Annotated in this window: 55 protein-coding genes and 3 pseudogenes (1 of these 58 only partly in view); 27 read left to right on the top strand and 31 right to left on the bottom strand. The window is 54.9% G+C overall.

What is annotated here, in order from left to right; translation table 11 throughout:
- Positions 1 to 1256 carry the beginning of a Tn3 family transposase gene (locus GLP52_RS15595; RefSeq protein ID WP_237273640.1) on the bottom strand. The gene continues 1648 nt to the left of window position 1, outside the view, so only the first 1256 of its 2904 coding nucleotides appear in the window; it begins with the start codon at positions 1254 to 1256; its stop codon lies off the left edge, out of view.
- A 94-nt stretch (positions 1257 to 1350) separates the two neighbouring features.
- Here GLP52_RS15595 and GLP52_RS15590 point away from each other — a divergent pair, with 94 nt between their 5' ends.
- Positions 1351 to 1959 carry a recombinase family protein gene (locus GLP52_RS15590; protein ID WP_009824440.1) on the top strand — a complete coding sequence of 203 codons (609 nt, stop codon included), beginning with the start codon at positions 1351 to 1353 and terminating at the stop codon, positions 1957 to 1959.
- Between the two features lie 133 nt (positions 1960 to 2092).
- Here the strand turns inward: GLP52_RS15590 and GLP52_RS15580 are convergent, their stop codons facing one another.
- The 8 genes from GLP52_RS15580 to GLP52_RS15545 form a co-directional block, all read right to left on the bottom strand.
- On the bottom strand, positions 2093 to 2995 hold the full coding sequence (locus GLP52_RS15580; protein ID WP_237273639.1) for a phospholipase D family protein: 903 nt from the start codon (positions 2993 to 2995) through the stop codon (positions 2093 to 2095).
- Between the two features lie 2 nt (positions 2996 to 2997).
- Positions 2998 to 4827, bottom strand: a complete 1830-nt coding sequence (locus GLP52_RS15575; protein WP_237273638.1) for an ATP-binding protein — start codon at positions 4825 to 4827, stop codon at positions 2998 to 3000.
- Entirely contained in the window at positions 4808 to 6442 is a 1635-nt protein-coding gene (locus tag GLP52_RS15570) for a DEAD/DEAH box helicase (protein WP_237273637.1), read from the bottom strand. Before GLP52_RS15570 ends, GLP52_RS15575 begins: the two co-directional genes overlap by 20 nt.
- 316 nt (positions 6443 to 6758) lie before the next feature.
- Entirely contained in the window at positions 6759 to 8699 is a 1941-nt protein-coding gene (locus tag GLP52_RS15565; RefSeq protein WP_237273636.1) for a hypothetical protein, read from the bottom strand.
- Positions 8696 to 11101: a sensor histidine kinase gene (locus GLP52_RS15560; RefSeq protein WP_237273635.1), complete on the bottom strand. Its 2406-nt coding sequence runs from the start codon at positions 11099 to 11101 to the stop codon at positions 8696 to 8698. The genes GLP52_RS15565 and GLP52_RS15560 overlap by 4 nt, the downstream gene beginning before the upstream one ends.
- 39 nt (positions 11102 to 11140) lie before the next feature.
- A complete protein-coding gene (locus GLP52_RS15555) occupies positions 11141 to 11974 on the bottom strand; it encodes a phosphoadenosine phosphosulfate reductase family protein (RefSeq protein WP_237273634.1) in 834 nt (277 codons plus the stop codon).
- A complete protein-coding gene (locus GLP52_RS15550; RefSeq protein ID WP_237273633.1) occupies positions 11971 to 15261 on the bottom strand; it encodes a hypothetical protein in 3291 nt (1096 codons plus the stop codon). The genes GLP52_RS15555 and GLP52_RS15550 overlap by 4 nt, the downstream gene beginning before the upstream one ends.
- Complete coding sequence (locus GLP52_RS15545; RefSeq protein WP_237273632.1) at positions 15258 to 16196, bottom strand: DUF4007 family protein; 939 nt, start codon at positions 16194 to 16196, stop codon at positions 15258 to 15260. The genes GLP52_RS15550 and GLP52_RS15545 overlap by 4 nt, the downstream gene beginning before the upstream one ends.
- A 79-nt stretch (positions 16197 to 16275) precedes the next feature.
- Here GLP52_RS15545 and GLP52_RS15540 point away from each other — a divergent pair, with 79 nt between their 5' ends.
- The 5 genes from GLP52_RS15540 to rpsU all read left to right on the top strand — a co-directional run bounded on the left by GLP52_RS15540 (position 16276) and on the right by rpsU (position 20656).
- Positions 16276 to 17415: a cysteine desulfurase family protein gene (locus GLP52_RS15540; RefSeq protein ID WP_237273631.1), complete on the top strand. Its 1140-nt coding sequence runs from the start codon at positions 16276 to 16278 to the stop codon at positions 17413 to 17415.
- A 139-nt stretch (positions 17416 to 17554) separates the two neighbouring features.
- Positions 17555 to 18148 carry a DUF6088 family protein gene (locus GLP52_RS15535; protein WP_237273630.1) on the top strand — a complete coding sequence of 198 codons (594 nt, stop codon included), beginning with the start codon at positions 17555 to 17557 and terminating at the stop codon, positions 18146 to 18148.
- Positions 18148 to 19173 (top strand): nucleotidyl transferase AbiEii/AbiGii toxin family protein, encoded by a 1026-nt coding sequence (locus GLP52_RS15530; RefSeq protein ID WP_237273629.1) that lies wholly within the window; start codon positions 18148 to 18150, stop codon positions 19171 to 19173. Before GLP52_RS15535 ends, GLP52_RS15530 begins: the two co-directional genes overlap by 1 nt.
- Before the next feature lie 28 nt (positions 19174 to 19201).
- Entirely contained in the window at positions 19202 to 20248 is a 1047-nt protein-coding gene (locus tag GLP52_RS15525; protein WP_237273628.1) for a class I SAM-dependent methyltransferase, read from the top strand.
- Positions 20249 to 20452: 204 nt separating this feature from the next.
- Positions 20453 to 20656, top strand: coding sequence for a 30S ribosomal protein S21 (rpsU, locus tag GLP52_RS15520; RefSeq protein ID WP_114276987.1), 204 nt, complete (start codon positions 20453 to 20455; stop codon positions 20654 to 20656).
- A gap of 121 nt (positions 20657 to 20777) precedes the next feature.
- On the opposite strand, the gene GLP52_RS15515 is transcribed toward rpsU, so the two are convergent.
- Positions 20778 to 21128: a DoxX family protein gene (locus GLP52_RS15515; RefSeq protein WP_237273627.1), complete on the bottom strand. Its 351-nt coding sequence runs from the start codon at positions 21126 to 21128 to the stop codon at positions 20778 to 20780.
- A gap of 53 nt (positions 21129 to 21181) precedes the next feature.
- On the opposite strand from GLP52_RS15515, the gene GLP52_RS15510 reads away from it, so the two are divergent.
- Both GLP52_RS15510 and GLP52_RS19715 read left to right on the top strand, forming a co-directional pair.
- Complete coding sequence (locus GLP52_RS15510) at positions 21182 to 21499, top strand: hypothetical protein (protein ID WP_237273626.1); 318 nt, start codon at positions 21182 to 21184, stop codon at positions 21497 to 21499.
- A 220-nt stretch (positions 21500 to 21719) separates the two neighbouring features.
- Positions 21720 to 21923, top strand: coding sequence for a transposase (locus GLP52_RS19715; protein WP_443069450.1), 204 nt, complete (start codon positions 21720 to 21722; stop codon positions 21921 to 21923).
- Positions 21924 to 21973: 50 nt separating this feature from the next.
- Here GLP52_RS19715 and GLP52_RS15505 read toward each other — a convergent pair whose 3' ends face one another.
- The 8 genes from GLP52_RS15505 to GLP52_RS15470 form a co-directional block, all read right to left on the bottom strand.
- On the bottom strand, positions 21974 to 22324 hold the full coding sequence (locus GLP52_RS15505) for a type II toxin-antitoxin system RelE/ParE family toxin (protein WP_237273625.1): 351 nt from the start codon (positions 22322 to 22324) through the stop codon (positions 21974 to 21976).
- Positions 22314 to 22571 (bottom strand): ribbon-helix-helix domain-containing protein, encoded by a 258-nt coding sequence (locus tag GLP52_RS15500; protein WP_237273624.1) that lies wholly within the window; start codon positions 22569 to 22571, stop codon positions 22314 to 22316. The genes GLP52_RS15505 and GLP52_RS15500 overlap by 11 nt, the downstream gene beginning before the upstream one ends.
- A gap of 684 nt (positions 22572 to 23255) precedes the next feature.
- Positions 23256 to 23843, bottom strand: a complete 588-nt coding sequence (locus GLP52_RS15495) for a hypothetical protein (protein WP_237273623.1) — start codon at positions 23841 to 23843, stop codon at positions 23256 to 23258.
- Between the two features lie 610 nt (positions 23844 to 24453).
- A complete protein-coding gene (locus GLP52_RS15490; protein ID WP_237273622.1) occupies positions 24454 to 25017 on the bottom strand; it encodes a type II toxin-antitoxin system VapC family toxin in 564 nt (187 codons plus the stop codon).
- A 6-nt stretch (positions 25018 to 25023) separates the two neighbouring features.
- A complete protein-coding gene (locus tag GLP52_RS15485) occupies positions 25024 to 25308 on the bottom strand; it encodes a hypothetical protein (protein WP_237273621.1) in 285 nt (94 codons plus the stop codon).
- A gap of 150 nt (positions 25309 to 25458) precedes the next feature.
- Complete coding sequence (locus GLP52_RS15480) at positions 25459 to 25632, bottom strand: hypothetical protein (protein ID WP_237273620.1); 174 nt, start codon at positions 25630 to 25632, stop codon at positions 25459 to 25461.
- A gap of 199 nt (positions 25633 to 25831) precedes the next feature.
- Positions 25832 to 26224 carry a hypothetical protein gene (locus tag GLP52_RS15475; RefSeq protein WP_237273619.1) on the bottom strand — a complete coding sequence of 131 codons (393 nt, stop codon included), beginning with the start codon at positions 26222 to 26224 and terminating at the stop codon, positions 25832 to 25834.
- An 86-nt stretch (positions 26225 to 26310) separates the two neighbouring features.
- Positions 26311 to 26685, bottom strand: coding sequence for a hypothetical protein (locus tag GLP52_RS15470; protein WP_237273618.1), 375 nt, complete (start codon positions 26683 to 26685; stop codon positions 26311 to 26313).
- Positions 26686 to 27533: 848 nt separating this feature from the next.
- Between GLP52_RS15470 and GLP52_RS15465 the strand changes: the two genes are divergently transcribed.
- Positions 27534 to 27875 carry a hypothetical protein gene (locus GLP52_RS15465; RefSeq protein ID WP_237273617.1) on the top strand — a complete coding sequence of 114 codons (342 nt, stop codon included), beginning with the start codon at positions 27534 to 27536 and terminating at the stop codon, positions 27873 to 27875.
- 60 nt (positions 27876 to 27935) lie between these two features.
- Here GLP52_RS15465 and GLP52_RS15460 read toward each other — a convergent pair whose 3' ends face one another.
- Positions 27936 to 30164 carry a hypothetical protein gene (locus GLP52_RS15460; RefSeq protein WP_237273616.1) on the bottom strand — a complete coding sequence of 743 codons (2229 nt, stop codon included), beginning with the start codon at positions 30162 to 30164 and terminating at the stop codon, positions 27936 to 27938.
- Positions 30165 to 30595: 431 nt separating this feature from the next.
- Between GLP52_RS15460 and GLP52_RS15455 the strand changes: the two genes are divergently transcribed.
- The 9 genes from GLP52_RS15455 to GLP52_RS15415 all read left to right on the top strand — a co-directional run bounded on the left by GLP52_RS15455 (position 30596) and on the right by GLP52_RS15415 (position 41682).
- Entirely contained in the window at positions 30596 to 32923 is a 2328-nt protein-coding gene (locus tag GLP52_RS15455) for a hypothetical protein (RefSeq protein WP_237273615.1), read from the top strand.
- Between the two features lie 473 nt (positions 32924 to 33396).
- Positions 33397 to 33885 (top strand): hypothetical protein, encoded by a 489-nt coding sequence (locus GLP52_RS15450; protein WP_237273614.1) that lies wholly within the window; start codon positions 33397 to 33399, stop codon positions 33883 to 33885.
- A 142-nt stretch (positions 33886 to 34027) separates the two neighbouring features.
- Entirely contained in the window at positions 34028 to 34537 is a 510-nt protein-coding gene (locus tag GLP52_RS15445; RefSeq protein WP_237273613.1) for a 3'-5' exonuclease, read from the top strand.
- Between the two features lie 478 nt (positions 34538 to 35015).
- Entirely contained in the window at positions 35016 to 35396 is a 381-nt protein-coding gene (locus tag GLP52_RS15440) for a hypothetical protein (RefSeq protein ID WP_237273612.1), read from the top strand.
- 448 nt (positions 35397 to 35844) lie between these two features.
- Positions 35845 to 36306 carry a hypothetical protein gene (locus GLP52_RS15435; RefSeq protein WP_237273611.1) on the top strand — a complete coding sequence of 154 codons (462 nt, stop codon included), beginning with the start codon at positions 35845 to 35847 and terminating at the stop codon, positions 36304 to 36306.
- A 214-nt stretch (positions 36307 to 36520) separates the two neighbouring features.
- Complete coding sequence (locus tag GLP52_RS15430; RefSeq protein WP_237273610.1) at positions 36521 to 38359, top strand: hypothetical protein; 1839 nt, start codon at positions 36521 to 36523, stop codon at positions 38357 to 38359.
- Positions 38352 to 40055, top strand: a complete 1704-nt coding sequence (locus GLP52_RS15425; RefSeq protein WP_237273609.1) for a hypothetical protein — start codon at positions 38352 to 38354, stop codon at positions 40053 to 40055. The genes GLP52_RS15430 and GLP52_RS15425 overlap by 8 nt, the downstream gene beginning before the upstream one ends.
- Positions 40056 to 40553: 498 nt before the next feature.
- A complete protein-coding gene (locus GLP52_RS15420; RefSeq protein WP_237273608.1) occupies positions 40554 to 40991 on the top strand; it encodes a hypothetical protein in 438 nt (145 codons plus the stop codon).
- Between the two features lie 97 nt (positions 40992 to 41088).
- Positions 41089 to 41682: a hypothetical protein gene (locus GLP52_RS15415; RefSeq protein ID WP_237273607.1), complete on the top strand. Its 594-nt coding sequence runs from the start codon at positions 41089 to 41091 to the stop codon at positions 41680 to 41682.
- Here GLP52_RS15415 and GLP52_RS15410 read toward each other — a convergent pair.
- Complete coding sequence (locus GLP52_RS15410) at positions 41614 to 42324, bottom strand: IS6 family transposase (RefSeq protein WP_009827243.1); 711 nt, start codon at positions 42322 to 42324, stop codon at positions 41614 to 41616. The two genes, GLP52_RS15415 and GLP52_RS15410, sit on opposite strands and share 69 nt — an antisense overlap.
- A 49-nt stretch (positions 42325 to 42373) precedes the next feature.
- On the opposite strand from GLP52_RS15410, the pseudogene GLP52_RS15405 reads away from it, so the two are divergent.
- Positions 42374 to 42913 (top strand): annotated as a pseudogene (locus GLP52_RS15405) (IS110 family transposase); the annotation flags it as partial.
- 126 nt (positions 42914 to 43039) lie between these two features.
- A protein-coding gene (locus tag GLP52_RS15400) for an IS3 family transposase (RefSeq protein WP_237273606.1) occupies positions 43040 to 44391 on the top strand; the annotation gives its coding sequence in 2 pieces (ribosomal slippage) (positions 43040 to 43376 and positions 43376 to 44391; 1353 coding nt in all).
- Between the two features lie 4 nt (positions 44392 to 44395).
- Here the strand turns inward: GLP52_RS15400 and GLP52_RS15395 are convergent.
- The gene (locus tag GLP52_RS15395) at positions 44396 to 45172 is read right to left on the bottom strand and encodes a hypothetical protein (RefSeq protein ID WP_237273605.1); all 777 of its coding nucleotides are present in this window, start codon (positions 45170 to 45172) and stop codon (positions 44396 to 44398) included.
- Positions 45173 to 45292: 120 nt separating this feature from the next.
- Complete coding sequence (locus GLP52_RS15390) at positions 45293 to 45994, bottom strand: IS6 family transposase (RefSeq protein ID WP_237273604.1); 702 nt, start codon at positions 45992 to 45994, stop codon at positions 45293 to 45295.
- 517 nt (positions 45995 to 46511) lie between these two features.
- Between GLP52_RS15390 and GLP52_RS15385 the strand changes: the two genes are divergently transcribed.
- The 3 genes and pseudogenes from GLP52_RS15385 to GLP52_RS15375 form a co-directional block, all read left to right on the top strand.
- Positions 46512 to 47105: a hypothetical protein gene (locus GLP52_RS15385; protein WP_237273603.1), complete on the top strand. Its 594-nt coding sequence runs from the start codon at positions 46512 to 46514 to the stop codon at positions 47103 to 47105.
- A gap of 135 nt (positions 47106 to 47240) precedes the next feature.
- Positions 47241 to 47420, top strand: coding sequence for a hypothetical protein (locus GLP52_RS15380; RefSeq protein WP_237273602.1), 180 nt, complete (start codon positions 47241 to 47243; stop codon positions 47418 to 47420).
- Positions 47421 to 47450: 30 nt separating this feature from the next.
- Positions 47451 to 48520 (top strand): annotated as a pseudogene (locus tag GLP52_RS15375) (IS3 family transposase); the annotation flags it as partial.
- Positions 48521 to 48627: 107 nt separating this feature from the next.
- Here the strand turns inward: GLP52_RS15375 and istB are convergent.
- The 5 genes and pseudogenes from istB to istA (GLP52_RS15355) all read right to left on the bottom strand — a co-directional run bounded on the left by istB (position 48628) and on the right by istA (GLP52_RS15355) (position 52140).
- Complete coding sequence (gene istB, locus GLP52_RS15370) at positions 48628 to 49335, bottom strand: IS21-like element helper ATPase IstB (RefSeq protein WP_237273601.1); 708 nt, start codon at positions 49333 to 49335, stop codon at positions 48628 to 48630.
- A gap of 51 nt (positions 49336 to 49386) precedes the next feature.
- Entirely contained in the window at positions 49387 to 49986 is a 600-nt protein-coding gene (locus GLP52_RS19710; protein WP_443069452.1) for a Mu transposase domain-containing protein, read from the bottom strand.
- Positions 49966 to 50394, bottom strand: a pseudogene (gene istA, locus GLP52_RS19705) (IS21 family transposase); the annotation flags it as partial. The gene GLP52_RS19710 and the pseudogene istA (GLP52_RS19705), both read right to left, overlap by 21 nt.
- Positions 50395 to 50454: 60 nt before the next feature.
- Positions 50455 to 51165, bottom strand: coding sequence for an IS6 family transposase (locus GLP52_RS15360; protein WP_067622643.1), 711 nt, complete (start codon positions 51163 to 51165; stop codon positions 50455 to 50457).
- Between the two features lie 9 nt (positions 51166 to 51174).
- Positions 51175 to 52140: an IS21 family transposase gene (gene istA, locus GLP52_RS15355; RefSeq protein WP_443069449.1), complete on the bottom strand. Its 966-nt coding sequence runs from the start codon at positions 52138 to 52140 to the stop codon at positions 51175 to 51177.
- Between the two features lie 71 nt (positions 52141 to 52211).
- Between istA (GLP52_RS15355) and GLP52_RS19700 the strand changes: the two genes are divergently transcribed.
- A complete protein-coding gene (locus GLP52_RS19700; protein ID WP_443069448.1) occupies positions 52212 to 52595 on the top strand; it encodes a helix-turn-helix domain-containing protein in 384 nt (127 codons plus the stop codon).
- Positions 52592 to 52837, top strand: a complete 246-nt coding sequence (gene tnpB, locus GLP52_RS15350; protein WP_272903634.1) for an IS66 family insertion sequence element accessory protein TnpB — start codon at positions 52592 to 52594, stop codon at positions 52835 to 52837. The genes GLP52_RS19700 and tnpB (GLP52_RS15350) overlap by 4 nt, the downstream gene beginning before the upstream one ends.
- Here the strand turns inward: tnpB (GLP52_RS15350) and GLP52_RS15345 are convergent.
- From GLP52_RS15345 to GLP52_RS15330, 4 genes are all read right to left on the bottom strand, one after another.
- Positions 52813 to 53904, bottom strand: a complete 1092-nt coding sequence (locus GLP52_RS15345) for a helix-turn-helix domain-containing protein (protein WP_443069447.1) — start codon at positions 53902 to 53904, stop codon at positions 52813 to 52815. The genes tnpB (GLP52_RS15350) and GLP52_RS15345 overlap by 25 nt on opposite strands.
- A complete protein-coding gene (locus GLP52_RS15340; protein ID WP_237273599.1) occupies positions 53855 to 54925 on the bottom strand; it encodes a recombinase family protein in 1071 nt (356 codons plus the stop codon). The genes GLP52_RS15345 and GLP52_RS15340 overlap by 50 nt, the downstream gene beginning before the upstream one ends.
- 286 nt (positions 54926 to 55211) lie before the next feature.
- Positions 55212 to 55673 (bottom strand): helix-turn-helix domain-containing protein, encoded by a 462-nt coding sequence (locus GLP52_RS15335; RefSeq protein WP_237273598.1) that lies wholly within the window; start codon positions 55671 to 55673, stop codon positions 55212 to 55214.
- Between the two features lie 123 nt (positions 55674 to 55796).
- Positions 55797 to 56150 (bottom strand): DUF5372 family protein, encoded by a 354-nt coding sequence (locus tag GLP52_RS15330; protein ID WP_237273597.1) that lies wholly within the window; start codon positions 56148 to 56150, stop codon positions 55797 to 55799.
- 2 nt (positions 56151 to 56152) lie between these two features.
- On the opposite strand from GLP52_RS15330, the gene tnpB (GLP52_RS15325) reads away from it, so the two are divergent.
- Both tnpB (GLP52_RS15325) and GLP52_RS15320 read left to right on the top strand, forming a co-directional pair.
- Positions 56153 to 56317 (top strand): IS66 family insertion sequence element accessory protein TnpB, encoded by a 165-nt coding sequence (gene tnpB / locus GLP52_RS15325; protein WP_443069446.1) that lies wholly within the window; start codon positions 56153 to 56155, stop codon positions 56315 to 56317.
- 62 nt (positions 56318 to 56379) lie between these two features.
- A partial coding sequence (locus GLP52_RS15320) for an IS66 family transposase zinc-finger binding domain-containing protein (protein ID WP_237273596.1) occupies positions 56380 to 56943 on the top strand: 564 nt, incomplete at its 3' end.

Raw genomic sequence — 56943 nt, 5'->3', positions numbered from 1 at the left:
GCCACGACCTGTGCCGCTTGCATCAAGGGCAGCGCCACAGTGGCCCCGTGGATATCTAAAGCACGCAACATGCGTGGCGCGTATCGCCGGAACCGATGATACCCCTGCACGACATGGGTGATAGGGTTAGCAGCCATCGTGTCCGTCAGCTCGGCCGCAGTTGCGACAAGGTCCTCAAGCTGAAGCCAGCCACAGGACGTTTCGGTTGCCACATCAAGAGATGCCTCATCCCCCTTGGCCTCCAGGAGGGCCGCGCCCAAATTTTTGAAGGAGCAAAGCGTGTCGTGCAGGGCGGATTTGGCGCCCGCGATGCGTGCGTCACACAACCTCTTTGCATCCTGCCAAGTCTTGCCCACGATCCGGTCATGGGTCTCGACCACCGCATCGGCAGTCGCCGCGTGCCATTCCACCGCACAGACCGCCAGAATGGCCAGACGCCGGTCGCTGGTGATGTCTCGCAGACCATCGGCGAAATAGCGTTCGCCCTGACGGCGCAGTCGCGTAATCCGATGGGGCGGCACTCCTTCCAGAATAGCTGGTGACGCCCCCAAACCCTGCAGAAATTCCAAGCGATCCAGAAGGCGGCTGGCCCCCGCCGAATTTTTCCCAACCTCGAACTGCCGAAGCCAGATGAACCGGCTGACCGTGCCATCAACCATGTCTGTCAACAGATTATCCAATTGGCCCTTCAAAACCTCATCGAGGCGCGCCACGATCCGGCCGTCTATGCGTCGCTCAGCGGCGACAAGGGCGTCAGCACAAAGGCGTTCGATGACAGACACCCCGGGCAGGACAGTCTGGGTCCGTCGGCATTTCTCGACAAACCGCCGGGCAAGGTCTTCATTGGATCGCGCGGTTTCTGCTTCGCGTTCAAGCCAGCCCTTCAGATCGCGGGCACCACGCCCGGAGAACATCTTGAATCCATAGATCAGGCGTAGATCTATGAGATGCCTGCGCCGAGTAACGTCGGTCTCGGCATATTGGCAAAGATCTTCCACGTCTTCGCCAATCTGCGCGGCTATAAAGCGGTTCACCTCCAAGGGAATAACTTCGCCCGGCACCAGCAAGCGGCCGGGATACCGGAATGCACAAAGCTGCAGCGCGAAGCCAAGACGATTGCGGGCATGCCGTCGGGTTCGGATGTGTTCAATATCGTCATCCGCCAGTGTGTAGTGATGCAGGATCATCGCCTCGTCAGTCGGCAGGTCAAGCAGGCTTGCGCGCTGTCGTTCGGTCAAAATAGAGCGTCTTGGCATGTGGGTTTGTCCCTGTTAATCATTAGTCTGTTCGGGACAAAATCTGCACCAGCAAAATCAATGGCTTGCAAGGCCAAAATCCAAGGGGGTTCAAATGGGACAGCGCGCGGCCATTTACGCCAGGGTCTCCACATCCGACCAGTCCTGCGAGCGGCAGGTGGCCGAACTGACCGCCTTCGCGGAACGTGGCGGCTACGATGTAATCGGCGTGTTCAAGGAAACGGCTTCCGGGGCATCGGCAAATCGAGCCGCCCGCAGTCGGGTGCTTGATCTCGCGCAGACCCGGCAGATCGATGCGATCCTGGTCAGCGAGCTCTCGCGTTGGGGGCGTTCCACCCAGGATCTGCTCGATACCCTGAACAGGCTTGCAGGCTGGAAAGTCTCGGTTGTTGCCATGAACGGCATGACCTTTGAACTCAACACGCCCCACGGACGGATGATGGCCACCATGTTGGCAGGCATTGCCCAGTTTGAGCGTGATCTCCTCAGCGAGCGTGTGAAATCCGGCCTCGCCGCCGCACGGGCAAGGGGCAAAAAGCTCGGCAGACAGCCCGGCCAACGTCCGAAATCCGACAAGCTCGCGCCAAAGGTGCTTCAGGCCGTGGAAGATGGTCGATCTTACCGCTGGATCGCCCGCGATCTCGGGATCTCAAAAAACACAGTCACGGAGATCGTCAAACGTCACCGACAGAAAGCCTTATGATACGATCCTGCCCCCTACCGGAATCTACCCCTACAGTGGTTTGATCGGCAATGGGCCGAGGAGCCCTTGGCCTGGTGCGCCGCACATGTTTGTCACGACGTCGGTGTTCTTGGCGACGTTTGATTTGCGGCGACTATAGAGTGCGTCCGCGCATTAGAACCTCTTGGTTCGTTTCTACGTGATACTCGTTTGGAAAAAGCGCGCTTAGCCACCCCTTAAGTACCTGCCAACGGCGTACAGCTTCCTTTTCCGTGAGGCCGCACAAAGAACGCAAAAGGTCATGAGCTGCGCTATCAGTAAGGCCGGTTGTTGATAGCCGTTCAATCTCCTGCACGATGATAGTGGTCCCGAAAATAGTTGCGAGTGCCTCCTGAAACTCCACTTCGTTTAGGCCTGGCGGAATTGCAAGCACTTCAAGGTCGTCTTTGGCCGACCGCATCGCGCTTGCTGGCATCTGATCTTCATCGCCGACGTAGGCTTCCCATAGTCCTGTCCATCTCGGGCATTGCGGCGTCCAGACAGTCGCTTCTTCCGGATCTGCCTCAGGCCGAGCAATAGGATTGCCAGATTTCCGCAAAGCTTCTGCTTTTTCAGCGAGTGCAATCTTCATTTCCTGTGTTGCGACAATGGAGTTTGCTGTCAATTTGGTCCACCACTCATTCAAGCCATGTTCTTGTGAATCCAACTCTACGAGCAATTCTAAATTAGCTGGGGAACGCCAACCAAGAGCGGTGTGGGTCAAGTTGGCTGAGCCAACGAGGCAAACGTCATCTGCAGCAAAAAATTTGGCATGGAGATGAGGATGAACCAACAAAGTTGATCCAGGACGTTCGCTCAGCTGATCCAAAATCTCAAGATCACAGACGCCGCTGGCGATGTCCTCTGGTCGCCACCGGGTTACACAAGTAACGGATACGCCTTCGGGAACCGCCATTAACGCCCTCTCGAGAGAATAAGACTTAATAAACGGCGCGGCAATTTGCACGCTGGTTTGCGCACGGCTAAGGACCGAAAGAAGGTGCTCACCAATCTTCATCTTCAGTTTTCTGATCCTTCACGAAGAAAAACTTTGGCCATCTTTCCCCATTCTTGACGCATCTCCATCAGGTCATCGTGCTTCTGAGTTTCTTCAAGCTCGTAACGAGCCCATGCCGCGAATAGCAGCCTCAGTGTATCTGATGCTCGGTGCACCCTATCAAGAAGTTCAGCGTCTGTGTCATCATCGGTTTCCGGGTTTAGCGCTTCTACAAGCTGGTCGTAGATGGGGTGATTGGTGTTGAAAGTGATCTTTGTCAGGTCACCAAATTGTTTGGTTGAGAAAAAATGGTGACCATCGAGGTGACCTGTAGAAAACTGCACTTTGCGTTTTCGACTTACTACGGCTTCAGTGATGTTCTTGGCGTCTTGGGCTGAGTAGTGGTCATTCTCAACCAAATCAGCTTCAAGTTCTGTCTTATCCTGATCTGTAAACCCCGCCTCATCAGTTTCGGTTTCGTGGCCAGATTCGGCGCGCTCGCGGAATTTGTCACTTGCTTGATCGTCGACGTCAGGATCTTCGTGACGTTTCTGCGAGCTGCGTTTGCCCTTTGTCTGTGCCTTTACCCGGCGTCGAATTTCATCGAGTTGCTCGTGAATATATTCAGCAACATCGATAAGCAGCGAACGTGGGTCGCCATCTGCTTGAAGGCGCTCGCGGAATGCGGAACGTTGCTCACCCGGATCGGCTTCGTCGGTCCAGTCGAATTGCGCCATGGCAGCAAAGGTGTTTGCGTGCTGCTTGTTATTTGTAACACCAAATATCTCATCAAGCGCCGATGGAAATTCGACCTCGATCCCCCACCAACGTTCGCGTGGATCGTATCCAATCGTCCAACCCTTATCGAGCTCAAGTTCTCTGCGCTCACGTACGACAGAAACCCCGACGTTCCTGGCGGAGTGTTTGCCATATGGCATTGATCCGCGGTCCGGTGAAGATCCCCGCGTAATTGTATCCTCTTTGGCCCAACTGATCCGGACAAGAACTGTGTGAACCTCGCCATCCAACTCTATTTCAAATGATTGATCGCCCTCTCCCCATTTTTGAAACATGGGTTCTTTGTCGAAAGGGGCAGGCGTAGATGAATTTGGCATCAGGTAAAGTGGGTCATTTACCCGTGCAGCGGCATCGAATGATGCGCCATCTTCACTATAAGCCGTCAATCGAATGGTAAGGTCGCCCGCATCGATAAACTTGCGATACATCCTCCCAATAAGGACCTCAGTGTTTTCCAGAGTGGCCTTGGCACCGCGCCATTGTAGTCTGTGATCGTCAAAATTCGACCAAAGCACGAGTGTACCGGAAGTGCCGATGACATTGGACCGATCACGCCATTCTTGTGGCACTGGCTTTTGCTCCGGCATTGGTACCGACTTCAGAAGACCCTGTTCGATCTCATCTACGTCGAGATAGGTCCACATCGCGTTCTGCGGTCCGGCCTGCCAAGACCAAACTTCCAAGCGCCGACACTGAGAGATCGAAGAGTTGGGAAGCCCCATGCCAAAACGGCCAATTCCTTTTCGGTCCTTCAAATGCGTGCCGTTGCCAAATTGGAGTGCGATGCGTAGTGTCTCCGGTGTCATACCGTCACCATTGTCAATGACAGCGATCTGGTCAATTCGTCGGCTTTTGCGTTGGTTGACTTGCTTCATTACTTCGAAACAAACGACATCGACTTGTGAAGCATTAGCCTGAACTGAGTTATCGATGAGTTCGGCCAGCGCGTAGTCTGTATTTCTATAACCGCTGTCACGCATCGCGCGCACGGCTAGCTCTGTGGGAATGATGTCGCCATTGAATCTGTTTGTTTCGTTAGCCGTAATCTGGTTCATGCCAGACATCCTCCCAGTTTTGAAATGCTTCCGTCACGCTTCCAAACCCAGGTAAATCGGGATCAGTGACCGTAATGATTTCCGCTTCTTTGTTACCACCAGCTCGAAGACCTCGAGTCGCCCGACCGACCATTTGGCTGTACAGGACAAGCGATTTTGTCGGCCGCGCAATAATTGCGCAACTCGTGCGCGGAGCGTCGAATCCAGTGGTCAGTACGCCATAGTTCAACATGACAATCTTGCCGGGTCCACTAGACTTGTAGCGCTTGATACGTCGCTCGCGTTCGCCACCTTCAGTTTCTCCAGCGACAAAGAGAGCCTCTATGTTCTTAATGGTCAGCATTGCTTGCAGCAGCCTTGCGTTCTCTACCGACGGGGTAAATACGATTATACGGTCATGCCGCGTCAACGCGTCAAAAATTGCTGACAGGATGGCTTCGTTACGCGCAGAGTCGAGACCAATCTTCTCCAGAAGATCATCCGTGAGGTCTGGGTTGTTCTCCAGCGAGCGAATATCAGCCTTGTCGAGAAAGGTTTCGGTCGGTGCTTTAAGTTGGCGAAAGTTGGGCCGAGCCAGATAGTCTTGATCCATAAGGAAAGTCACCGGGTCATCATATCCCTCAATTTCAAGAACGACTTTCTGCCCCTCGAAAAAGTCGGAAAGGCGCTTGTCTTCGTCAATCTCCGACCAACTACGCCCCGGTGTGGCTGTAAGACCCAAGAGAGCATTGTCTGGGCGTTTTGAACTCAAGGCCCGCAAAACGCGTGCGTAAGTCGGTGCGATTGCTTGGTGAGCTTCGTCGATAACGATTAGTGAAGCTCGGTCAGCGAGAGTTAGGATCGTGTTCGCACCTCTAGCGTCCAATGCCACCATCTTTGCCAAGCCCGCGACAAGCAGCCCGTCATTTAGATCCGCAACTGGCGCGCGCTTGCTTCCCCAGAACCTCATTAGCTGCACATCGCGATCACCTAGTGGTGCCCATGCTTTTTCAAATTCTTCCGCAGCTTGGTCCAACAGTTCCCGGTTTTGTGCCAGCCAAATGACGACCGTAGGTCCGTGCTCGCGCAAATGGCGGGCAGCTAGGTGCATAGCAGTGCGCGTTTTTCCTGCACCGGTTGGCATGTGAAGCACAACTTTACGTGGAGGTTTTGTTAGAGCAGCTGCAACCTTACTAGCGGCAACTCGTTGGTGGGGAAACAGACCATAGGCTGCAGTAACACTCTGCGATGAAGGAGCGGCAAATTTTGGGGCTCGCGGATCGTCAACGATCCCGAAAAAGTCATAAAGTTTGTCGATACCAATTTCGGCGATCTTTGCCTCTATGGTTTCATAGGGACTACGTTCTATTGTGAGACTTAAGGTCGCGCAGAACTCACGCGCTTTGGCCAGCGGAAGCAGTCTGATAATTTTCAACCGGGTAGCAGTATCAAGTAGCGCTTCTGCTGGGTCAAGAATTACTGCGGCAATGCGATTTACCTCCTGAGTACCCAACAACTCTGGAGACATCCTTTCAACAAGTTCGATCACCGAGGACGGGAACAGCTCTTGAACCGCTTTTGATTTTGCACTCAGTAGTAGTGCCTTCAGAGAAATACCTGGTGCTGAGCCTGTCACGCGTCACAACTCCAATTTTTGGTTCCAGCGCTGCTATTAACCCCAGCATCTAATTCAAATACGTTTATCACGTTACCAAACCAAAACTATTGGAATTCTCTTTTCTGAACGAGCTCAAGTTTGCGACTTCCACAATGAGCCGGTCAGTTTCCGTGAGATTAAGGGCTCGCAAGTCACAATAAAAATTGCCGCGCAAGATTTCGAGAAAATGGCATTTTTAACTTCCCTTTTGAGCCGAGATGTCACCATGCTGTCGAAACGACAGATAATGATCCGCGGCGCACTCGTCAAAAAGGGGGCCATCAAAATTCATCGATTAAACTCCGTCTTCAACACTGATTTTGAAGACCAAACCTGACTTACGGAACTCGGCTCCAAGCTGTTCGACGAAGTCAGGCCCAGTCACAATCATTCCTACTTTCTCTACCTTCGGTTTCTTGTCGTCCCTCTCCGGAAGTGGTTCACCATCCTTTAGAAGTTCTGCCGCCTGCGTGGTCTTGAGCGGTAGATTGGTCCATTGGAAACCAGATCGAAACAGCTTTCTAAGCCGGGTCTGCTCTTTAAGCTTGTTTAGCAAGGCCCTGCTGCCATCGGATACCGTGGCGACATCCAAGCTCAATATGGCAGTCGTAAGATCGTTTTCACAGCTGGAGTCAAAGATAAGCGTGGCCGACTTTGCCTTTCGCGGAACGAGTACATTGCCACGCAGCACTACACCAGCTGGCAGATTGAGCTGCTGTGAAGTCCCGTCCTGCTGGGCATAGTGAATTTCCGCGCTAAAGCGAAATGACCGTGGCAAGGGCGCCATCTCTCCCACCCTCCCGACGTTTCCAAGCAGTTGCTGACGCAACCCAAGCGCGGAAACGTCACGTAAACGACCTAGAATAACAGCGTCGCCACTCGTTTTCAGAAGATTTTTTGCGCGTGAAAGATTGACTGTTCGGAGGTCACCGAAGTCCCAAGTCACCTGCTGCCGTTTAGCGCCATCAATTGATAAAACTGGCGTTGTATTTCCGGAAACGCCGAGCACCGGTTTCGTCATGTCGACTTCTTCGAGGCTACCTGCAACCAATAGCACAGTCTTAAGCCCGTCTTTTCTGATCAAATCGCATTCAGGTGATGCGACAAAGAACACTAGATCTTTGCGCCCGGCAAAAAATCCGCGAGGTTTGATTGTGGATTCCGGTCGCGGTCCTAAAATGTCGCCGAAAGTGATTGGCCACACAGCGCCCGTTGCATGGGAACGGCGGCTAGGATTGACGAATAGCGTCCGTTCCAAGATGGCGTATGTGTCGCGGTCGTTGGAAATCATCAAGGGCGGAGGATCATCAGCCATTTCGTCGAGTGGAATGGCTGCCTTCAGCACCTCACCGTGTGCTTCAATCTCGTACTGCAAAACACGATCAAAGATATCTAGCATGTAGCTTGACGTGTTTACGCCCTCGAACCGCAAAAGCATGGTTCGAATATGCTGCAAATCATCGATGTCGATCTTGCGTAGTGCGCCTGCCGCCTTTCCAACGGCTTCTTTCGCCTTCTGCTCCCATGTGTCCACGAACCCGGCCAACGCTTGGCTATCACCGCGATGGGCAGCCAGGGTAAGTATAAGCCCTTGCACACGTCCAGGCGTCTGGAGTTCAGGTTTTCGCAAATGTCGAAATGCTGAGGCATGCAATTGAACTTCACTACGAAACTCTTTGGCCTGTTCGTCGATTGTCGGGATTTGAGACATTAGCACGATGGATGGAAGTGGACCGGCTCGCTGGGCGATAGCTTCTTTGAGCCGATCTACAGTTAATCGACGGTCGTTCGCGCCCTGATGGATACCGAGAAATAAGTCGATCAGGATCAAATCTGCGGCGGCTGCCGCATTGACAAAGTCCCGGCCATGCGTCGTGTAGGGAATGCCGAGCGCGGTCAGTGCCGCTTCAGCCGAAGCCAAGAAGGGCGCATTGTCTGCGGCTTTCTGCTCATAAACATCAAACAGTCCACCCAAGAGATCGCGCACAGCGTCTCGATTCTGCCATAAAGCGTCGATGAACTCTTGGTCAGACCTAAGGTCATCTCGCGAACTTGGATCGAAATTCGGCGAAAACGCTTCTATCCGGGCAGCCTCATCTCCCTGGACATCGTCAAAAAAGATGTCCCACCCATCTTCGTCGAGAAGTTCTTGAACCAATGGAATCTCATCGTATCCATCATCTACAATAATAGCAGAGCTTATGCCCGCTTCGGCTACGCGCTTTTTATCGTTCAAGACCCGTCACCCACCACCCGATAATCAAAAGTAGTAAACCGCCCTTCGTCGTTGGTGACGTCCCCATCCAATGTGAGGGCGCCACCGTTATGCTCGGCGGCTTCCTTCGCAATAAACAGACCAAGTCCGCGACGGCGGCTCTTGTCTTTGAGCGAGAAGAAAAGGTCAAAAACCCGATCTTTGTACTGCTCGGAAATGCCTGGGCCATTGTCGGAAAAACGAACACGCGGAGGATTGTCCTCGACTGCAATGGTAAGCGTCGATTTCCGGGACATCTTTCGTTGTTTCTCGACGTCCATCCAATAGAGAGAATTTGAGATCAGATTTTCCAAAACTTGAACAACCATACCCTTGACTGCCGAGATTTCGACAGGTTTATCCGGCATCAAGATATCTACTTCGATATTGTGGCGCAAAAACTGGACTTCATGAGCGTCCAAAATTTCTTGGACGAGTTCATCCAGCTTAAAGCGCTCTTTGCGTTGTCTGCCAGTTACACTCAGGGGGTCTAGAATACGGAGCCGTTTACTGATGCTGTTCATTGACGCACGGAGACTTTCTAGCCGCTGGCGTATTTCTTCAGGTACTGATTTACGCTTTAGGCTATTCAAAATATCCAGAGCGTCTTCTGCGGATCGCGTCAATTCATGCGCCACGACTTCGACCATCAGGCCTATACCTGCCATGGCAAGCATTTGGTCTGCATCTTTTTCCATCTCAGCTACACGTTCACGAGCCTTTGCAGCGTACCGGGAAAATTCTTCGCGCATCAATTCCAACTCCTGGACGGCTTCACGATGTTCCTTGGGAACAACTTGCCCAATTGATCGGATTGTGGCCTTCATTCGCTTTTCAAGATCGACCGTCCGGGTCTCATCAGCTATGAATGGCTCCTTGGCGTCCTTTTGTTCACGCGTAATGCGGTTCATCTCATCACGGAGTCTCTCGACCGCAAACTGAACTGTTTCTTTCAATATAGCTTCTTCAGGTGTTTGACGAAGGCCTTCGCGATTGGTTTGATCGATCAAACACGGATTAGATAATCGACCGATCTCAACCTGCCCAATGAGCTGGATGCGGTTTAAGGCATAGCCTTTTGATTTCAGGGCAGTTTTGTCTAATTCGAGCCAATCATCGTCTTCTGAGCCGTAGGGATAAACCCTGAACGCATCGCGATAGAGGCGTACCCCCATCCATTGATCGAGCAAATTGCGTAGAGCCTGATAGTCCCCTGTGGTTTTGTGCTTTCGCAATATAGAGCGGTTAAACCAATGCAGTTCAAAGTCGAACGGACCAACGGATTCGAGGGCAGTATAGTCAATGTCCCGTTTATTCATCCGTCGGCGCTTTGCCTTAGGACCCACCAAGGCTCCATATAGGACATCTGCAGTCGCGGTTTCGATACTGATCTCTTTTGGGTGGTCAAATCCAATGTTGTTCAATTCGATACGAAGTTCTAATTCAGGACCGCTGTCGGTCTTCCGGTAATGACCACGAACGACAGCATTTGCGTGAGACAAAAAGCTATTCTCCAGACGCCGAATATTGATCCGCTTCTCATTCCAAACAACAACGATTCGTTGATTTTTTTTCTTGGCAAGCGGATTTACCAGTAGTGAAAAATCATCCATTGCGAGTCGGTCCACGCGCTTCTCTGCCCAATCGGCATTCAATCTACGAATTGTGATCTGCGTGCCACTAAACTCAGGATCTCGTTTTTTGCCTCCGCGAACTGGTGTGACGATAATATCTTGGATCATTTTGTTGGGATCATCAAAAGCGGACCAATCGATATCAATAAGACTGTAGTGGCTCTCTCCGGATCGCGTTGTGCGAACTGAAAGCGTGTCCCCAAGCCTCATGGCTGACAGTCGCCCAATACCTTTTTCACCCAGATAAGGAGAGTGCGACTTACCGCCGGCTAACGCAGCATCAATTTCTGTTTTTCTCGAAGACGTGCCGATCACCAGAAAAACAGAGGTAAGCTCCTTAAGCGACATCCCGGATCCTGTGTCAGATACAGTTATCGAGTTCAAACCGTCTATCTGTTGTATCGCTTTAGCAAGGTCTTCGAAATTGCCTGCAGCCTCGATGATGGAATTTGCGTCATCCCAAAGCTCATCGGCTTCGGTAATTAGTTTTCCTGTGAGCCAGCCTTTCAGATCGTCGAGGCCCCAAACATCATCTGCTTCTTCGGGGTCTTCAGCATTCAATGCCTTTAGAACTTGTGCTTTGGCTTCTTCGAAATCACGCCGTGCCAACACGATATCAAATCGTATCGTGACGCCATTCTTGGAGCCAGCATCAATGCCATTCTTGATCAACTCATAGAAAGCAATGGGGTCAGAACTAATTAGTTCTGAACCCAACTCTAATACAGTACGTGCAGTCACTTTAAACATGAGATGACCTTAGGTCGAAATTCTTTATTTTGTATACAGTCACTTATGGCAAGTCAGACAAGCTTTGGCCGCGCCACCATATACATCGTCGAAGTCTAACTGCGTATCAGGGCGGAGTGGGTTCGCTTGCATTCGAGTACGCGCCCTTGCCAAACGTTTTTCGTGGTCGAGCTTAATCTGCTCTTGGCGCTCTGGTTGCTCAAGATCGGTAAGTGATTCACCTTGGCTCCAGGTAAAGGGCGAGCCATGATCGATAGCGTTTTTCTCGTAGCGTTTTGCTTCCTCGAAAGCCTCTGGATGTTCCGCCTTCAACCGCACCCATTCAATCTTTTGTTGGAAGAAACAGAACGTGCAGCCACTACGACTGCGCCATTTATAGTAATCTGGAAGGCCTAGGCCCGAGCCTTCGAGAATTTCGATGACTCCTGGCTTGTCGATGCTGGCATCTTTGAAGGGTAATCTGATGAGCAGCTTCTCTTTGTTTGATTGATAACCTTCGCGATACTCCTCATCACTGCGGATTGCGACGTAGGAGACAACCGTTTCGCCGGCATCGAGAAACTCGCGCACCCACTTTTCAAATGGTCGCAGCTTGAGTTGACGCGTGCACCATCGTGACTGCGCTGATGGCAGGTAACTTTTGTAACTTTTTAACCAGTAGTCAAAGTCTCGATCAGGATTCAACCGAAGTATTGGTTTGCCAAGATAGCCCTCAAGGCGGGTCAAATACTCGTACACTTCGGGCAGCTCTTTGCCGGTATCGGTAAAGAAATATTCCACCTCGATTTCCGGGTGCCTCTGACGCATGAAGATGGCCAAAGCCGCACTGTCTTTACCACCCGAAAGTCCTAAAACATGACGTGTAGTACTCATGCTCGTTCTCCGACTCTGCGTTCATCGCCTGTATTGAGGTATTTAGAGGTGACTTCGATCAAGGCCGCAAGAATGATTTCGCGACGCTGATGATCTGCTTGGCTCAAGGTTCGATCGAGAGTCGCAGCAAGGGCCTCGACATCATCCCAATCGACATCAGCCACTTGAAACTCGCTAAATAGCGAGTGCGCCGTGTTCTCTTTTCCGACCACAACGGCCATGGCATGGCGCCCATCCTTGCGGCCCTTCACGCGCGCCATGGTTTCGGTCTTCAAAAAGACTGTTGCAAGCTCGGTAAGGCCAACGGCTGCGCGTTCGCGATCACCGTCGTTCCAATCTCTGGGAAGCTTGTTAACGGCCACACCTGCGAGGCCTTCCATATCTTCACGCGTTCCGTGAAACTGTGTCAGGCGGCCAACGAAGGCTTCTAAACGCAGGTCGCCGCCGATGTGGCGAATATTGTCTGCACGGTCGCGCAAACCTTTAAATGCGTCATCGCTTTGGCTTCGCACATCCAACTCTTTGAGCATCAGGTCTTTCAAATCATCGAGCACTTTTGGATAGGCCGCGCGCATTTCCGCCAGTGCATCCCTCAGAAGCAACGCAGTTGCATTTGCATCAAAGTTCCCATCAGCTAGCGGCTCGGTCAACCGTGGGAGATCATCAAACAGAAGTTTGTTTGGATCGCTCGCCCGTTTGAGAATTTCACGAACCTTAAGGGTTTGCGGGGAAAGAGATTGAGTCCTAGACGTCCAGGGAACAAGCGCATCAAATTCTCCGATAATCGAACGTGCAACCAGCAAGGGCCCGGCAGAACCTTTGATTTTCAGCAGACTGCCAAGCGTCTCCAGTGTCTCTCCAACAAACCCCTCCATTTCGACACGGCGCAGACCAATGTCTTTGCTGTTTCGCGCGAGAAATTCGACACAAAGCTCGTTAAAGCTCGCCTGAAATATGCCCTCGCCGTAGACCGCTACGCGATCTCGACGAGATAGAATGTAGGCCGATAAGAATACTGGCCCAAGGCCTGTTTTCAATCCAATTGGAGCCTTACCCCAAGCTTGGATGATCTCGTCAGCTCCAACTACGCCTTGTTCCGAAAGGAGCAGTTTGTCTGCTGCGTGCCACAATGGGTACAGCGTGTCGGCTTTCTTTGGAGCAGTGTATTCGCCGTTCACATGAATTCCGGTTTCTTGCAAAAGAGAAATGAAAAGTCCTCGTTCGGCAGGATAGTTCTTACCATCAAACCCGAGATCAACGTCGGCTCCACGCATTGCCATGCGCTTCATGAGTTTGGTTCTCGCACTAACCGCATTTGAGGACGGTTCAGAGCAGTTCAGCAGCTCGTTGCGAAGCAGTGGCCCCTCGCTGAAAATTGCATCAGCCAAGGCGGACAGCTGCTCGTTTAGGAGACGCTTGGTGAGCCTTTGTGCTTTTTGCTCCGTAACAAACCACTGACATTCGTCGATGAGGCCATTCAGAATATCTTCAAGTTTCTGACGGACTTCCGCGATACGGGCGTCAATTTCCCGCCGTGCGATCGGATCACCACGCAGTTCCGGGAAATTCTTTTCCAATGTGCTGAGGCCTGCGAGCTCTCGTGCAAGATCGAGAAGTTTGGCTGCGTCAGCATGGTAGCCGATGATCAACGGAAAAGAAGTTTGAGATCGTGCAGCACGCTCACATGCGACCATAGTTTCGCTTTGGCTCTCTCCGTGCATCGGCAAGGCAAACACAATGCGGCCAATGATATCCTGCGCATATTTTGGCTGCTTGAACGTTTCTAGTTCGGATGCGGGCTCGATAGACATTTCAAACCAGCGCATAGCACCGGTTTCTTCATGATGGCGCTTTGCCAACATCGGCTGAAGGTCCGCTAATACGCGAACCATATTGAGATCGATATCGGTTGGCTCGGAAAGAATTTCTCCCAATCTGGCTTCAACATCAAAATCGGAACCAGCGTAAAGGACGTAGATGCCGGCGTGTTTCCTAAATACGATTTCTGATTGTTGCTCGAGGCGTGAGAGCGCAGCCTCAACATCAGTGCGGTTGGTCTCATTGAGCGAAAGCGCAATCGTGTCGAGATTTGTTGCAAGCCCTGAGCGATCCTTGAGAAGCTCAAAGATCGCAATCGATTTCAATACCTTTTGCTCAAGATCGCCTGCGCCGCGTGCGACGCATCGTTCAAGTACGTCATGCGCCAAGGCCCACCGGCGCCCATCCGGTGAAGAAAGGATAGCCGCTTCAAAATTGGCTTGAAGATAGTTCCACAAGAGATGGGGAGGATAATATCCATCGACGGCCTCTTTCGTAAGCGCGTCTTGCAATCCGTATGGTTCGGCAGAGCTCAGGAAAGAGAACACGCTCCGCTGGTTTTGTCCAAAACGTCGGCGCGAAAGCGGTCCTACAAGACACGCAGTAAGCGGATGCAGCGGGGCCGTTCGAGCAAGTTTACCCGCCATTCGTTTCGCTTCGGTCTTTTTGCGGGCCGGACGCAACTGCTCAACGCAAACTTCTGCCAAGGGGATGGCTTTGCGGACAGCGCGCTCGTGACCGAGCGCCTCACCGATAAGCTCGACGGTTTCTTCAAGCGACACCGAAATCGAAATATCAACAAAACGGCCCTGAATTTTTGCCCAGGAGTCCCTTACCTTACGGCCCAAACGCTCCGCGTACTCCTCAAATGCTTGGTGCAGGATCCCAAGAAATATGAACTTTCCTTGGCTGCGCGCAGCAAGTTCCGCAATGTCCTGAAGCAGATGAAGGTCACCTTCTCCATCTGCGGCGGCCTCTAACCCGCGACCAAGTTCATCCATGATGAGAAGAAGGCCACGGTCCGCTGTTCTTCGTTCGATTTCCTTGAGTATTTCTGAACCACTCGATGAGGATGGGAGATCAAGCAACTCTGCAAGCTGTGCCGCCATGGAGCGACGCTCAGTGACCAAGGGCAAAACATCCCATCGAGATGGAAAGTAGGGCAGGGCTGATTTCAAAGCAGCAATAACCGGCTCGCCAAATAGCGCCGCAGCTTGCTCTCGGATATCCTTGGGCGCACCGAAGAGACATGCGAGCGCCACGGCTAGACTAGATTTGCCTCCGCCGTAGGGGCCGGTCCATGTAAACGCACCTTGCTCTGTATCGGAGACATGCGCGGCCATGAAGGTTACGGCCGCTTGGAAGGAAGCCGGGCAATGGAAGCCGTCAATCGCTGTCGCCGATGCATAGTCGGTGTCGAGGCGAACTGACCGACGAAATCTTGGGGTTATCGCAACGGAATCGTTCATGCTGCCACCTTCGAGCGAGCACTCGTCAGAGCTTCGCGAAGTAGACGCTGCTCAGTTTTCAACGCGCGCGGTTTGCGTCGAATGATTTGCCTAAGCCCCGCCGTCTCTGACCACGTTAGGGCTCCATCTGAAATGTCGTCAAGTTGCTCAAGGCGACCCACGATGTCATCCTCGTCCAGCAAGAACACCCTGCCCGGAGAACCGCCTCCATAGGCGACATTTTCAAATGACATGGTCGTCTGTTCGGGCGCGAAACTTTCCCAGAACTCATTGATACAATATAGAAATACGGAGTTTGGAAGATTCGATTTCCGTCCTCGTGATAGGCGTGACCGATATTTATCCATTGGTCGAATGAGGCCTAGTTCCGCAAGAACAGACTCCCCGGCTTCGCTTGAACCGCGACCACCAATATATGTACGCAGAAGGCACTGCAGGTCCCGATCAACCGTGGTGGAAGCGACGCGACTCCATCCATGTTCCTGCGCGAGCTTAAGTAGCGGCGAAACGATGTCCTGCCGAACAAAACTACCGCCCCTAAACTCATTAAACAGCCAATACGCAGATGTAAGGCGGGGCCGGGACGCCAAATGCCAATGAAGTAGCCAAAGCGAGGCATCTTCTTCTAGGTAAGGATCGGTACCATTCTTTTCGAACAGCATGTCCCCAAGCCAAGTTGTCGAAAGTCCGTCGCTCGACTCCTCAAGTATTCCGGCGGCTGTTGCCCAATACCGAATTGCACCAACCATGTTTCTGCCCACACCAAAACGCGCGATTGAGTCCGGATCTCTAAAAACATGAACCGCGTCCTTGGTAGAAGGTGCGTCATTCACAGCGTGATAGGCCTTTTGCAGCCACCCATAGCGCAAAGGAAACGTCTCATGTCCCGAGAAGCTCGGACGATAGCCGTCAGATATTAAACCGTGTGCGCTCATTTGACCTCCTGGGGATAGCATCCAGTATACAAATCAGCCATACTACGTACTGGAGACTTCGTCCAGTATTGAGGGTGACATGCAGGTTGGTGAAACCATATATCTCGACTATCAGGCCTCGACGCCTATTGATCAGCGGGTTTTGAGCGTGATGACTGAAGCCTCAGCGACGCTTTTTGCTAATCCGCATGCGGCAGATCACGCTCTCGGATGGCGCGCAGCTGCGGCCATTGATATTGCAGCTAGCCAAGTCGGAAATCTCTTTGGCCTTCAAGGGGATGACGTAATCCTTACATCAGGGGCGAGTGAAGCAAATGCGATGGTATTCCGAACGGCACGGGCCATCGCTGAGAAGTCGGGAAGAACTGAAATCCTGATCGGAGCAGGGGATCATGGATCGATCCTCAAAGAGGCGGAATCTTGCGGTTTGATTGTGCGCTTTATCGCACTTAACGACAGCGGCGCTCCGGATGTGCTCGATTTGAAAAAACTGTTAAGCGCCACAACGGCCCTCGTATCTGTTGTGGGTGTGAACAACGAGAATGGTGCGATTGCTGATTTGGCCGCAATTTCCGAGTTGTGTAGATCCAACGGCACGTTGCTTCATGCGGATTTGGCACAAGCGCCACTTGCGATGGACTTGAACTTGCTTGATCTCGATATCGCTTTGGCCACCATATCAGCCCACAAGGTGTATGGGCCCAAGGGCATTGGCGCATTGTTGACAGGCCCAGGGTCTTCAAGATTGGTGGAGCCGGTTATTGTCGGTGCGGGTCAGCAGGGCGGTAGGCGCGGTGGCACTATGCCGACAGAGTTGATCGTCGGTTTTGGGGAAGCCTGCCGAATTCTTAAGTCGGCCGGGCAATCTGAGAGGGAAAGTCTGGCAGCCATCAGGAGTCTCTTTGTGAGACGCCTAGAAGAAAAACAAATTGCCACTTTGGTTGGTTCTTTGGAAAATAGGCACCCCGGAAATGCCTTGATGCGCTTTGCGGGCCATGACGCCTCGGACCTTTTGGCGCGCCTTCAGCCTCGGATCGCGGCTTCGACCCAGTCAGCCTGTTCATCAGGATCCATTGAGCCGTCTCACGTTTTGACAGCGATGGGTTTTGACCGTGACGTGACATCGGAGTGTGTCCGCTTCAGTTTTGGAAGGTTTTCGACTGAACAGCAGGTAAACATGGCTATCCGGTTTTTGTCTGAGGTTCTCGAGTTGACGTAGCCAGCCGTCCGCGATGCGCTCTTTTTTGTCGAGTGGAGGATGTCTTGGCTTCGCATGGCAACAGTGCAAGTGCGCATTTTGCAAGTGTGGTTGTAAAGTGTCAGAAAAAATACTATATTTCTGACACTAGGAGAATGACATGAACACGACAGCTGAGTCCATCAAGGCATTTGCCACCAGACTGCCTGAAGGCGCGACGATTTCTGCGAAGGAATTGTTGCACTTAGGGGAGCGTGCGGCTGTTGATCAGGCGCTTTCCCGACTCGTTCGGCGCGGTGAGCTTATGCGGGTCAAGCGGGGTTTGTTTGCGCTGCCAGTGAAAACGCGTTTTGGTGAGCGAGCGCCGTCAGTGCAATCCGTTGTCGAACACATCGTTCAAAGTACCGGAGAAACAGTCTCGGCGAGTGGCGCATCCGCGGCCAACATGCTCGGGCTAAGCACGCAGAACCCAACCCGGCAGGTATACTGGACGTCTGGTCCCAGCCGTCACCTCAAGTTGGGTGCGCAGAGTGTCGAGCTACACCATGTCCCAAGCTGGCAATTGCGTGCACCGCAGAGTAAGGCGGGGCACGCTCTCAGGGCAATGGCATATTATGGCAAGTCGGAAGCCAAGCAGGTTTTGCATCGCTTGAAATCGCACCTCAATGAGGAGGAGCGAATTGAGCTTTTTGCATTGCGGGTTGGTACGCCAACCTGGCTTGCCAAAGAACTCAGCGCTCTTGCGGCGGCATAATGGCAGAGACATCGAATTATTTCTCGCTGTCCGATAGCGACAAGATCGATGCTTTGGAGGCGGGTGCCTCAAAGCTGGGGCGGCCAGCCGATCTACTGGAAAAGGACATCTGGGTCGTTTGGGTTCTTAACGCCCTCTTTGACAGCGCTCTCGGCGAAAGCTTGGTTTTCAAGGGCGGTACGTCCCTGTCCAAAGTCTACAAGGCGATAGACAGGTTCTCCGAAGATGTCGATGTCACCTACGATATCAGGAAAATCATTCCCGATCTCATTGATGACCCCGCTAAACCCTATCCGCCCAACCGTTCCCAAGCGAAGAAATGGACAGAGGTTGCGCAAAGTCGGTTGTCGGGAGGGGTCCACGATGACGTCGTTCCGCTACTTGATGGCAAGATAGCTGCCGAAGGAGTTGGTGCAGAACTGCGACTTGAGGGTGATAATCTCTATCTCGACTACCGGGCTGTTCGAAGTGGAACCGGATATGTCCGACCAACCGTTCTTTTAGAGTTTGGGGCGCGCTCAACAGGCGAACCAGCGGAGCGTCAGAGTGTCAGATGTGATCTGGCCGAAGCAATTGGGGGACTGACCCTTCCGGAAGCTCGGCCCCGAGTCATGAAGGCTGAGCGGACGTTCTGGGAAAAAGCAACAGCTGTTCACGCTTACTGTCTTCGTGGCACGTTCCGTGGTGGCGATCGCTATGCCCGTCACTGGTACGATCTGGACTGTCTGGACCAAATTGGCATTGCTGAAAACGCATTGCATGACCGAGTACTCGCGAATGAGGTTGCAGAGCACAAACAGCATTTCTTTAGGGAAACCGATAACACTGGATCTGTCATTGACTACCAAGCTGCAGCGGCCGGATCCCTAACACTTGTGCCGTCTGGCGCACCCCTTAGCGCGTTGGAAGAGGACTATAGGAAAATGGTTGACGCCGGACTGTTGCAGTCAGATGCAATCTCATTCCATGACCTGATGGAGCGATTGTCGATACTGCAAAAGCGCGCGAACGCGCAGAATACTTAATATCTATTGAGGTTGGATAGACGGCAAAATGAAGGTTACCAAGGAAGCTTACGAGCAAAACTACCAGCAGTTCCGGTCACTGAACCAAATTATGTGGCAAATCCCTGTTTTGGCTATGACGCTGACCGGGGGACTTTGGTTTGGCGTCTCGACAATCGACAATAATGCCATGTTGGTCACTATCCTCCTCCTGACAGCCGTCATGGGCAACGTCATGTTATGCGGTGTCCTCGTACGTTTCAGACATGTGATGGGATGCTATCTCGACTGGCTAAAAGCTGCCGATCGAGATGGTTTTGTTGATGCCAGCCTAATGTCTGAAAATGCCACTAAACTTGAGATATTTTGCAACAAGGACAAAAAAGTTCACACCTTGTTCTTATACATGTTATCTTGGGCGGCGATCTGTAGTTTGGTGGTCTTGGCCGGATTTTGGAACGACAAATTAGGGATAATCGACTTGAGTAAAAGCAATCCATCATTGGAATTCTACGATGAGCACGCCGTTGCTCTGGCAGATAGCTACGAGTCAGTTGCTTTTGAGAATGCCTATCCCTTTTTGACCGACACCTTTGCTGCCGCATCACCACCGCTAGCTGTCCTCGATATCGGCGCGGGCACCGGTCGCGATGCGGCGTGGATTGCCTCTAAGGGTCATAACGTCCTCGCCGTCGAGCCATCCTCCTCGATGCTGACCATCGCGCAAAACCTGCATCAGTCGGAACGGATCACTTGGCTCATGAGTGAGCTACCTCGCTTAGGTCAACTCGATGCAAGTGCGAGCACTTTCGATGTCATTCTACTTAACGCTGTGTGGATGCATGTTGTGCCTCAAGATCGACACGCGTCACTGCAGCGCTTAAGGCAGCTCTTAAAGCCCGGCGGGTCAATTTTTGTTTCCTTGAGGCTTGGGCCGGTCAACGAAAATCGTGGCATGTTTGAAGTTTCGGGGTCCCAATTTGCCCTTGATGCAAAGGAAGCGGGCTTCGAAGTTGTTCCGCGTGGGGACTATGAGGATCTATTGGGGCGCGCTGAGGTTAGCTGGAAAATGTTTGAGCTGAAGTTAAGTGAATAATGGCGACATTGGCGGAGCCGAAGTAACGATAATTCCTAGTTGTCGCAACCACAGACCTGCATTATGAAACTGGCTCAGTCGGTAACGATAATGGACCCGCATTATCGTCAACATGGGTAGTTGCGGCTACGCATAATTGCCCTTGCCACCGACGGATTGCTGTCATTTAATTCACGCCTATTTATGAATGATGGTGGGAGCCACATGCAGGTTAGTGTCCGCGACAACAACGTTGATCAAGCCCTTCGGGTTTTGAAGAAAAAGCTTCAGGGCGAAGGCGTATTCCGTGAAATGAAGCTCAAGCAGCATTTTGAGAAACCATCTGAGAAGAAAGCCCGACAGCAAGCTGAAGCGATCCGCCGCGCGCGCAAACTGGCGCGTAAGAAATTGGAACGTGAAGGCATGTAATCATATGTCTTATTGGCGAATCTCGGGACGCCCGCAGTCAATTGGCTGCGGGCGTCTTGTTTTGACGACAGAACCTTCATGCGCCAAGGCCAACTCCGTGGTCGCGACGCATTGCGACGAGCTATCCGCGCTGCGCGTCAACGCACCAAGGGCTGGGGCCCGTGGCGGCAAGATAAGGGAACCCAAAACAGTAAAGCGCAGCCAGTTCGCCACCGTTCAGCAGCGGAAAAAATCGCTGTGGCAGGTGGGCAATGAAGAAGGCGGCAGCGTTCATGTCGCTCATGTCACTTGCCGGAAAACCCAGAATTTTGGTTGTTCCGTGCTGTAGCAGCAGGCGGTAGCGGTAGTGTCCCAAGACATGGTGTAATTTGTTCTCCGGCTCGGAGTTGAGCCGGTTTACGGGGCGGCGATCTTTGCCGGGTCCATGGTGATATCCTCGCAGATGGCGGCAATAGTTTCCAGATGTCGTCATGGGACGGGGAGGTTCTGATACTCTGGCGCTTTCACTTCTCAGAGGAGGACGAGATGAAGACTTTCATCGGTATCGACGTTTCTTTCGGGAGTTCCGCAGTCTGCGAACTCGACGAACCTGGGCAGATCGTGGAGCAAGCGAAGATCGTCTGCGAGCTTGAGGCTTACATCGCGTTCTCGGGCGATCTGCCATGGCGCCTAAAAACGATCGGGCTCGAGGCTGGACCGCTGGCGCAATGGCCCCACCGTGGCCTGCGGGAGGCGGGCTTCGAGCTCATGTTGATGGAGCCGCGCCAGGTAAAGGCTGTCTTAAAGGCGATGCCCGTCAAGACCGTCCGGCGTGATGCAGAGGGTATCGCTGCTGGATATTGAGCAGTCGTTTCGCGGGATGTTGCGCAACTTCGGGCTGAAGCTCGGCCCGGTCGGCAAGAGCCGCTACGTAGCGCGGATCTGCGAACTGGTCGCAGGAAACTCTTCGTTGAAAGTTGCAACTGCAGCGATCTTGAGGGCCCGAACGGCACTGCGTAGCGAACTTTCTGCCTTCGAGCGCCGAGTCCCCATGATCGTACGTTAGGACGATGCCTGTAGACTAATGATGACGATGCCAGGCGTCGGCACCGTGGTCGCCCAAACGGTCCGGTCAGTGATTGATGATCCAAGTCGTTTCTGCTCGTCGCGCGATATCGGCCCATGGGCAGGTCTGACGCCGCGAAGAGAGCAGTCTGTGAAGTCAATCGTCACAGTTGGGGACTCACTATCAAGCGCAAAAGCCCTCCCCCTACCATGCGCGAGCTAGGTGTAACCAACCGCAAAAACTTGCGACAGATCCCATTGCTCCGATTGCAATCAAGCTTCGCTGAGTAGGCGGGACAATATGCGTGCCTCGTGGTCCTGACCTCCGAAGAAGATCGCGAGAATGCGGACACGGTGTTGATGATCATCCACATCGAAATAGAGGACGGCGCGGCCCTTCGTAACGTTACGAATGCGCTTGCCGAGATGTGGACGGCGCGTCCCCTGATAGGGTGCCCCGCCCAGGCTGCGCATGGCACTTTCTATCTCGATCAATCTTTGCTCCGCGAGGTTGAAGGCCCGTTGTCCATCTTCTCCGAGCTCTTGCGCTGACTTGATGAGAAAATCAAAGATTAGGTCAAGGTCGTAATCGACGCCGTCGCCGCGAACGACGTCAAAGACCATGTTCGGTTTTCTTCCGCGCTATCATGTCTTGGGTCCGTCGCTCACCCTCAACAAGCGACACGAAAGTGCCGTTCTGACGCTTGGCGAGAAGCTCACGCAGAGCTTCAGTCGCTTGTGATTGCTCTCTCAGGAGTTCAAGCCCCTGCTGCACGACTGCGCTCAGGGTAGCATAACGCCCTTGGGACACGAGATCGCGCGCGTAAGCCTCTTGGGCCTCGCTGATGGATACAGACGCTTTTACGCTCATTAGAGTCGCCTCATCTAGATGCTACTCAGTAGCATATACCGCCGGAGACCCATTGTCGAGAGGGTTAAGCAAACTGCCCTTCCAAAGAGCCATGTCTTTGTTCTCGTAGCTATCAATCGGGCTTAGTTCGAGTGCCTTTCCAGACGGTTGCGATTGCGGGTTCGTCGGGGCGTACGATGTTTGAAGCTGAGTGCCCGAAGCCATCCGCGCGCAAGTCGTCCGCTGTCCGGCCCGGCGCGATGGCGCGCAGGTCGTCGTGGAACCACCTCGTAAAACCACGTACAGTGCGTAGCCAGAATAAATGGCGAACGATAAGCCGCCGACTAATTTTCGTACTGTACCTTTAATCGCCATACTGTGACCTTTATCACCGCACGGTCCGATCTGTGGATAACTGAGCGCGGGATTGATACTCGCCGTCAGATACCGTCATGTGTTTAAGTTCAGAATTTTGAAGTGCGGTTGGTTCTCGCTAACGCGATCTGAACAATGCAGGATGGACACCTTCCGGCGACTGCTCTCGCAGAAGTTTGCGAGAGCAGTTATTGGTTTTTTCCAAACGAACTTCGTGTTTTTGAAGAGTGCTTCAACACATCCGGTAAGGGGCTTGAGAGCGGCCCGCATTCCGTAATTCCCAAACATTAGGCCCTTGGCTTTTTTGGCGCCCAAGGCTCCTATCAAAGGTCATGCGACTTTTACTCCGACCGCATTAAAATCCACAACGAACTTAAAGGCGCCAAGGCCTTCGCAGGCATCGGAAAAACCTGCAAGACAGATCTCAATGTCTTGTTTGAACTGAGCCAAATTCATTTCTGAGGGCTGTTCGTGGAGAATAAGCTTGAACCTGGACGGTGTGTCGTTCCCATCGTCCATCATCTGGGCATCGTAAAATAGGGTAAAATCGCGGAATATAAGTGTGTGCAATTGTTTCCCTGGCCAGCAGGAATAGTGGAATAGCATACAAACAATATGCAGGTTCATCATGCTTACAGCATTCTGCGCTTTGCGGCATTTTTCAGCGGCCTCCATTGTGGGAAAGTTAATGACATGCCCACGACACAGGTCGTTCTCCTGAAAAAAGTAGGCCGCAACCTCCGACATTGCGTAGCCGCCTTCACCATACAGCTTGTACGCTATGTCAATTCCCAAAAGCGTACCATCATCTGTAACTGACGGACAATTAATGTATTCCTTCGCCAGAAAACGCAATGCGTCGACGAGGGGCTGAGGAAAAGAGGCTGGTTTCAGAACGATCGGTGTCAAATTAGTCATTGTTGTTCTCCATTTAACGGGCGGGGTTGATTGTGCCCATGAAAAGAAGATTGGAACGTTTATTTTAAGACAGAAACACTGAACGATAATTTGTGAAATTTTTTAGAAAAAGGCTCGATCCGGGGGGCAGGGCTGTATTCTGGTTCATACCTGCTCTTTGTGACATTGTTTGCACGCCGAAGACCTGGCGTGCGCGGAGCACTGCGTACGCCGCGCCGCTCGCTCCACCGATAAGATATCGGTTATAGGCCTGTTGGCTGCTGCCAAGGGCTCTGGCAAATCCGTAAGCAGTACCCAGCCCAGCAGAAATCGCTGGCATCATCATGTTCTCCTAAATTGTCCGAACGAGAAAGTGCGTTGCGACAATGAAGCCTCTGGCCATAAGCACCATCATGAACAAGGGGATGAGGGTGTTGTCACGTTAATGGGCTTGAGGTTGCTGGTTCATTTCAATGTGGCCGGAATAGAACGATAGAGGAACGTTCTTGCAGGATTTTCAGGTATCACGGGTTTGACCGGCAAGGCGAGGTACAAGGGTCGCGGAAGATGGACAGAGGCTTAGGTCTCATCTTGAGAGTGTCATTCGGCTGCCCCCCGTGACGCGATATCATCATACTGTTCTTCGGTAGAAGGAGACCTTGAGCCTGTCATCCAGTTGCCCAAGGCGGTCGAAATCTCCGACATTCCGGGTCACAATCAGGCATCCAAGACGGGATGCCTGCGCCGCCAGGATCGCGTCGTTCTGCGTCTTCCTGCGGTTTTCCCCGTTATAACCGAGAACGCGCGCCATGCAGCCCGCAAGCACCATTCCTCGCATGGTGTCCTCATGCGTCAAATCAAAGATCCTGTGGGCGCCGATGCTCGTCAGAAGGGTTCGGAGCTCGCGCGTAGCATCGGATGTGCGAGGGTCGTTTGGGTCGAGCCGACCGAAAAGAAAGGCCAACTCGCCGAGAACAACGGGGGAGTGGTAAATCGCCCGCGCCCGAATGCGCTCCTCGATGTCATGTGGAAGTCTACCTTGAAGCTGATCCAGGATCACGCATGTGTCGAGCATGATCCGTTCGCCGCCAACCGATGCATCGGCCAGAAACGAGAGATTACTGTCGGCACGCAAGGGCAGATCGGCTTTGCCGAGGGCGACCCGGCAGCGCCGTAGCAGTTCGTCGATTTCCATGCAGCGTCAGGCTTCCAGATCGAGGGTGGGGTCGATCTTTCCGCGCGCGGCGGTGAATGCATCCGCGAAGCCGTCCTCGATCACGATATTTGCGAGCGCGAACTCCAAGAGCTGGCTGTCAGACATTGCCCCGGCGCGGGCGCGCGCAAGCTCGAGGAGTTTCGGGTTGATCCGACCGGTCACCCGCGCACCCTTGTCACGCGACAGGCCCATTTCTTCGATCTGACTGAGAACTGCCTCAAGGCGGGCTCTGGAAGCCTCTGACTGCCGAAAGGTCTCTGTTTTTGCCATGACATCCTCCATTGATCAAAGTGTTCTACAAATACAATAAATTGTCAAACATTCAAGATGCAAGGATCCTACCTGTATCTCACGTATACCCAAATTGAGGGGTAACTCATACTCACAGCGGCCGATCAACTGACAACACATTCTTTAGATTTAATCGGTCTGACTGGCGGACGTCCTCTTTGATTTTTCAATAAGCCTCAACACCGCCGCTGGATCGTTCGGGCGATCGCGTCCGCTGGTTTTTACGATCCAGTGGACATAAAAAAGACCTGAAGCAGACACGACGACCGATACGACTGATAGAAAAACTTCGAAAAATGACATTCTTCGGCTCCTCGGCTTTATCGTTATTCAAATATAGTAGCACGGGTCAATGACCTCGTTAACTGCCAGCTAAAGGCGTCGGGTCAAATCCGATCCTACCAGCCTGCACCCGCGCCCAATTTTGAAATTGGCTCTCCCCGAGACGGCACACTGCCTCAGTTTGCGCACCGGCGGGAAATTGGCCCTCCGGTGCGTTTGTTCAAGCTGCCAGACTTTCAGCTAGGTCGGGAAGAACAGCTTCAGGGGCCCAAGCGGCAGTGAGTGCGGTGACGAAGTCCAGGAGAAATTGTTCGGCTTGGCCTTTATTCGAAAACGGCTGACCGGTGCCTTTGTCAAGGACGAGAAGATGGCCGTCGGGCGCATCGTGAAGTACGATGTCGGCATTCCAGCCACCGTTAACTGAGTAAAGAACGGCGGCCTGAATATTGTCTGGATGCCAGTGTGGCAGGCCCCGACGCAGCGCAGGGGCCTCTTTTTGGAATGTGCCGGGAAGGGCATCGACGTGGGTCCTGCGCTGCGCCATTTTGTGCAAACGACGTAAGAGGTGAAGCCCATCAATAAGCTGCTGATCAGTATATACAGGTGCGGTCACAGAGTATTTTCCTTGAGTTCTTGATTTGCTCACATCGCTCAAGCAAATGAGGGGCATAGCTGAAGCGATGTGAGGGAAGGGTGGCTTTAGGTACGCAACGCTGCGGGTGTCTGCGCATATGCGAGGAGCTGGGCTATCATCTCTATTCCTGCCCGACAGGCTTCCTCATAGGTGAGGCAAGGCAAGGCGTCCGGGGTGCCCAAGACATCCGGAGACCCCAAGCGGGCCGAAGATTCTGGCAGCGGTGAGTGCAGTAGAAGATCAGCAACCCATCCGCCATCGCGTCGAGTAACGATGAAGGCTCGAAAGTTCTGCGGGGCTAAGTGATGCGCTATCATGTCTAGCCGCGCACCGAAGGGCGGCTGGCCGGTTAGGCCGTTTCTCTTAAGTACGTCAAGTATTGCAGTTAGTCGGACTTCGCCTTTAGCGATTTCGATCTGAGTGAAGCGATCAATGTTCATTTGGAGTTCCTTTTGGATGTACGCCAGTTTCAATGGCGAAGAGGGTTTTTGAGGTTGGGGTTTCTGCTGGTTTTGAGTGGCAACCGGCTCGTCATCCCCTGCCTCGCCAGCAGGGCAGGGGTGACGCGGCGATGCCGCGAATAGAGTCTTTATTTTTTTGGAATTTTTGGGTGCGCTGCTTGGTGAGCTGTCACCATTGATCGAGCTGTTTGGCAGCGAGACTCTGAGCCTTCGTGCGCAAAGCAGGCAGATTTTCCGTCGCTTAGGTTTCGGGGTCCGCCGGAAGGGACGTGCCAAAAGCTAATCTGGAGCTGCGTTCCTGCGTGGACCTTCAGCCACCTGCCGCCCGCTCGTGAAAGCAACGTGATCCAGAACGCGCGCGTCCGAGGCAAAGGTGGGTTTCTTCTATTAGTATACTTATAGCGGTTTCCCCCTCTTGGTCAGAGGGGCTTAGCTGGCCGCTGATGCAGGGCACCAGGCACCCTTGCTGGCCAAAATCGCCTTCGCTCCATCGGGTACTAATGAGAGCCAGATGAACAGACCTCAGCGGCCTGATGGCCGCACCCGTTCGTTAGAATGTCTGATGATGGCCCTGTCATCCCGAGGGAGCACAGCTTTTTAAGCATGTGCACTGGCGGGTACCAAACGAAGGCGTTGGGGTTTTGCCAATCCAGAACGCAGGGCCAAAGGTTGCCTGATCTCGATGTGATTTTCAGAAAAGCGCCTTTTTTTATGAAAGGCGTTTTTCAAAAACCTCAATCGATCCCCCGGCCTTTCTGTAAATAAACAAAGGAAAAGTTATGACAGACACTCAAACACATTCGCGATCTGCCGCCCATGCATCCAATATGCTTGCCATTGTAGAGACCGCACTGTTTGCCAAAGACCGCCTCCCCGCGGTAGGCCGCAATCCGCACGGCCAGGATGTGGCAAGCTTCCATATTGCTGCCCGTCCTGGAGGCTGGGCACCAACGATCACATTCAAAGGTGGATCAGCAGGCAGCCCCGCGAAAATCTACCCATCCAAAAAAGAGGCATTTTTGGCCGGAGCAGGAACCTTGTGCCGCATCCTCAGCGGATCCAAGAAGCTGCCATTTGTCGTCGAAGGCGACACGTTGATGGTCGCAGGATACGGCACGGGTGGTTTTCCGGGAATTTTCATGATGAAAATGCCGGCACCCTGGATCTAATTAAGAGCACGGCCGAGCCTAAAACAGGGCTCGGCCAACAGATACCGCGATCTGCGGCGTTCATGATAACGGTTCGAGAACCGCAGTTTCATCATTCCTGATAACCGGGCGCTCTTCACTCACGATGTGTTTGTCGAATTCCGGCCAGAGATGTTGGGATAATTGCTGTGCACCTTTCGCGGTGGTGAATACAACCGCGTGAGTCTTGTGACCACCACGCATGCTCCTCGAGAGCAGCATGGAAGTTGCAGACAGACCCCTGTCAGCTGCAATGCTTTTCACCCACTGCAACATGACTTCCGAAGGGAGTTTTTTTCTGAATTCCTTTGCTGACTCGAAACTGGGAAACACGTCCTTGGCGTCTTTAGTCAACCCGCTTGGAGACAACCGAATCCCACGCAGCACAGGTCCGTTCGCTCCATCAATCGCACGTTCCAACTTTTGATATTTTTTGGAAACCTGCACATCAGACTTGTCCTGAACGACAGCGTCGAATTTGAGCCAATCATTTACGGGAAGACCAGGCAACGGGACGTTACTAAGAACTAGGACCCGCTTAGGTGTGTCGGTGCTCAGCAGCCTCAGCCGTGCAATTGCCTGCTCAGACTGCGCCTCGCGACTTTGACGAAGCAGGGCTGCCCCGCGTGGGTCCGGATGGCTTCGGACCTTCACATCCACGCGCGTATCGTCTGCGCGCAGAAGGCTGGTCTTGGAAGCCATCAATCTTTCTCCGTCGGTAAAGCTAAGCGGCATGTCACTATCTCCAAAAAGCGCACGCAACTGATCTTCGAGAGCAACGACAGGAAGTTGCAAACGACCCACCAGTATGATTGTTGCGAAGTCACTATAGGTGTTTACGCCCAGCAATCTCGGCCCGAACCATCTGACAGTAGCGCCATGGAGCATCTGAGGCTGGGTCGACCTGTCATTGAAGGTTTCCCCGTTGTCTTCATATAATTTATGCAGAACAGCCTTAGGCGCCACGACAAGCACATCTTTTTTACGAGCGCGTTCTACTTCGCGCTTGATGATCCTGACAATGTCATCGCGCCGTTCTTTGTGTTCCTCGCCCTTGAGTGTTGAGTACGCAAGGGTTTGGTCGCTCACCTGAATAACATGTGCTTTTGGTCGTGTGAGTAAACGTTCAAACTTTGCATTTGCGCAAAAGCGACTGACGATGGTTTCGTCGAGATCTGCATCCAAGAGAAGAATTGGCGCATCAACGGGAATTTCATCTAATTGATGAACTTTTATCAGCGCACGGTTGCCCGATTGTTCTGTTGGTTTTGCCAGGCTGAGGCGCTCTGTACCGCCCCGACCTATAGTTCTTGCCAACAGGTTAAAAACCAGCGACCGGACCTTAATGCTGTTAGCTTTCGCGTGATCGAACGAGGCTATTTGCAATCGGACGAGATTCTCTGGGAGTCCCGGATCGAGTTCCAAGACCGGCATAGCCAGCCGCTCTGCTGTGGCAAGGTCGCGCAATGATTTTGCTGTTATCTCTTTGTCGCGCAGCGCGAGATGCACCGGTTTCTTATCCCGCAAGGCAGCTGAAACCGTCTTTTGTGTTTTTTCATAGTTATGTTTTAAGGCGTCGTCCTTCAGGTGATCTGGTGTGAACATCCAGTCATCATGAGGCAACGACTCAATATCGATCATCTCTTTCCAGAATTTTTCGTCAATGATCCGCAGCGCAACAGGGCACGACAAAGGTGGTTTAGAGTTCAGATATGAATGAGCCAGAAACACGACGTGTGGCTTCGTGATGGCCTCTTGCGCAAGATAGGGGCATCCCTTGGCGCAGGCCGCTTCGACGATCTTGCCTCCTCGGGTTTCCTCTCGACATAGGGCCCGCGTGACCGATGAGACGTTTTTCGCGATTTCTTTCGCGACATCGGAGCGCGCGCACATAGCGGTGGCCGTTCCCGGGTTTAACGCACTCCTGCCGCGCAGCACGAAACTTGGATGATCGGAATTCAACTCTCTGAAGGTTTTCTCCGCTTCAACGGCCAAATCAAGCGTGGGCACATAGAACAGGATATGACCCCTTTTTAGGAATTCATGCCCATGCTTTGCAATGCACTCCAGCGCTGTGCGCGTCTTGCCAAGACCGGCCGAGACCTTGAGGCCGAGGACCGGAGGAGCGTTGTGCTCATCCCATGCATTCTGACCAGAACTGGTCGTCAAAAACCGCGCAATGTGTTCCATGAGTTGTTCTCGAGCCGTCTGGAGGTCGAGCCAGTCATCATGTGGAGGTACGCGTTGAGGGTCGGAAGTGTCATCAAGCATTTTGTACGTTTTTCGCTGTAGCAACAGACATCGTGGAGCATGGCTGTCAGAATTTTTGATTTACCAACGCTTAGAAAAGGCGTTGAAATTTGGGTTTGATGTCGTCGGCTCCTAGTACCGGTATCTTTGAAACCGGGGCGCGCAATGCGGACTAACTGCTGCACCAGCGTTGCCAGTGGATTGGCGCAAAAATTGGTCGAAAATTTGACCATCTCGTGGCGCGTTGTGTTTTGTCTGCCAAGCGTCAGCGCGCTGGGTTTCAGACGTGACCTATCGGTCAAAAGCCGCCAAGGTCGAATGTAACCGTCGAACATTTGGTGTCATGCCGGTCATAGGTATTCATTACCGGTGTGACACTTTTTTGATGCACGAAATTTCTCTGCCAGCAGGGTTCGACCGATTTCCTTGATATGATAATCAGAGGATCGGTCATGACGAACACTACCCTACTACCCCGAGATCTTGCCGGCCGCTTTGGAGGCTTTGGCGCGTTTCCGGCCAAAACTCCCGCACCGACAACGATGTTTACAAAATTGGCCCGCGCAGAGCCCAATCTCAGGCTGGCACTCAGGTTAGCCATCGAACATCTTGTCGAAATTGGGGATGCGCCGGAAGGCGCTCCTGTTCCTGCGATGGTTATTGCCGCCAGTCCCGGGGCTGGTAAAAGTCGCGTCGCGCGCGAGCTACTTGGGCATTTGGCTGGCAACAAACGCATTGTGTTTCATGCACCTACACTGGCGCTTTCCGAGGAAGCGGCCGAGCACGCCCAAGAACTTGAGGGGAAAGCCCATATCATTCGCGGTCGCTCCGCACCCGACCCAACCACTTCGGACGAAAAGATGTGCCGAAAGTATCAGCTGGTTGAGCGCGGAATCCGGCTGGGATTGAATATCCGCGAAAGCTTTTGCGAGCAGGGCGACGCGCGCTGTCCACATGCCGACAGCTGTGCTTATCTGAACCAATTCGCCGTCACCAATACAGTAGGGCATCGCTATATGGCGACGAGCTACCTCGGCTTTCCCGACACCGACAAATACGGCGGTATCTTGCGCGTGGTTGATGAAACGTTCTGGGCACAACAACTCTCATTCGTCACCATCAGCATCGATGCGTTTCGCTTGCCTCGAACTTTTTTACGGCACTACACCCAGCGTGGCCGAAAAGAGGACTGGCGCGTTGAAGCACATGCAGAACTTCTGACCGCCGCTCACACTCTCATCGAGACAATGATGCTGGGCCAATCCCCCTTGGAGTTGTCCTATACGGAAGAAGAGTATCGCGCGTTTGCGCGCCTCGAATATTCGGCTCAAGCAAATGTTCCCGCACCTGAACCGGATCAGAGCGACGCACAGCAATCCAGGTTGCTTGCGCGCGGCGAAGATCTCCTAAGAAATGCGTCCTGGTACGCCGCAGTCTGGACAAGCCTCGCCGATGCGAAGCAAAGAACAAGAACAACGATAGAACGGCTGCGCCTTGTGAACGGCCCCTCGGGCTACGCACTGAGGGTCTGCCGCGTACGCCCACAGCGTCACAAACAACCCATGCTCATTCTCGATGCCGATGCGGACCTTGAGATACTTGATGCTTTGGGTATTGAAGCACATCGCAGCACCAACATGGTGTTGCGCCCCCATGCGGACATAGTCCAAATTCATGATCGGCGCATGACACTCAGAAGCTTGCTCAAAGGTCCCGAATTGCGCGAGCACTGGCGCCGGGTGATCCGTCGCGAGGTATTGGCGGATCAGATGGGGCAAGGTGGCGGGGTTCTAGTTGGATGCAGCAGAAAGGTGGCGCTGCGCTTCTTCGAAGACGCGGGCCACAATTTCTCAGGGCTTCGGGATGAAGAGGTGTCCCAACGGATGCTGCACACACCGCTGCATGGGGCGCACTGGCTCTGGTACGGCGGGCGCGCCCTTGGCACCAATCGATATCGCGACTGCTCGACCGTGATCGCGATCGGCCGCGAAGAGTTGCCTGTTGAAGCACTTGAAGACTACGGCCGCGCCCTGTGGGGGGATCGTGAGGACGCGAATCTGGAGTTTATTCGACCAGACGCAACTGGCCAACTGCGCCTGCCGGAGGTCGAAGTTCCCTATGAGATGTCAGATGGCAGTGCCGTTGCGGTGCAAACCCCCTGCCATCCAGATCCGTTAATCCGGCGCGTGCAACTTCAGACGCGAGAGCTTGCCACGCGCCAGCTTGTCGAGCGCCTGCGTCTTGCCCGCTCGGAAACCCGCAAGCGCGTTATTTTGGGGTGCAACATTCCGATACCGGGTCTGCCGGTTGATGAGCTCGTGAGCTGGCAAGAGTTTCGGCCGACGCGGCTCGCGGCGGCTTTGATTGATGGTTTGACCGACAAAGGAGGGCTTCGTCTCTCGGGCTCCGGTCTCGTCGAAGATGCCCCGGCTTTGTTTACATCACTTGATGCAGTAAAGGCTTACCGAAAACGGTGTGGGATCGAGGCGGCAGATATGTTGTCCAGCTTGCCTGCGCAAATACGTGACCAACTTCACATAATTGAGCTACAGCAAGCGCGCCCCTATGCGCGTTCCTGCACGGCGCTGATCAAGGCTGACAGTGCGCTCGACGCGCTTCGGCGTGCACAGGAAATCTGGGGGCCGCTTTCAACGTGCACCTGTGCAGAGGTGCTAAGCCAAACGGGTCGGAACACAGTGCCAATCCAAACTGGTCTGAAAGGCCACATCACTGGCACGGGGCAGGGGCCAAGTCGGCAAAATATGCGGAGTATTTTGTAATGGCTCAGACCGATTTGTTGCGATGCCCGGGAATATTTTTCAATGCGGGAAAACAGACATCGCTCACTGGTCCAATGCCTCTTGTGAGCCCTGTCCCGGTCCGCCGCAGCCTGGCGCATGCCACCGCATCGGCGCGTCGCCAACGCCAGTATTAGAGCACTATTACGCCGGAACCCAGCATTCGACTTCTACAGGAAGTCGATATTGTAGAAGCTCAATACCCTGTTTGTTGCAAACAAGGGGAATTTTAAGGGGCAGGGTCCCTTCGACCCTGCGCGTCTTCTTGCGGACGCGCAGGACGAAGATCCCCCTTGCTGAATAGTAGGGAGGTCGACGCCCATTCCCAGCGACACCTGTCAATCACACACAGCACAAGCTTTAACGCGCAGGCTGCGTTGGTGCGTCGTCCTTTATCCCGGAGCCTCTGTGTTCGCAGGCGCTTTTCCATTTTCGACTTTTCCAAGGATACTACGATGACCGAACTCAACCCCAACACTCGCCCAGTTCTTTCTGCAGAGGTTCTCTTCCGCCGCCTCGCACCAACTGCTGCTGCAGAAGTTTCCCAGCAATTGCACCGCGCAGGCTTGGTCAATGCCAATGATCTGATCTTTGCCTTAACCACCGGTCTGCGCAGTTTCGCGCGCAACCAAGGCCTGTGTCTTGCGACAGAGTTCCCGCTGGCTTGGCCCCAAGCTTTGGAAGTCTTGAGGGGGTGCCGCAGTGAGGCAGAATGGGAGACGTTTTTGATGCAAACGAGCACTGCGCCTCAGGTCAAAGGATATAAGATGGCAAAAGGCGCGTCTCAGATGATCAGGATTCTGGAGACATTGCAGCAAACCGCTGACATGAGCCCAAGGATCGCAACAGCGTTTGGAACATGGGTGATCACGGCGGTCGTCATCGCGCATTCGGGCCCCTTGGATGCCGATGTTAGCCTCGAAGAATTGTCCGACTGCCTCTAGACAGCTTAGATCTCCCTTCCGGCTTTGAGAAAGTCGGAAGGGAGGTTTTTGCGACTCTCAAATTTTTGATGCAAATGGTTCAAATAGCTGGAGCCTATATGATAGTGATCGACCTGCTCCCCTCGCGAAGGGATCGCGTGCAATGACGCGAGATAAAATTGAAAACTTCGCCATTCTGGACTTTGAAGCGTCAAGCCTTTCGCTCGAAAGCTGGCCGATCGAGATCGGTCTCTCGTGGATCGACAATGGTGCCGTGCAGACGTGGAGCTCGCTGATCAGCCCCGCCGCAACATGGGATATCGATGACTGGTCGCATCTTAGTGCCGCGGTCCATAAGATTGCGTTCTCGAGTCTGGCGGGCGCACCTTCGGTGCAGGTTGTGTCACAGGCCTTTCTGAAAACCCTTGCCGGGCGGCAACTTGTTTCAGATGCTCCCGAGTTCGAAACACATTGGCTCACCCGCTTGCTGCACGCCGGTGGATATGACGAAGTACCCTCAATTGAGAACTTCGAGCACATCTCGTTTGCCCTCTACTCTGGTTATGCTTTGGATATGCTTTACGAAACGCTCGAGCGGCGTGCGGCACCACACCGTGCGGGCCCGGACAGCGCACGACTTGCAAAAAGCTGGCTCAAGGCGTCGAGGTTTTGAAGATAAGGCGGGCCTACTTGGAACCCCCAAACCGAACGCCCGGCATTTGCATAAAATTTCGCTGTGGCGTTTCCGCGGCATAATCGCTCGACCCATATTCTTTATACGACGGACGGACATTGTGTTTTCGTCGTTTGACTACGTCACCGGCGTCTCATGAAAGGAAGGAAACGCACGTCGGAAGGAGACTGTATTGTCGCTGAACATGGCAACGCGTTGCTTGGGATCTGATCAATCCCTATCGCGGCAAACAGAACTCAGGAGTCAAGCGGTGAAAGGCTCTTTGACTGTCCGATTGGAGGAGGTCGGCCCATCAGCCGATGCTCCGAACGTCTTGTCCGCTGACAAGGCGCACTAACGCGGGAAGCAGTGGATTCCCGCGCCGTCACAAAACCTTGTTTTAACGCCAATCTCGGCACCGGGAACCTCTCTGCAACAGAAGAAAAATGCGGATCGCCCAAGAAATGGAAACTAAAGAATGACACAGATGCTTCAGCCAGAGTTCGACTTGCTTGACCCGAACAATCCAACACAGGACGACCTCATTGAAATCCGCCGGCTCCTTCTGGCCGATTTGCGGGGACTGAAACTTGAAAAAATTGAACTGACCTATGAAGGCGAGGATGACACTTCCCAGATAGAGAGCTTTAGTGCGATCCCATCCATGGACCTTGCGGCGGACGTGATCTATCGCGTTGCGATGTTTGGGTTGGCGTACACCTATTCTGTTAATTTGGGGTGCAAGGATTCCTATGGTAATGAGGGCGTACTGAAATGGGACCTGGCGAATGATAGCATTGATATCTTTCACACAGAGCATAGCGTTTATGCACAAGCCGAAACCCACCGGGACCTCTAGGGATCCTGTAAAATAGGCGCGGGCACGCTCAATAGGGCAGGGAGGCTGCCGTGGAATTCAACATCAAAGAACCTTTGCACTATCCCGTATTGATCCTCGAAATTCTGAATCCGAAACATACCCGATTCAGATGACGGTGTTTCCAAAGCCAAGTTGTTGGCAGATTAGGCTTAGCCTTTCAAATTTTGGGATGACCCTTCTGGTACGGCATCTATCAGGGCCGAAAAACAAAACAGGACTTGGCCGCATGCGGCGGGGTTATCCTTCGTTTCGGCGAGGTTGCCGTCGGCATCGCGCCCGACGCCAAAGCCGGTAGCTTGGCGGCCCGCGTAGGCCGCATCAATACTGTAAACTGACCGCGCCGTCGCTGTGATCGGTTACAAAGCACTGCGTGTCTAAACGCATGTCGTGTTTTTTGGGGCGCATGCTCGGGACCTATGTCCCTCCCATGACGCATGACACCCCCCTTTCCAAAGATGACTTGGTCACGTTTTTCTGCCTGAAGCCTGTCAACAACGGCGATTACAGGGCGCTTTCGCGCGTCCTAAGGACGCTCGGCATCCGCTTAGTCGGCGGCACGACACGCTGGACGGTGGTGTGGTCGGCTCTGGGGCTGGCGACGGAACAAGACCTGCAGCGCGCGGCGGAGCTGAGGGAACCCCTGCTCGACGCAAAAGCGGCAGCGGCTCTCATCGGCGTGACACCTTCGATCCTCTACCGCTGGTCGAAAGGCAACGTGCCCGCACGGATGCCAGTTTTCCCAAAGGCCATCGATCTTTCAAAAGGTCGCAAAAACGCGCGCGGTCTGCGCTGGCGCCGTGCCGAGGTTTTGGCCTGGCACAGCCACGAAACCCTCCCCGTCTATGCGCGTACCGCTCCCGGCTTCGGCTCCCTTATCCCAAAAACATGAGCTCTTAATAGATGTCAGTTCACCCCTGCGGACACGCCGATTTCCACCAAGCGACCGGACCTACACGCAAGTGACCGGGACACAAACACCCTCGAGGTTTCACCGGCGGCAACCGCAAAGGTGTTTATGTCCGCTGCGCATTTAACCGGAAAAACCAGCATCTTAGCGGTTTTCTCATTTTCCCTGATCAACCTCATTCCTGAAAGGACATCTCATGCTTGATCTCTCTGGCAGACCCCCTGCCGACCTGTCTTCTGTTGCAACCATAGCGGCCTCCAGCACCCCCTCGGAGGTGCCCAACTTTGCACAGCTTCGCGCTTATACGGCCGCACGAAGCAATCTCTCTACCAGCACGCAATCAAGGTACTTGAGCGCGATTGATAAGGCCGCCTCGATACTGAACCGGCCGTTGACTGCGATTGAAGCAGACCTGGATGCTATTGCGCTGAGGTTCCCTTTGAAGGGGTTTGACCTCGATCATTGGCCAACAGAGCGCGCTTATAAGACGTTTCGGGGCCGGCTCTTGGCACCGCTAAAGACGTTTCACGGTGTTCACGCCGCAAAAGCTCGACTGCGGGCGATGCAGGACGATTGGACAGTATTGCTTGCGGCCATTGAACCGCGCGTGCAGGGGCGGGTAGGTACATCGGATTGGCATCCGATGAAGCTTCAGATGCTGAAGAGCTTTGCGCTCGTTGCGCGGTCTTACGGCTGGCAACCCGCGGATATGACTTTAGAGCGGGCGCAACAGATTGACCGGGATTTCAGCGGCAATGTGAGAGACTCTCATGCTCGGTCTCTCAAGCGCCTTGACGAGCTCCGCGCCTTTTCTGAACTTCTGCCCCTTTTGCCAGCGGGCCCCATCAACTTTCTGCCTGAGCGCCGGGCGCCAGCGCACCAAGAGATCCCGCAAGAATGGGAAGTCCAGTTCATCTCCTGGATCGAGAGTGTCACGAATAACTCTTGGGATCCGGTCGCAAAGGAATTCACCGATAGGCATGAGCCGCATGCGCATGTGATGAAGTCTGCTTTTCGCACGGCTTTGCGGGCGGGATTGGATCTCGGCATGATCAGCAGCGAAGAAGGCGATCTTAAAGCCATTCTGGCTTGTGATGAAACGCTCTATGGCATCGCGGGTGAGCTGTTTCGCCGTCAGCATGAACCGAAGTCAAAAGGGCATCTCGAGCCGCGCAGCGCCCGCAAATATCTCAAAGCCCTCAACCAGGTGCGCGCGCATCTCGGGCTGGATTGCAGCGGTATGCGTCAGGTTCTCGCGAACAACAAAACTGCGCGTGCAGGCCGCACGGCCGAAAAATCCATGACCAAGGTCAACCGCAAATTCTGTGAACGGCTTGTGGAAAAGAAGCACCTGCGGCGCCGTTTTCTCACGTCCTTTCTGACGCTGCGCGAGGCGGCTGAAAAGATCTTGGCGCAGGCTAAGGCCGAGGGTCGCAAACTCACAGCGCTTGAGACCTCCCAAGTCCGCATGCTCGGGGTCTGCGCATGTTTTGCAGCCATTGAAATTGGAGGGGCCCCCTTACGGCGCAGTAATGTGATGGCGCTGACATGCGTCGGTGAAGACGCGCAGTTCCGCATCCCTAAAAAAGGCAAAAAGCCCTTCAAGGTTGTCTTGCCGGCGGCGGTGACGAAGAACAATGCCGTGATTGAGTTCCCGATCGCGCGCAACAAATACGGCGCCTACGATACGATCCGCTGGTATCTTGAGGTGATCCGCCCGCTTTTTGCGCATGCAGACACAAGCCCCTTTCTTTTCCCTTCGGTACGCAAGACTGGGCGCTCTCTCAACGCGGACTTCTTTGCTGCGCACTTCTCGCAAGTCATGCGTGCGGTTGTCGATCTGCCGATGACCCCGCACCAAATGCGCCATGGTCAAACGTCGCTTTTGCTCGATCGCTATCCCAACGAGATCGAAGTGATTGCCAAGCGTATCGACGATACCGCGGCCACTTTGCGCCAATTCTACGGCTGGCTGAATGCGCTCAAACTCGTTGAGCGGGGCCAAGACATGATGATCGGATTGATGGATGACTAAGACTTACGACACCCGCAGCCGTGCAGAAATTCTATCGGCGGCGCATTTTGATCCTTACCGCGGGGCCGCGAGGCTTGATGAGATCTGCTTACGTGAGCTGCGTACCTTGGATAAGTTCTTTAGGTTTGCACAAGCGCGCGCGATCGTTGTGCCTACGCTTTCGGATTTTCTTACGTTTGCAGAAGGGGATGCTTCGCCACGACAGTTGGAGAACCTGCGCGGCGCGTTTGACAGGTTGGTCCCGCCAGGGACCCCAGTTCTTTGCACAATACGTGACGCGATCCGTGCAAAGAAAGGCGTGCGCCGTAGCTGTGACCTTCGAGATAGGCAGGCACTTGGGGCGGACCCTTTGATGGCTCCTTACTGCAACCTAAAAGGGTTCAAGGCAGTAGCGCTTGAGGACCTGCGCGTTTTCGCCAGGTTTCTCGCGTTCACAGCCGCGCGTGGGATCACGGTACCCACGGTCGATGACTACCTCGCTTTTGGGGCAGATGTGACATCGAGCCGCCGCTTGCGCTCTCTCAAAGCCGCCATCGATGTTTTGATGCCGGGCAGTCCTGCTGCACATGTGATCCTGCCTGAGGCGATCGTTCGCAAAGAGCCTGCGCAGGTTGCCAAGGCGGGGTCGGTGCCGCGCCCTGCAGCGCAACGGCGCGTCGCTTATGACGCCCTGCCGCCAGCTTGGCGGGCCAAATTGAAGGCGTGGCGCACGGGGTTTGTGGCGCTGCATGAAACAGTACCGGCCGCATCCGTGATCGACAGCACCGAAGATATCTTGCGTGAATATGCAAAAGTGCAGATCGATGCAGGTGCTACAATCGCTATTACAATCGAAGGGGTCCGGCGCATGGAGGCAGCGCGCACGGCGCATGCCAAAGCGCGCCAGGCCCCCGCCTATACGTCTCACGGGGATCGGCCCGCTACACGGCATACCGCTGTCATGCGGCTGCGTCAGTTTGCAGATGCTCTTGGAATTGACAGGCTGACGCTGGAGGCGATCCGTGCGCATGAGAACGCTCTGCGCTCTGACTTACAGTCCGTCGTGCCCCTAAAGTTTGGCCGTTATGAACAACTGCCTGATTTGAAGGAAACCTGGCAGCTGGCCCATGAACTTTTGGAGCAGAGCACTGAGGCCAAGCGGCGTCATACCAAGATACGCCTTCTCAACGAGGCGTTCTGTATTGCCTTTTGGACGCTGATCCCTCTGCGATTGGGAGACGGTCAGCTCATCTGGGGGGAGGATATATGGTATGATGGGGACTGCTACCGCATCGATATCACGACAACGAAAGAAGATGAGCCCTTACGCGGCAGATTACATAAACGGCTGGAGCCCTTTCTGAATGCTGTGCTTTTGCGCGGAATGAAGGTGGATCATCTGGCGCATCTCCGCGCGCTTTCGCAGACGGATCAGGTCCCGGTGTTGCGTGACGTATCTGGTAAAGGACTCGCAGGCGGTTATCCTTCCAGCGCTTGGCGCAGGCATATGGGGACCGGGGCGCATATTGCGCGTACTCGGATACATACAGAGCTTGGACAATTGGGGCCAGAAGGGGTGGAAATGGCGCTGGCCCTTACGGCTCAGCGCGATGCGCGATCCCAACTCGCCTACCAGGCGGCGCAATTTGAAAAGGCGCAGCGGGCCAAGGGCCAAAGTATGATTGACGGGCTATTGGCGGAGGTGTTCGACGCGTAAGCCTCGGCAACGCTCGATCGGGCTCGGTTGGCGCCTTAGTTGCTCCCAAAGAGGCGCTGCTTGTCAGGCACCGGACATGGTTTGGGCCCCACTGGGACTCAATCTCCCCTGAAGAGCACCGTGTTGGGGTCTGACGCGCCTCGACCGGATGCGCTTTGGGCTCTGCAACATCTGCTTGGCCATTCGAGCCAGACCATGCGGGGGTTTATTGGTCAGAATTCGACCGGCACCGACGGTTGGCTCGCGGACCCGATCTTGTCATTTCTCGGGGGGCCCGCGCGCGCCCAAAGGCGTGCGCGGGCCCATGTGTGAGGTTCTTGGCCAGAAGCTGATAATAAAAACTTCACCTAAACAATGCCTTGGTGACGACAAGGGAGGCGTTTGGGCGGAATGGCACAGAAAGTTGCTCTAGGGCATTTTTGTCGCCATTCGGATGATCCGATTTCTTGATCAGGAAGGCTGCGGTTGGCCTTCATTTGATTAGGAAAGGATACGTTCATGACGAACGATGATGCGGCACCTCTGGATATAGTAGTTCTCGTGGCTCTGCTGGCGAAAGACCGTTTGCCACCGGTAGCGATAAAGTGGCTGAACGGCCGCCTGCGCGGGGAAGAAACTATTGATTTTTCTCTCGAGAAGCACCCTGAGGGCTGGGTTTGGGGGCTGTCTTTCCGAGTACCAGAAAAAGACCGGCACCTCTTTGGATCGAGGGTGGAGCATCCGCGCCCAAAACCACTGCCCACAAAGCGGCGCGCCTTTCTCGCTGGCGCAGCAGCCCTTTGCGATTTTTTCACCCACTCTAAAGAGTTGCCGTTTATCGCGACGGATACTCAACTGATCGTCACGGGCTCTGGCGACGGCGGGTATTCGGAGGATTTCACCTTGAGATGGCTGGGGCCTTGGGTCGATGGCGAGCCCGTTACTCCCACCTCGTAAGCAAGCGCATGCAGGGGGGGGCTCTGCGCCCCCCGGGAAGGCCAAGTCCGGTCTTTCCGAACTTCAATGAGGTCCAAAGAGAAAGGCTACCGAAGTCATGAGGAAAATCGTCATCAAACCCGAGAATGCACTGCGCATTGAGGAGGCGTTGAAAAAGGTCAACGGGCGGGCAACAGCTCATACGATTACCACGGCACGCGCCGTTGAGGCGCTCGCGCAAGACGTTGAGCAGACCTTCATCGAGCGGGGGGCCACGAAAAAATCCCTGCTGGGGACGCAGGTTCAACATAGGCCGGGCGGGCCAGGAAACTCTTATGGGAAAGTTGGTCTGCAGGTTATCACAACGTCGCTTTTCCTTGAGCGGGGTTTAACACATTGGGCGCTCGTGGGGATCGAGCGGGAGACGATCTGGGCGAGCGACAAGAAGCAAAACCATGTCGCACTCTCTGAGGCGGCCATCAGGAAAATTGCAAAGGCCGCGCTTGGGGACCTCAATATTGTGGGCGCCCCCTCCAGCCGTTTCGAGCCTCTTTTTCAACGAGCGTTGACCGTAGCCTGCATGCCTTGCCACGGCATTGCCAAGTTGGGTGATCGTGGGCGCAAGGGGGCGTGGCGTGAGCGCTTATGCGGTCATCTGGAGCGCATAGTCGTTCCACAGGCTGAAGGCGTCAGCCCGTGCGTGGCGGTATGAAGATGCGGTGAGACGATAGCGACGGGGACGGAAGAGGGTGTTTATCTGATCATGGGCCGCGAGGAATCTCTGCGCCTGTCGTTGGGACTTGAAGCGCCCCATGATTTTCTCTCGCCGTCGCGTTGGTCTATGTGAGCCCTCGATCCGGTTGTTCAAGCCCTTGTGTGCCCGATGATCGGCGTCGGGAGCGAGCTTCCGGATCGGCGCAAAATAGCTGCGCAGTTTGTCGGTGATCACCACACGGGGCTGGCCGAACTGCGCGATGAGCCTTGCCAGAAAGCGCTTTGCCGCCCTGGCATTTCTGCGGGTTTGCACGAGGATGTCGAGCGTGTCGCCATTGGCATCCACGGCCCGCCACAGCCAGTGCTTCTTGCCACGGATCGGGATAACCACCTCGTCCAGATGCCAGTTGTCTGAAGGCGCTGGCCGGTCTCGTAGGATGCGGGTCGAGAAATGCCCGCCAAAGCGGTTGACCCAAAGCCTGATGCTCTCGCGGCTCACGATCACGCCGCGCTCGGCCAAAAGGTCCTCGACGTCCGCCGTGCTCAAAGCAAAACGGTGCCAGGCCCAGACGGCATAGGCAATGATCTCCCGGGGAAAGCGAAAGCCCTTCAGGCGCGGCATGGATGACGGCATTTTCATCCGAGATCCTGTAGCAGGGGCTCCACGACACAACAACTTGGCAATGCCCTTCAATGAGTTACCAGCTTGTGTGATCGCAATGGAGGCTTGTGGGGGTGCCCACTTTTGGGGCCGCGAAATCGGTAAGTTGGGGCACGAGGTGCGGCTGATCCCGCCCTTCTACGTTAAGCCGTTCGTGAAGAGGCAAAAGAACGATGCTGCTGATGCCGAGGCGATTTGTGAGGCTGCGGTGCGCCCGACAATGCGGTTTGTTTCCGTGAAGAGCGAAGAAACGCAAGGCGCGGCAATGGTTTTTCGCGTTCGGGAACTTCTCATCCGGCAGCGGACCCAAACCATCAATGCCTTACGAGGGCACTTGAATGAATTCGGGCAAATCGTACCCCAAGGCGTAGCAAATGCCTCGAAACTCGTGGCAATCGTTGAGGGTTCAGAGTGTGAACTGCCAATGGAAGCCATTGCAACGTTTCAAGCCCTCATTGCAACACTCGCGCATTTTGAAACTGAAATTGCCAAGCTTGATGTCGAGATCACCCGCCGGGCCAAAGAAGACGAGCTTGCGCGGCGCCTGATGACAGTACCAGGTATCGGCCGCTACACATCCCGAATCCCCATAAGCTAACTTATGTAACATGTCTGACGTCAGCACCTGTGGGACAGATTTGATGATTTGAACAACGGAGGGTTTCTGGTTCATCGTAGCCTTTAAGGAGCGAAGATGAACAAGAAGCCCGGAACATCGAAAGATGCAGCTGACAAGCTGGTCAAAAACATCCGCCGCAAGACCCGCCAGACCTACTCGGCGGAGGAGAAGATCCGCATTGTTTTGGCCGGATTGCGCGGGGAGGAAAGCATCTCTGCGTTATGTCGCCGCGAGGGTATCTCTGACAGCCTGTATTATACTTGGTCGAAGGAATTCCTTGAGGCTGGAAAGCGTCGCCTTTCCGGCGATACAGCGCGTCAGGCGACATCGCCTGAGGTGAAGGATCTGCGATCCGAGGCCATGGCTCTGAAGGAATGCGTGGCTGACCTAACCCTTGAGAACCGTCTGCTCAAAAAAAGCATGACAGGGGCTGGGGAGTTCGAGGAATGAGGTATCCAGCAACCGAGAAGTTGGAGATCATTCGCACAGTTGAAGGGTCGCATCTGCCAACCAAGAAGACCCTTGATATGCTGGGCATCCCGCGCACCACATTTTACCGATGGTATGACCGATATGTCGAAGGTGGCTTTGATGCCCTTGCAGATCGTTCGCCACGTCCAAAGTCGGTCTGGAACCGCATCCCTGATATCCGCCGTGACGATCTGATCGAGTTTGCGTTGGAGCATGAGGCACTGACCACACGCGAGCTGGCCGTTAAATATACCGATGAGAAGCGATATTTTGTCTCAGAATCATCGGTTTACCGCATCCTGAAAGCCGCTGATCTGATTACTGCGCCGGACTACGTGGTGATCAAGGCCGCCGATGAGTTCACGGACAAGACCACCGCCATCAACCAGATGTGGCAGACTGACTTTACCTACTTCAAGATCATTGGCTGGGGCTGGTATTACCTGTCCACCATCCTCGACGACTACAGCCGCTACATCATCGCCTGGAAGCTCTGCACGAACATGCGGGCCGAGGATGTGACCAGCACGATCGAGCTGGCGCTTCAGGCATCGGGCTGCGACCAAGCCGTGGTCCGACACAAACCCCGTCTGCTCAGCGACAACGGCTCCTGCTATATCTCTGGCGATCTGGCCAAATGGCTGACCGATCAGAAAATGGACCACGTTCGCGGGGCGCCATTCCACCCACAAACCCAGGGCAAAATCGAACGCTGGCACCAGACCATGAAGAACCGTGTTCTGCTGGAGAATTACTACCTGCCCGGTGATCTCGAGCAACAGATCGGGGCCTTCGTCGACTACTACAACAACCAGCGCTACCACGAGAGCCTGAACAACGTCACACCCGCCGACGTCTACTTTGGACGGGACAAAGCCATTCTGAAAGAAAGGGAGAAGATCAAGAAACTGACGATCCGACAGCGCCGCTTGCAACATCAAAAACAAGCCGCATAATCAATCACGCAACCGAACCAGAGCCTCCAATGTTCAAGCCGCTCTGATGTCCCATTTTATATGACGACTGACACAGCATGGTGCAGACCGCCAGCGGGCGAAGTGGTGACCGTGGTGAAGAGTAGGAACGAGCGACGTCGAGCATCCGACGTACATCGGCGGGTGAGTAGATGTGGGGCTTGCGCCATTGCTTGGCCACTTCCTTCTGCGGTCGCGGGTCCGGCCGGCGCAATGGGATCGATGGGTCCCGGTGGCGGTAGATTTTCGCGAGGACACGCCTGATATTTTCACATTCGGCGGCGTGATTGCGCGTAGATTTCGTCGCCGCCCAGTGATCGAGCATCACCCCGACCGGCTGTTCCTGGAGCGCCGGATTCAGCTGCAGGAACTGGTCGAACCTCGACAACCGCGCAGACTGCGAACTGTATTTGTATCCCCGGTTCCGCATCAGCGCGACGTGCTGAGCGATAACCTCTCCCAGCACGCTACCGAACGGTTGAGGCTGGCGCAACTCAGCAAGGGTCTGTTCCGGATTGCGCGACGCCAGAGCGCGCCAGACCGGCATGCACTGCTTGATATTGCATGCTTCGCGCAGGGCGGTGACGGGATTGCAGTCAATCGTCTCGTTTTTTAGAAGGTGATCGAGGAACCGGTCAACGATGCGGGTGCGGTGCAGCAGCGTCGTCGTTGACCAGCATTCGGCCGATACCCGTAGCCATGCGACCAGCACGTCCTGACCGAGTTCGTTGTGACCCTCGGCGACGTCTTGGAAGCCATGCAAGACCTGGCGGTAGCAGGCTAGGCTTTTGGTACTGCGCAGCCCAAGGCTCGAGAGATAGTGGTCAATGAGGTATTGTCACATTAACGCGCCTGGTCTGCAATTTAGTGCAGCGTTCGTACATCAAGCGACGTTTGCCGCATCTTTCCATGCCTCGAATGCTTCGAGCCGATGGTAGCGGATTGTGAGGGCGGCGCGGCGGCGGGCTGGGACAGAGAAGGAATTGCGTGTTGCGGAATGGATGGAGACGAAGCGCTGCGATCCACCCGGCGATCGGAAGCCCTGCATCACCCGCTCTCGTTTTCGAAAGGGCAGATGGCTGTTTTCAGCGCGGTTGTTGAGGCCCTTGTGGGACCAATGTTCAAGGCCGGGCGCGACCTGGCGTTTAGCTGCCCCGTAGGAGCGCAGCTTATCTGTAATGATCCTTTTTGGCACGAAGCCCCAGCGTTTCATCACCTTGACCAAAAGTCGCTTTGCCGCGCGCTTGTCTCGCTTGGACTGCAAAATTTCTTCAAGAACGACGCCGTGTTGATCGACAGCCCGCCACAGCCAGAAGGACCGGCCCGCGATCTTCACAACGACTTCGTCCAGATGCCAGACATCGCCGGGACGCGGCTGCCGACGCCGTAAGGTGTGAGCAATCAGTGGACCAAACTTCACCGTCCAGCGCCGGATCGTCTCGTACGAAACGTCAACGCCACGTTCCAGCATCAGCTCTTCAACCTCGCGCAGGCTCAAGTTGAATCGGGCGTAGAGCCAGACGACATGAACGATGATCTGGGACGGAAAGCGATGGCGATTGTAGCTGATCTTTTGTGTCTGCATTGACATCGACTACGCCGAGATTGACGAACCAGCAACGTCCGACCCATTAATGTGACAACACCCCCTACATGCATAACCGCCATAACCCGCCTATTCAGCTCGCGCTGCCCCCTCCTGATATCGCCCCCTACCTCGTCGCCGCTTGCGCAATCTTTGACGAATTTATCGGTCAGCTTGGGGGCATCGACGCGCGTGACGTGTGGCGCCGAAAAGCTTCAGCCCAGAGTAGTTAAAACTTCCGCCGGAATTCGTTTCTGCGGTTTTTGCTCAAGACCCATGTCCTCTGCAGCGGTCTTTGATGGACGCGTTCTGCAACAAAAGGAGGCATCCAAGTGGGCCCTGATTACGCACTCCTTCTTCAAAAAAATCGCATGGCACTCCGAATTTGCAACCAATGGTTTTTCGGAAACCCGAAGTCGAACCCATCTCCTCAACAGCGGTCAGAGACCCCATCCCGAAAGATTGCTTCGCTTTGCGATGCACAACCACGGCCAAAACCAAATGAGAGAATTATCCAGTGACGATGCTGCCCATCCATACCGTCCGACGCCTTTATGATGACCATACACTCGAAGTCATCGAAGATCTGATCGGAGGAGGTCCGTTCGACTTGGCAAGTGACCCGCTCGCCCACCAGCTTCTCGACCCAAGCGCTTGGAGGTCTATGCACAAAGGGTCGCTGATCTTGTCCACAAGCGTAGATGCGGAGAAACGCTGGGCGTTCGCCCGCGCGATTGCATACGATCGATACCTGCCGACCGTTGCCTTGTCCCGCGTTCAAAAAATGTGCGAGGCAAATTGCTTCCGAGGGTCTGTCAAAGCGGTCTTTTTTCCGGACGCCATCGGCATCCTGCTCAGTGGCGGCGGTGGGGGTTTCGATGAAGACCCTCAGCGAGCGGTCGATACGAAGATGTGCCTCATCACGCGTGACATTAACTGCCCTCAAGACTTTTTCCGTCGCCACAACCCGTTCGAAAAAACCGTGTGGCGCTGGCTCGATTATCTACACGCTGAGTCCGTGGGCTGTCTGGGCTTAAAGGTTCCAAGACTGGAGCATCTGCAGCGCAGCACAAAGGCAGAGCTGCTCGACTTCGCGCCGCTCGCATACTGAATCAAACTACAAACCAAGAGGTTGGCCGCGGCCGCACCTCCATACCCAAATAAGGAAAATACAATAGGAAACGACATCAGAAACAAGGGCCTCCTGCTCGACGAAGCAGATTTTGCCATTCCTCGAGACTGCGATATGGAAACACTGACAGAAGCCGTGGAGGAGTTCCTCATAGCAGAGTTTAGCAACGAGTTCGATCTTCCCTTCCTCGAAATCCTTGGCGTCGTCTCGGAAAGTCTGAACCAGACGACTGCTTGCCCCCACGGCTTTGGGGGAGCGTTGTGGACCTGTCGCGGTTTGATGCCGCTCCTTTGATAGCATTTACTGCACCAAAGGAGACTGACTATGGGACTGAAACGGACGGACGAATTCCGCCAAGATGCGGTGCGTATCGCACTGACGAGTGGGCTGACGCGCAAGCAGGTGGCTGACGATCTGGGTGTTGGCATGTCGACGCTTAACAAATGGATCACCGCGCACCGAGGCACAGACGTGGTGTCGAAAGAGGATTTGAGCCTCGCCCAAGAGAATGAGCGACTTCGGCGCGAGAACCGTCTTCTCAAGGAGGAGAGGGAAATCCTAAAAAAAGCCACCCAGTTCTTTGCGGGCCTAAAGCAATGAGATTTAGGTTTGTCGAGGAACACCGGAGCCACTTCCCCGTGAACCGCTTGTGTCACGTTGTCGGTGTCAGTTCGCGCGGTTTGCGAGCATTCCGAAGCCGTCCTGCCAGCCGCAGACAGCGGTCTGATCTGGTCACCTTGGCGCACATCAAAGAACAATCCCGTCTCAGCCTGGGCAGCTATGGCAGGCCGCGCATGACAGAAGAACTGAAGGAGATCGGCCTGAATGTCGGTCACCGCCGTGTGGGTCGTTTGATGCGCCAGAACGGCATATCCGTGGTGCGAACCCGTAAACACAAGGTGACGACAGACAGTGATCACAAGTTCAATATTGCGCCAAACCTGCTGGACCGGGATTTTATGGCTGACCAACCGAACCAGAAATGGGCCGGTGACATCAGCTATGTCTGGACGCGTGAGGGATGGCTGTATTTGGCTGTCATCCTCGACCTGCATTCAAGGCGCGTGATCGGCTGGGCGGTCAGCAACCGTATGAAACGAGACTTGGCAATACGGGCTTTGAAGATGGCAATTGCGTTCAGGGCACCGCCCAAGGGCTGCATCCACCATACGGATCGCGGGTCGCAATATTGTTCGCACGACTACCAGAAACTTCTGCGCCAGCACGGCTTCAAGGTGTCGATGTCTGGCAAGGGCAATTGTTACGACAATGCTGCCGTCGAGACCTTCTTCAAAACCATCAAAGCTGAACTCATTTGGCGCAGGTCATGGGAAACACGGCGGCAAGCTGAGATGGCGATCTTTGAATACATCAACGGCTTCTACAACCCAAGGTGCGTATTCCGGAGTATCCGCCCACTCATTCCGACAACATGCGCCCACCTATTCCGGGGTATCCGCCCACTTGTGACGCGTTGCCGTGAGGCAGTGGGTTGGGGTTATCAGGTTTGAGGGTTTTCGTCATCCATTTTGGTGACGCTTTTCCGCATAGACGGCCCCTTGAGTTCGAGGCGGTAAGCGTTGTGAACGATGCGGTCGAGGATGGCATCAGCGAAGGTTGGTTCGCCAATGACGTCATGCCAAGCCTTGATGGGTAATTGGCTGGTTATCATCGTTGAGCCGCGACCGTAGCGCTCTTCCACGATCTCCATGAGATCCCGGCGTTGCGTGGCGGTCAGTCGGTCTGGCCCCCAGTCATCGAGGATGAGCAGCTGTGCTTTGGTGATGCTGCGGAACAGGCGGGGGAAGCGCCCGTCGCCATGGGCCAGTTCGAGTTCTTCGAAGAGACGCGGCATTCGCTTGTAGGCCACAGTGACACCGTCGCGACAGGCTGTTTGCGCCAGTGCGCAGCCGAGCCAAGTTTTGCCGACACCACAGGGCCCGGTAATGATCAGATTGCGCTTGTCGGTGATCCATCTACCGGTGAGCAGACTCTGGAACAGCGTCTTGTCGAGACCACGGCGCGCGCGGTAATCGACATCTTCTGGGCAGGCGCCCACATGGCGCAGCCTGGCGGAGCGCATCCGAGCTTCAAACCGCTTGGTCTCACGGCTGGCGACCTCACGGTCGACGAGCAAGCCAAGCCATTCAGCGTGGCTGAAGTCTGCTGCGGCATCCTGCGCTTGCAGCTCGGCAAAAGCTTCGGCCATACCGTCCAGCCGCAGGGCCTTCAGATGATCGAGGGTTGGGTGGTGTTCCTTTCAATGGAAATAATCGGCGCCACGGATGTTGGGATGGGTGATTGCAGGCTCCTCCGTGGCGCGGGTGCGGGGCTTGCTCTCCAGCCCATTCTTGAGAATGGATTGGAGTGACGAGTAAGAACGGGCGTTGATCTCGAGCGCGCGGCGGCACGCCGCATCGAGGCGGGCGGCACCGAACTTGTCGGCCAGCCGAATGACACCCAGACAGCTCCGGTAGCCCTGTTCGGGGTGCTTGCGTTCGCGCATCACAACCTCTGCGAAGGTGGCGACATTCGGCCCGACGCGAGCGGCCCGTGCGATAATACGCTGCGGCGTCCAGTCCTCGCGGAACTTGTGGTGCGCTGGCATGTGCTCGCGCTGTGTAGAATGTCTGCCGTTTCCAGAAGTGCGCACATGGGAAGCAACACGCTGTCCACCATGGAAGACTTCGACCGTGCGGGCGGTGATGCGAGCCCACAGCTCTTTCTTCAGCAACTGATGGGGCACAGAGTAGTAATGCTTGTCGATTGCGACGTGGTAATCCAGCCCCGCTCGGCACTTCTTCCATTCGGCATAGACATATGGAGCCGTCGGTAGCGGCTTCAGGGCGGGCTTATCCAACTGCTCGAACAACTGCTTGCGGCTGGCCCCAAGATGCCGAGAGACCTTGTCGTTGAGCTGGTCAAGCAACGGGCGAATGGCAGCGTTCACATCCCCGAGGCTGAAGAACTGCCGATTGCGCAACCGCGCCAGAATCCAGCGCTCGACCAGCAAGACCGCCCCTTCGACCTTTGCCTTGTCCTTTGGTTTATGCGGCCGCGCGGGCACAACGGCTGTGTCGTAATGGGTGGCGAGATCCGCATAGGTTCGGTTGATCACAGGGTCGTAAAAGCACGCTTTGGTGACCCCGGCCTTCAGGTTGTCGGACACGACCTGCGCCGTCACACCCCCAAGGAAGCCAAAGGCACGCACATGGCTCGAGATCCAATCCGGCAGCGATTGCGTCCAGGTCGCCTCTGCAAAGGTATAGCTTGAGGCGGGATTGCCAACTTGTTTTCGCCTATTTGAGAGGGGCGAGACCTCTGCCTGTCAGGCGGTCATTTCGGCAGCATAGCCTCTCCAGAGGTCGAAAGCATCGGTCCTGGCGTGGCGGTATGAGATGGCGGAGAGTTGATAGCGTCGTGGGCGAAAAACGATGTTGATCTGATCATGTGTTGCCAGAAATCTCTGTGCCTGTCGGGGCGATTTAAACCGCCCCATCAACTTCTCGCGTTTTCGTGTTGGCCTGTGTGATCCTTCGATCCGGTTGTTCAATCCCTTGTGCGCGCGATGATCTGCGCCCGGTGCCAGGTCTCGGACCGGCTTGAAATAGCTGCGCAACTTATCCGTGATGACGACACGGGGGGCACCGAACCGGTCGATCAGCCTTGCCAGAAAACGGCTTGCAGCCTTGGCGTTGCGCTGTGGCTGAACGAGAATATCAAGCACGTCGCCGTTCGCGTCGACGGCCCGCCAGAGCCAGTATTTTCTGCCGTTGATTGGGATGACGACCTCATCCAGGTGCCATTTGTCGACCGCGGCCGGTCTGTCGCGCCTGATGCAATCGGCAAAGTGGCGCCCAAAGCGTTTCACCCATTTCCGGATCGTTTCCCGGCTGACCATCACACCCCGTTCGGCAAGAAGATCCTCGACATCCGCCGTGCTGAGCGCGAAGCGATGGTAGACCCAGACGGCATATGCAACGATCTCACGAGGGAAACGGTAGCCTTTCAGGCGCTGCATCGAGGATGGTATATTCATACCTACCGCCTAACCAAGCGTCGCACCGCAAACAAGTTGGCAATCCCGCTCGAACAACTGCTTGCGGCTGGCCCCAAGATGCCGAGAGACCTTGTCGTTGAGCTGGTCAAGCAACGGGCGAATGGCAGCGTTCACATCCCCGAGGCTGAAGAACTGCCGATTGCGCAACCGCGCCAGAATCCAGCGCTCGACCAGCAAGACCGCCCCTTCGACCTTTGCCTTGTCCTTTGGTTTATGCGGCCGCGCGGGCACAACGGCTGTGTCGTAATGGGTGGCGAGATCCGCATAGGTTCGGTTGATCACAGGGTCGTAAAAGCACGCTTTGGTGACCCCGGCCTTTAGGTTGTCGGACACGACCTGCGCCGTCACACCCCCAAGGAAGCCAAAGGCACGCACATGGCTCGAGATCCAATCCGGCAGCGATTGCGTCCAGGTCGCCTCTGCAAAGGTATAGCTTGAGGCCCCAAGCGTCGCGACGAACAGCTGTGCCGCGCGCACTTCCCCGGTCTGAGGATCAATCACGTCGATGGTGTGCCCCGCGTAATCGACGAACAGCCGCTCGCCCGCCGGGTGACGCTGTCGCATCACCGGCGACAGCTTGCCTTCCCACTGCGTGTAAAGTTCGCAAAATCGGGAGTAGCCGTATCCCTCGGGGTGGTCGGAGCGATGTTCCTCCCACAAAAGTGACAGCGTTACGCCCTTCCGACGCAACTCGCGGTGAATATACGACCAGTCAGGCTGCGTCTCGATCCGTTGGGTGTTCTGGTGAGCTCGGTGAAAGAGGCATCGCTCAAGGTCCGTATCAGACATCTCTGCTGGCAGCGGCCAGCCCAGACCCAACTCAGTAGCGCGATCAAGGTAGCCCCGAAGGGTTGTCCGCCCAATCGCCAGACTCGCTGCGATCTGGCGGGTTGATAGGCCCTCGGCTGACAGCCGCAAAACATCTCGTATCTTCCGCATCGGCAATCTCTTCATCGGGCTTCCTTCATGCCAAAAGGACGAAAGGTAGCCGGTTACAGATTGCCTCGCAGCAGCACGTCACAGGGGTGGGCGAATACCCCGGAATCGGTGGGCGGATAAAATCGGAACGGGTGGGCGCATCAAATCGGAATCGGTGGGCGGATCACCCCGGAATACGCAGGATAGATGGAGCTACGGTCACGCAGGTAGCTCAGCGCTGTGATGTGAGCCGGCAGCAAGTTTACAGATGGCGGCATGAGTTGAAGGCGAAAGGTCTGTGGCCGCTGGACGCGGGCGCTGCTTTTCTGTCTGTCGATTTCCGGGTTCCGGAAGTCGCGCCTCCTGAGCCGAAGCCTGCTCCTGATGTTTCGCTTGAGCTTTGCTTGCAAGGCGGTCGGAGTTTGCGGTTTGATAGCTCTATCGACGGGGCCGCGCTGACACGATTGATTAGAGCGGTAGACGCGGCATGATTGGACCTGGAACTGGCGTCCGTGTGTATCTGGCGTGCGGTGTGACGGACATGCGCAAAGGGATCGCAGGTTTGTCCGCTATGGCTCAAGATGTATTGCGCCAGAAGCCCACGGGCGGTGCTGTGTTTGCCTTCCGGGGGCGGCGCGGGGATCGGGTTAAGCTTCTTTACTGGGACGGTCAGGGGTTTTGTCTCTACTACAACTATCTGCATTCATACTACACCTCTTTCCTTTCCAGTTGATAGTTTTGGCTGGGGGCCTGCATTGCACGTGCGGCGACCCGGCCTTCGAGTCGGTTCCATCGGCTACACTGCTTTTGGGGCAGGTCTGAAGCCGGAAGTTCGTAGAGGCAATAATGGCCATTATAGGCATGGCCGGTGATTAGCCCAAACTTTGCCCATCTGGCGACCGTTTGTTCATGGATACCGAGCCGCTCTGCGGCTTCTTGTTTGGTCAGCATGCCGCGTTCCCTGAGGCGCTCATAGCGAGAGCGTAGATTGTATTGGTGGACGAGGTAGGCGACGCGCTTAGCGGTAAAACGGGCATCACTGCGCCCGCGAAGGGCAGCTTCGCCTGGTCGATGGCCCTGTTGATTAAGCAGTTCCGCGATCTCGGAATAGATATGGTCATCGAGGAGCCTATCGACGAGTTGGATGATGCCGGGCTGCGTTCTGACCTGCTGAGCGGCTGATTTGGGGCTGAGTATAGTCAGCGTCTGAAGCTTTCCCCCCTTGAAGCGCACATGAACCTTGGTGATGCCTTCCGCGGGCAGTTTGACGAGAGTGACATCCTCGATGATGTGGGCAAACAGACGCTTGCGTTCGCGATTTGGGGTATCGGGGTCGGCCCAGAGCTTGTGGAAATCAACCGTCATGGCAACCAACCGCTCGCGCACGGCCTTGTCGAGACAAAACTGGTCGCGCTCCCGTGACTGCTCACGATCTGTCCGCGCATTTGCAAGAACGCGGAGCTTGTCGTTCCATTCGCCTTCGAGTGTGTCGGCGACGAGGCGGTTGTTGGGATCGACGAGCATGAAGCGGCGCTGCGCCAGATCGGCTTCCGCTTGGGCGCGTTCTACGGCGCGAGAGCGCAGTTGGTCGGCTTCGTGGTGACGGGCTTCGATCTCCGCGCGGACATCCAGCGCAAGTTGAACCGCAGTCGGCGTCATCTGCTGGGCAATCAACTTGCCGACGGCGTCATCTACGGATGACCCCGCGATGGACTGGCACATGGGTTCGCCGCGATATTGATGGGCGCGATCACAGATGTACCAAACTTCCAGTCGCCCACGTCGGGCTGCGTACCGCACCCGGAAATGGTTGCCGCATTGTCCGCACACGGCTCGCCCCTGGAAGCAGCGCCGGGCCCTCTCGCGGAATGGATACGCGTGCTGCGTCGTAGCCTTGCCCATTTGCCTTGAGCACCTTCAGGTTCTCGTGGTGTTGATCCCAGCTGATGTACCCGGGGTGGGCGTTGGGGATGCAGGCCAGCCAATCCACCTCTTCGCGCGCGCGAAGGGTCTTCTTGCCATCGATGGTACGGCGATATTGTCGCCGCCCGTAAGCGTAGGCGCCTGCGTAACGAGGGTTGGTCAGGACGCGCATTGCGGTGGAGGCAGTCAGGGGACGAAACACAGTCTGGCTGTTATGCAGGCGTGACGGGAACAACAGCCCTTCCTTGCGAAAGGCTTTGACGGTTTGCGCGGCTGATCCAACGCGGACGAAGGTCTCGAAGAAGTGGGCAATCGTCTCTCGTATATGCTGATCCGGATCGAGTGCCACATGGCCTGAAGGATCGTAGACCAGCCCGGTGGGTAACGGGCAGCGGAACTCTCCGCGGCGTGCCTTGTTGAGAATGCCGCCGCGCAGGCGCGCCTTGATCACATGCAACTCGGCCTCGCTCATGGTTCCCTTGAGACCGAGCAGAAGGCGATCGTTGAAGTTTGCCGGATCGTAGATGCCGTCTTCGTCGAGGATCAGGGTGTCAGCGAGAGCACAAATCTCTAGCAAACGCTGCCAGTCAGCATTGTTGCGTGCGAGACGGGAGACCTCGAGCCCCATCACGATGCCCGCATGTCCCATGCCGACGTCGCTCACCAGCCGCTGAAATCCCTCGCGCCAGGCAGCCGAGGCCCCGGATTCGCCCTGATCGTTGTCGATGACGACAATCTGTTCATCGCACCAGCCAAGCGCGATAGCCCTGCCTCGAAGCGCGTATTGTCGTTTGGCGCTCTCGGCATTCTCGAGGACTTGTCGCATCGAGGACTGTCGGATGTAGAGGTAGGCGCCGCGATCCAGGTGACGCTGTTGGACTTTGAGATGAACGTTCATAGTGACCTCCCATGTTGGATGCTCATAGCGATTGCCGCGAGGACGTGGATGATGGCGCCGTGCTTGCCGGGCCGTGAAAAGGCCGCCGGGGACAGATCAACGTATTCTGCGGCAGGCTTGGCCGTTGTGGTTAGGGCCTGAGCCCAGCCCCACATACCCCGGCGCAGAAACAGCATGAGGCCGCTATGTGACGCCAGTGCGCTCTGCGCCGGACATTGTCGCAGATTATGAGATGCTGCGCGCCACCGCGCTCGGCGAAGCGCTGCCCATCATGGCGCGCAGCGGTTCAGCGGCGATTTTTTTTTAATGCCCGCTCGATCGTTCTGGGATGGAGATCGATCTCGAGATCTCGGCGGAGCAGTTTTGCCAACTCGCGTGCTCGCACCGGTTCGCCAGAGACCAGATGCGCCTCTAGGAAGGCCATGACGTCTTGATCGATCTTGTGTGGGCCGTGGGGCCCTGGCTTTGCCGGTACCAAGCCCGCAATCCCGGCCGCATCGAAGTTCGCCTTGGCTTGGTAATAGGTCGGCCTTGAAACACCGTACTCGATCGAGACCTCTGTCACCGAAGCCTTGTCGACCGAGACCCGGCGCAGCATCTCGTATCGAACCTGCACGGCATCTTGTGGATCGAAGAACTCGCTGTGGCTGAACTTCGGATCGCGCACCTTGTCGGCGCTCGAGTTGAATGTGCCTTCTTCGATGAGGGCATCGGTCTTCGACCACCCTCTGCCAGACTTCGCGGACATCGCCTGCTCCAAGGGTAGAACGCATTACAGTAGTAAGATTATTTACGCCGCAAAATATGTTCACGTCAAGATGGACATCATCCTGTCGGCAGTTATTGCGGCAATGAGACCGTGATTTACACGTCATTCCGGCATCCCTTGCGGCGTAATCTGTCTTACATGTGCGGCGTAATTATCCTTACGCTCCTGCGCCGCCGTGTGAGCTGATTTGTCAGAGATCCGAATTACCAAATCGGCAAGCTCCAAGAGGTCTGAAAAGCGCAACACCGCTCGCCCGTCGCCCATGACCAACTCCGGATCCTTACTGGCAAGATCAGTCCACTGCGGTGAAACCGACCAGATCACGCTATCGACAGCCTGCAAAAGAAGCCGTTCGCCATGCCGGTTGTATCGCCTCCCAACACAGGGCAGCTGCTGGGCAAAGAGCGGATGAAACGGATGGGTGACCCGCACTAAATCCTCATCTGCGAGGGTCACGCATGCATTCCCACGTGAGGTACAAGGTTCTGGAACGCGGCCGCTTTCCTTGGCCGAGCGCGGAAGACGGTGCCTTGCGTTTGACCTCTGCGCAGCTTGCAATGCTCTGGGAAGGCATTGATTGGCGGCGTCCGGCTTGGGGCGCTCCGCCTGCGCGCGTGGGGTGATTATAGCCTCTGATCTGCTATATTTATATGGTGTTTGCGCCTGAATTTTGGTAATCAGGCGCATGTCCAACCCAGCCAAAAGCTTGCCTAATGATCCTGCCGAATTGAAGGCGATGATCGCGGCATTGCAGGCTGAAAATGCTCAGATCGCGGCGGAAAACGCCAAGATGTCAGCCACGCTGCGGGCCCATGATCAATTGGTGCAGGCGCTGCGCCTGCGGATCGCCAAGTTGCAAAAGCTGGCGTTTGGTAAGTCGTCGGAGAAGGTCGAGCGCGAGATTGAGCAATTGGAACTGGCGCTGGAAGACCTGCTGGTTGCAGTGGCTGAGAAGGACGACACCCCTATCGACGAAGGACTGGACGAGCCCGTTCCAGAGGGGGCGTCAGCCCCTGTTTTGCGCCGCCGCCCGCGTGTGTCTGATGCGACCCTGCGGGAACGCCGTGAGCTTGACCCAGGTGCGTGCTGTCCAGACTGTGGGGGCGATCTGCGCGTGGTGGGTGAGGATGTCAGCGAACTGCTCGACATGATCGCCGCCCAGATGAAGGTGATCCAGATCGCCCGGATCAAGAAATCCTGTCGGCGCTGCGAGCGGATGGTGCAAGAACCTGCACCCAGCCGTCCGATC

The sequence above is a fragment of the Sulfitobacter sp. M22 genome (assembly GCF_021736025.1).
GTDB classification, from domain to species: domain Bacteria; phylum Pseudomonadota; class Alphaproteobacteria; order Rhodobacterales; family Rhodobacteraceae; genus Sulfitobacter; species Sulfitobacter litoralis.
Note: the sequence above shows the minus strand (reverse complement) of the source record. Positions and strands in the feature narration are given on the sequence as shown.

What these genes read in the sequence shown, in the direction of transcription:
- GLP52_RS15490 (WP_237273622.1), bottom strand. Translation starts at nt 25,017, where the DNA reads ATGGAAATCGACGAACTGCTACGGCGCTGCCGGGTCGCCCTCGGCAAA.
- GLP52_RS15495 (WP_237273623.1), bottom strand. Translation starts at nt 23,843, where the DNA reads ATGACTAATTTGACACCGATCGTTCTGAAACCAGCCTCTTTTCCTCAG.
- GLP52_RS15465 (WP_237273617.1), top strand. Translation starts at nt 27,534, where the DNA reads ATGCTTGCCATTGTAGAGACCGCACTGTTTGCCAAAGACCGCCTCCCC.
- GLP52_RS15485 (WP_237273621.1), bottom strand. Translation starts at nt 25,308, where the DNA reads ATGGCAAAAACAGAGACCTTTCGGCAGTCAGAGGCTTCCAGAGCCCGC.
- GLP52_RS15380 (WP_237273602.1), top strand. Translation starts at nt 47,241, where the DNA reads ATGGAAACACTGACAGAAGCCGTGGAGGAGTTCCTCATAGCAGAGTTT.
- GLP52_RS15590 (WP_009824440.1), top strand. Translation starts at nt 1,351, where the DNA reads ATGGGACAGCGCGCGGCCATTTACGCCAGGGTCTCCACATCCGACCAG.
- GLP52_RS15420 (WP_237273608.1), top strand. Translation starts at nt 40,554, where the DNA reads ATGACGAACGATGATGCGGCACCTCTGGATATAGTAGTTCTCGTGGCT.
- GLP52_RS15500 (WP_237273624.1), bottom strand. Translation starts at nt 22,571, where the DNA reads ATGAGCGTAAAAGCGTCTGTATCCATCAGCGAGGCCCAAGAGGCTTAC.
- GLP52_RS15425 (WP_237273609.1), top strand. Translation starts at nt 38,352, where the DNA reads ATGACTAAGACTTACGACACCCGCAGCCGTGCAGAAATTCTATCGGCG.
- GLP52_RS15515 (WP_237273627.1), bottom strand. Translation starts at nt 21,128, where the DNA reads ATGACGACATCTGGAAACTATTGCCGCCATCTGCGAGGATATCACCAT.
- GLP52_RS15455 (WP_237273615.1), top strand. Translation starts at nt 30,596, where the DNA reads ATGACGAACACTACCCTACTACCCCGAGATCTTGCCGGCCGCTTTGGA.
- GLP52_RS15480 (WP_237273620.1), bottom strand. Translation starts at nt 25,632, where the DNA reads ATGTCATTTTTCGAAGTTTTTCTATCAGTCGTATCGGTCGTCGTGTCT.
- GLP52_RS15555 (WP_237273634.1), bottom strand. Translation starts at nt 11,974, where the DNA reads ATGAGTACTACACGTCATGTTTTAGGACTTTCGGGTGGTAAAGACAGT.
- GLP52_RS15510 (WP_237273626.1), top strand. Translation starts at nt 21,182, where the DNA reads ATGAAGACTTTCATCGGTATCGACGTTTCTTTCGGGAGTTCCGCAGTC.
- GLP52_RS15540 (WP_237273631.1), top strand. Translation starts at nt 16,276, where the DNA reads ATGCAGGTTGGTGAAACCATATATCTCGACTATCAGGCCTCGACGCCT.
- GLP52_RS15435 (WP_237273611.1), top strand. Translation starts at nt 35,845, where the DNA reads ATGACGCATGACACCCCCCTTTCCAAAGATGACTTGGTCACGTTTTTC.
- GLP52_RS15575 (WP_237273638.1), bottom strand. Translation starts at nt 4,827, where the DNA reads ATGAACCAGATTACGGCTAACGAAACAAACAGATTCAATGGCGACATC.
- GLP52_RS15535 (WP_237273630.1), top strand. Translation starts at nt 17,555, where the DNA reads ATGAACACGACAGCTGAGTCCATCAAGGCATTTGCCACCAGACTGCCT.
- GLP52_RS15530 (WP_237273629.1), top strand. Translation starts at nt 18,148, where the DNA reads ATGGCAGAGACATCGAATTATTTCTCGCTGTCCGATAGCGACAAGATC.
- istA (WP_443069449.1), bottom strand. Translation starts at nt 52,140, where the DNA reads ATGAAGAGATTGCCGATGCGGAAGATACGAGATGTTTTGCGGCTGTCA.
- GLP52_RS15415 (WP_237273607.1), top strand. Translation starts at nt 41,089, where the DNA reads ATGAGGAAAATCGTCATCAAACCCGAGAATGCACTGCGCATTGAGGAG.
- GLP52_RS15445 (WP_237273613.1), top strand. Translation starts at nt 34,028, where the DNA reads ATGACGCGAGATAAAATTGAAAACTTCGCCATTCTGGACTTTGAAGCG.
- GLP52_RS15460 (WP_237273616.1), bottom strand. Translation starts at nt 30,164, where the DNA reads ATGCTTGATGACACTTCCGACCCTCAACGCGTACCTCCACATGATGAC.
- tnpB (WP_272903634.1), top strand. Translation starts at nt 52,592, where the DNA reads ATGATTGGACCTGGAACTGGCGTCCGTGTGTATCTGGCGTGCGGTGTG.
- tnpB (WP_443069446.1), top strand. Translation starts at nt 56,153, where the DNA reads ATGCATTCCCACGTGAGGTACAAGGTTCTGGAACGCGGCCGCTTTCCT.
- GLP52_RS15505 (WP_237273625.1), bottom strand. Translation starts at nt 22,324, where the DNA reads ATGGTCTTTGACGTCGTTCGCGGCGACGGCGTCGATTACGACCTTGAC.
- istB (WP_237273601.1), bottom strand. Translation starts at nt 49,335, where the DNA reads ATGGCCGAAGCTTTTGCCGAGCTGCAAGCGCAGGATGCCGCAGCAGAC.
- GLP52_RS15550 (WP_237273633.1), bottom strand. Translation starts at nt 15,261, where the DNA reads ATGAACGATTCCGTTGCGATAACCCCAAGATTTCGTCGGTCAGTTCGC.
- GLP52_RS15360 (WP_067622643.1), bottom strand. Translation starts at nt 51,165, where the DNA reads ATGAATATACCATCCTCGATGCAGCGCCTGAAAGGCTACCGTTTCCCT.
- GLP52_RS15560 (WP_237273635.1), bottom strand. Translation starts at nt 11,101, where the DNA reads ATGTTTAAAGTGACTGCACGTACTGTATTAGAGTTGGGTTCAGAACTA.
- GLP52_RS19715 (WP_443069450.1), top strand. Translation starts at nt 21,720, where the DNA reads ATGATGACGATGCCAGGCGTCGGCACCGTGGTCGCCCAAACGGTCCGG.
- GLP52_RS15335 (WP_237273598.1), bottom strand. Translation starts at nt 55,673, where the DNA reads ATGTCCGCGAAGTCTGGCAGAGGGTGGTCGAAGACCGATGCCCTCATC.
- GLP52_RS15470 (WP_237273618.1), bottom strand. Translation starts at nt 26,685, where the DNA reads ATGAACATTGATCGCTTCACTCAGATCGAAATCGCTAAAGGCGAAGTC.
- GLP52_RS15430 (WP_237273610.1), top strand. Translation starts at nt 36,521, where the DNA reads ATGCTTGATCTCTCTGGCAGACCCCCTGCCGACCTGTCTTCTGTTGCA.
- GLP52_RS15440 (WP_237273612.1), top strand. Translation starts at nt 35,016, where the DNA reads ATGACACAGATGCTTCAGCCAGAGTTCGACTTGCTTGACCCGAACAAT.
- GLP52_RS15450 (WP_237273614.1), top strand. Translation starts at nt 33,397, where the DNA reads ATGACCGAACTCAACCCCAACACTCGCCCAGTTCTTTCTGCAGAGGTT.
- GLP52_RS15340 (WP_237273599.1), bottom strand. Translation starts at nt 54,925, where the DNA reads ATGAACGTTCATCTCAAAGTCCAACAGCGTCACCTGGATCGCGGCGCC.
- GLP52_RS15410 (WP_009827243.1), bottom strand. Translation starts at nt 42,324, where the DNA reads ATGAAAATGCCGTCATCCATGCCGCGCCTGAAGGGCTTTCGCTTTCCC.
- rpsU (WP_114276987.1), top strand. Translation starts at nt 20,453, where the DNA reads ATGCAGGTTAGTGTCCGCGACAACAACGTTGATCAAGCCCTTCGGGTT.
- GLP52_RS15525 (WP_237273628.1), top strand. Translation starts at nt 19,202, where the DNA reads ATGAAGGTTACCAAGGAAGCTTACGAGCAAAACTACCAGCAGTTCCGG.
- GLP52_RS15580 (WP_237273639.1), bottom strand. Translation starts at nt 2,995, where the DNA reads ATGAAGATTGGTGAGCACCTTCTTTCGGTCCTTAGCCGTGCGCAAACC.
- GLP52_RS15390 (WP_237273604.1), bottom strand. Translation starts at nt 45,994, where the DNA reads ATGCAGACACAAAAGATCAGCTACAATCGCCATCGCTTTCCGTCCCAG.
- GLP52_RS15545 (WP_237273632.1), bottom strand. Translation starts at nt 16,196, where the DNA reads ATGAGCGCACACGGTTTAATATCTGACGGCTATCGTCCGAGCTTCTCG.